The organism is Pseudomonas sp. GW822-FHT02G04, from assembly GCF_058802085.1.
The window spans coordinates 1-51,839 of record NZ_JBXANU010000037.1; the positions used below are offsets into that span (position 1 = coordinate 1).

At 60.1% G+C, this 51,839-nt stretch carries 51 protein-coding genes; 23 read left to right on the forward strand and 28 right to left on the reverse strand.

Annotated elements, in window-relative coordinates; translation table 11 throughout:
* Positions 1-77: 77 nt before the first annotated feature.
* Complete coding sequence (locus AC1RO5_RS28680) at positions 78-560, reverse strand: glutathione peroxidase (protein ID WP_493179049.1); 483 nt, start codon at positions 558-560, stop codon at positions 78-80.
* A gap of 124 nt (positions 561-684) precedes the next feature.
* A complete protein-coding gene (locus AC1RO5_RS28685) occupies positions 685-1,170 on the reverse strand; it encodes an FKBP-type peptidyl-prolyl cis-trans isomerase (RefSeq protein ID WP_493179051.1) in 486 nt (161 codons plus the stop codon).
* Between AC1RO5_RS28685 and AC1RO5_RS28690 the strand changes: the two genes are divergently transcribed.
* From AC1RO5_RS28690 to yihG, 3 genes are read left to right on the forward strand one after another with little or no spacing between them, the layout of a single operon-like run.
* Positions 1,139-1,477: a DUF3565 domain-containing protein gene (locus AC1RO5_RS28690; protein WP_493179053.1), complete on the forward strand. Its 339-nt coding sequence runs from the start codon at positions 1,139-1,141 to the stop codon at positions 1,475-1,477. The two genes, AC1RO5_RS28685 and AC1RO5_RS28690, sit on opposite strands and share 32 nt — an antisense overlap.
* A gap of 60 nt (positions 1,478-1,537) precedes the next feature.
* Positions 1,538-3,637 carry a phosphate acetyltransferase gene (pta, locus tag AC1RO5_RS28695; RefSeq protein ID WP_493179055.1) on the forward strand — a complete coding sequence of 700 codons (2,100 nt, stop codon included), beginning with the start codon at positions 1,538-1,540 and terminating at the stop codon, positions 3,635-3,637.
* Complete coding sequence (yihG, locus tag AC1RO5_RS28700) at positions 3,638-4,540, forward strand: 1-acylglycerol-3-phosphate O-acyltransferase, YihG family (protein WP_493179057.1); 903 nt, start codon at positions 3,638-3,640, stop codon at positions 4,538-4,540.
* A gap of 175 nt (positions 4,541-4,715) precedes the next feature.
* Here the strand turns inward: yihG and cysN are convergent, their stop codons facing one another.
* The 3 genes from cysN to AC1RO5_RS28715 all read right to left on the reverse strand — a co-directional run bounded on the left by cysN (position 4,716) and on the right by AC1RO5_RS28715 (position 8,446).
* Positions 4,716-6,614, reverse strand: coding sequence for a sulfate adenylyltransferase subunit CysN (cysN, locus tag AC1RO5_RS28705; protein WP_493179059.1), 1,899 nt, complete (start codon positions 6,612-6,614; stop codon positions 4,716-4,718).
* 9 nt (positions 6,615-6,623) lie between these two features.
* Positions 6,624-7,541, reverse strand: coding sequence for a sulfate adenylyltransferase subunit CysD (gene cysD / locus AC1RO5_RS28710; protein ID WP_007941268.1), 918 nt, complete (start codon positions 7,539-7,541; stop codon positions 6,624-6,626).
* 146 nt (positions 7,542-7,687) lie between these two features.
* The gene (locus tag AC1RO5_RS28715; RefSeq protein ID WP_493179061.1) at positions 7,688-8,446 is read right to left on the reverse strand and encodes a Nif3-like dinuclear metal center hexameric protein; all 759 of its coding nucleotides are present in this window, start codon (positions 8,444-8,446) and stop codon (positions 7,688-7,690) included.
* A 102-nt stretch (positions 8,447-8,548) separates the two neighbouring features.
* Here AC1RO5_RS28715 and algW point away from each other — a divergent pair, with 102 nt between their 5' ends.
* The 3 genes from algW (at position 8,549) to AC1RO5_RS28730 (ending at position 12,701) form a co-directional block, all read left to right on the forward strand.
* Positions 8,549-9,709, forward strand: coding sequence for a Do family serine endopeptidase AlgW (gene algW / locus AC1RO5_RS28720; RefSeq protein ID WP_258671155.1), 1,161 nt, complete (start codon positions 8,549-8,551; stop codon positions 9,707-9,709).
* Positions 9,710-9,852: 143 nt separating this feature from the next.
* Positions 9,853-11,958 carry a TonB-dependent siderophore receptor gene (locus AC1RO5_RS28725; RefSeq protein WP_493179063.1) on the forward strand — a complete coding sequence of 702 codons (2,106 nt, stop codon included), beginning with the start codon at positions 9,853-9,855 and terminating at the stop codon, positions 11,956-11,958.
* A 14-nt stretch (positions 11,959-11,972) separates the two neighbouring features.
* Positions 11,973-12,701, forward strand: a complete 729-nt coding sequence (locus tag AC1RO5_RS28730; protein ID WP_493179064.1) for a DUF4198 domain-containing protein — start codon at positions 11,973-11,975, stop codon at positions 12,699-12,701.
* Between the two features lie 126 nt (positions 12,702-12,827).
* On the opposite strand, the gene hisC is transcribed toward AC1RO5_RS28730, so the two are convergent.
* From hisC to AC1RO5_RS28780, 10 genes are all read right to left on the reverse strand, one after another.
* Entirely contained in the window at positions 12,828-13,880 is a 1,053-nt protein-coding gene (gene hisC, locus AC1RO5_RS28735) for a histidinol-phosphate transaminase (protein ID WP_493179066.1), read from the reverse strand.
* Positions 13,881-13,882: 2 nt separating this feature from the next.
* The gene (gene hisD / locus AC1RO5_RS28740) at positions 13,883-15,220 is read right to left on the reverse strand and encodes a histidinol dehydrogenase (RefSeq protein ID WP_493179067.1); all 1,338 of its coding nucleotides are present in this window, start codon (positions 15,218-15,220) and stop codon (positions 13,883-13,885) included.
* A 124-nt stretch (positions 15,221-15,344) separates the two neighbouring features.
* Positions 15,345-15,980 carry an ATP phosphoribosyltransferase gene (gene hisG / locus AC1RO5_RS28745; protein ID WP_007941260.1) on the reverse strand — a complete coding sequence of 212 codons (636 nt, stop codon included), beginning with the start codon at positions 15,978-15,980 and terminating at the stop codon, positions 15,345-15,347.
* A gap of 126 nt (positions 15,981-16,106) precedes the next feature.
* Positions 16,107-17,372: a UDP-N-acetylglucosamine 1-carboxyvinyltransferase gene (gene murA / locus AC1RO5_RS28750; protein ID WP_018927195.1), complete on the reverse strand. Its 1,266-nt coding sequence runs from the start codon at positions 17,370-17,372 to the stop codon at positions 16,107-16,109.
* A 22-nt stretch (positions 17,373-17,394) separates the two neighbouring features.
* A complete protein-coding gene (locus tag AC1RO5_RS28755; protein ID WP_018927196.1) occupies positions 17,395-17,634 on the reverse strand; it encodes a BolA family protein in 240 nt (79 codons plus the stop codon).
* Between the two features lie 114 nt (positions 17,635-17,748).
* Positions 17,749-18,054 carry an STAS domain-containing protein gene (locus tag AC1RO5_RS28760; RefSeq protein WP_493179068.1) on the reverse strand — a complete coding sequence of 102 codons (306 nt, stop codon included), beginning with the start codon at positions 18,052-18,054 and terminating at the stop codon, positions 17,749-17,751.
* Positions 18,051-18,704 (reverse strand): MlaC/ttg2D family ABC transporter substrate-binding protein, encoded by a 654-nt coding sequence (locus tag AC1RO5_RS28765; protein ID WP_493179070.1) that lies wholly within the window; start codon positions 18,702-18,704, stop codon positions 18,051-18,053. Before AC1RO5_RS28765 ends, AC1RO5_RS28760 begins: the two co-directional genes overlap by 4 nt.
* An 11-nt stretch (positions 18,705-18,715) precedes the next feature.
* Positions 18,716-19,183 (reverse strand): outer membrane lipid asymmetry maintenance protein MlaD, encoded by a 468-nt coding sequence (gene mlaD, locus AC1RO5_RS28770; protein WP_019647659.1) that lies wholly within the window; start codon positions 19,181-19,183, stop codon positions 18,716-18,718.
* Positions 19,183-19,980: a lipid asymmetry maintenance ABC transporter permease subunit MlaE gene (mlaE, locus tag AC1RO5_RS28775; RefSeq protein ID WP_007901556.1), complete on the reverse strand. Its 798-nt coding sequence runs from the start codon at positions 19,978-19,980 to the stop codon at positions 19,183-19,185. The genes mlaD and mlaE overlap by 1 nt, the downstream gene beginning before the upstream one ends.
* Positions 19,980-20,789, reverse strand: a complete 810-nt coding sequence (locus AC1RO5_RS28780) for an ATP-binding cassette domain-containing protein (protein WP_493179072.1) — start codon at positions 20,787-20,789, stop codon at positions 19,980-19,982. Before AC1RO5_RS28780 ends, mlaE begins: the two co-directional genes overlap by 1 nt.
* A gap of 276 nt (positions 20,790-21,065) precedes the next feature.
* Between AC1RO5_RS28780 and AC1RO5_RS28785 the strand changes: the two genes are divergently transcribed.
* From AC1RO5_RS28785 to AC1RO5_RS28830, 10 genes are all read left to right on the forward strand, one after another.
* Entirely contained in the window at positions 21,066-22,040 is a 975-nt protein-coding gene (locus tag AC1RO5_RS28785; protein WP_493179074.1) for a KpsF/GutQ family sugar-phosphate isomerase, read from the forward strand.
* Complete coding sequence (locus AC1RO5_RS28790) at positions 22,040-22,564, forward strand: KdsC family phosphatase (RefSeq protein WP_008037377.1); 525 nt, start codon at positions 22,040-22,042, stop codon at positions 22,562-22,564. Before AC1RO5_RS28785 ends, AC1RO5_RS28790 begins: the two co-directional genes overlap by 1 nt.
* A 7-nt stretch (positions 22,565-22,571) precedes the next feature.
* Positions 22,572-23,144, forward strand: coding sequence for an LPS export ABC transporter periplasmic protein LptC (gene lptC, locus AC1RO5_RS28795; RefSeq protein ID WP_493179076.1), 573 nt, complete (start codon positions 22,572-22,574; stop codon positions 23,142-23,144).
* Positions 23,131-23,676, forward strand: a complete 546-nt coding sequence (gene lptA, locus AC1RO5_RS28800) for a lipopolysaccharide transport periplasmic protein LptA (RefSeq protein ID WP_493179078.1) — start codon at positions 23,131-23,133, stop codon at positions 23,674-23,676. Before lptC ends, lptA begins: the two co-directional genes overlap by 14 nt.
* Positions 23,676-24,401, forward strand: coding sequence for an LPS export ABC transporter ATP-binding protein (gene lptB / locus AC1RO5_RS28805; protein WP_018927206.1), 726 nt, complete (start codon positions 23,676-23,678; stop codon positions 24,399-24,401). The genes lptA and lptB overlap by 1 nt, the downstream gene beginning before the upstream one ends.
* A 184-nt stretch (positions 24,402-24,585) precedes the next feature.
* Positions 24,586-26,079 carry an RNA polymerase factor sigma-54 gene (locus AC1RO5_RS28810; protein ID WP_026331852.1) on the forward strand — a complete coding sequence of 498 codons (1,494 nt, stop codon included), beginning with the start codon at positions 24,586-24,588 and terminating at the stop codon, positions 26,077-26,079.
* Between the two features lie 74 nt (positions 26,080-26,153).
* The gene (gene hpf, locus AC1RO5_RS28815) at positions 26,154-26,462 is read left to right on the forward strand and encodes a ribosome hibernation-promoting factor, HPF/YfiA family (RefSeq protein ID WP_007941242.1); all 309 of its coding nucleotides are present in this window, start codon (positions 26,154-26,156) and stop codon (positions 26,460-26,462) included.
* Between the two features lie 12 nt (positions 26,463-26,474).
* Positions 26,475-26,939: a PTS IIA-like nitrogen regulatory protein PtsN gene (gene ptsN, locus AC1RO5_RS28820; RefSeq protein WP_493179079.1), complete on the forward strand. Its 465-nt coding sequence runs from the start codon at positions 26,475-26,477 to the stop codon at positions 26,937-26,939.
* A 2-nt stretch (positions 26,940-26,941) separates the two neighbouring features.
* Positions 26,942-27,799 (forward strand): RNase adapter RapZ, encoded by an 858-nt coding sequence (gene rapZ, locus AC1RO5_RS28825; RefSeq protein ID WP_493179081.1) that lies wholly within the window; start codon positions 26,942-26,944, stop codon positions 27,797-27,799.
* Between the two features lie 15 nt (positions 27,800-27,814).
* Positions 27,815-28,087, forward strand: a complete 273-nt coding sequence (locus AC1RO5_RS28830) for an HPr family phosphocarrier protein (protein WP_493179082.1) — start codon at positions 27,815-27,817, stop codon at positions 28,085-28,087.
* A gap of 60 nt (positions 28,088-28,147) precedes the next feature.
* Here AC1RO5_RS28830 and pmbA read toward each other — a convergent pair whose 3' ends face one another.
* Positions 28,148-29,494: a metalloprotease PmbA gene (gene pmbA / locus AC1RO5_RS28835; protein WP_493179083.1), complete on the reverse strand. Its 1,347-nt coding sequence runs from the start codon at positions 29,492-29,494 to the stop codon at positions 28,148-28,150.
* A gap of 108 nt (positions 29,495-29,602) precedes the next feature.
* On the opposite strand from pmbA, the gene yjgA reads away from it, so the two are divergent.
* Entirely contained in the window at positions 29,603-30,127 is a 525-nt protein-coding gene (gene yjgA / locus AC1RO5_RS28840; protein WP_493179085.1) for a ribosome biogenesis factor YjgA, read from the forward strand.
* Between the two features lie 124 nt (positions 30,128-30,251).
* On the opposite strand, the gene tldD is transcribed toward yjgA, so the two are convergent.
* The 8 genes from tldD to mreB form a co-directional block, all read right to left on the reverse strand.
* Positions 30,252-31,694: a metalloprotease TldD gene (gene tldD, locus AC1RO5_RS28845; RefSeq protein WP_007941229.1), complete on the reverse strand. Its 1,443-nt coding sequence runs from the start codon at positions 31,692-31,694 to the stop codon at positions 30,252-30,254.
* Positions 31,695-31,706: 12 nt separating this feature from the next.
* Positions 31,707-32,561 carry a carbon-nitrogen hydrolase family protein gene (locus tag AC1RO5_RS28850; protein ID WP_493179087.1) on the reverse strand — a complete coding sequence of 285 codons (855 nt, stop codon included), beginning with the start codon at positions 32,559-32,561 and terminating at the stop codon, positions 31,707-31,709.
* A 106-nt stretch (positions 32,562-32,667) separates the two neighbouring features.
* Positions 32,668-36,471 (reverse strand): YhdP family protein, encoded by a 3,804-nt coding sequence (locus tag AC1RO5_RS28855; protein WP_493179089.1) that lies wholly within the window; start codon positions 36,469-36,471, stop codon positions 32,668-32,670.
* A 75-nt stretch (positions 36,472-36,546) separates the two neighbouring features.
* Entirely contained in the window at positions 36,547-38,004 is a 1,458-nt protein-coding gene (gene rng / locus AC1RO5_RS28860) for a ribonuclease G (RefSeq protein WP_019647649.1), read from the reverse strand.
* Between the two features lie 57 nt (positions 38,005-38,061).
* The gene (locus AC1RO5_RS28865; protein ID WP_493179091.1) at positions 38,062-38,658 is read right to left on the reverse strand and encodes a Maf family protein; all 597 of its coding nucleotides are present in this window, start codon (positions 38,656-38,658) and stop codon (positions 38,062-38,064) included.
* A gap of 91 nt (positions 38,659-38,749) precedes the next feature.
* A complete protein-coding gene (gene mreD / locus AC1RO5_RS28870) occupies positions 38,750-39,241 on the reverse strand; it encodes a rod shape-determining protein MreD (RefSeq protein ID WP_105340069.1) in 492 nt (163 codons plus the stop codon).
* Positions 39,241-40,371 carry a rod shape-determining protein MreC gene (gene mreC, locus AC1RO5_RS28875; protein ID WP_493179102.1) on the reverse strand — a complete coding sequence of 377 codons (1,131 nt, stop codon included), beginning with the start codon at positions 40,369-40,371 and terminating at the stop codon, positions 39,241-39,243. Before mreC ends, mreD begins: the two co-directional genes overlap by 1 nt.
* 143 nt (positions 40,372-40,514) lie before the next feature.
* Entirely contained in the window at positions 40,515-41,552 is a 1,038-nt protein-coding gene (gene mreB / locus AC1RO5_RS28880) for a rod shape-determining protein MreB (RefSeq protein WP_002555108.1), read from the reverse strand.
* Between the two features lie 210 nt (positions 41,553-41,762).
* Here mreB and gatC point away from each other — a divergent pair, with 210 nt between their 5' ends.
* The 6 genes from gatC to AC1RO5_RS28910 all read left to right on the forward strand — a co-directional run bounded on the left by gatC (position 41,763) and on the right by AC1RO5_RS28910 (position 46,971).
* Positions 41,763-42,050 carry an Asp-tRNA(Asn)/Glu-tRNA(Gln) amidotransferase subunit GatC gene (gene gatC / locus AC1RO5_RS28885; protein ID WP_007901429.1) on the forward strand — a complete coding sequence of 96 codons (288 nt, stop codon included), beginning with the start codon at positions 41,763-41,765 and terminating at the stop codon, positions 42,048-42,050.
* Positions 42,051-42,066: 16 nt separating this feature from the next.
* Positions 42,067-43,518, forward strand: coding sequence for an Asp-tRNA(Asn)/Glu-tRNA(Gln) amidotransferase subunit GatA (gatA, locus tag AC1RO5_RS28890; RefSeq protein ID WP_493179093.1), 1,452 nt, complete (start codon positions 42,067-42,069; stop codon positions 43,516-43,518).
* Between the two features lie 10 nt (positions 43,519-43,528).
* Entirely contained in the window at positions 43,529-44,974 is a 1,446-nt protein-coding gene (gene gatB / locus AC1RO5_RS28895) for an Asp-tRNA(Asn)/Glu-tRNA(Gln) amidotransferase subunit GatB (RefSeq protein WP_019647645.1), read from the forward strand.
* A gap of 133 nt (positions 44,975-45,107) precedes the next feature.
* On the forward strand, positions 45,108-45,482 hold the full coding sequence (locus AC1RO5_RS28900; RefSeq protein WP_007941217.1) for a septal ring lytic transglycosylase RlpA family protein: 375 nt from the start codon (positions 45,108-45,110) through the stop codon (positions 45,480-45,482).
* Between the two features lie 50 nt (positions 45,483-45,532).
* Complete coding sequence (locus AC1RO5_RS28905) at positions 45,533-46,594, forward strand: calcium/sodium antiporter (RefSeq protein WP_493179095.1); 1,062 nt, start codon at positions 45,533-45,535, stop codon at positions 46,592-46,594.
* Entirely contained in the window at positions 46,591-46,971 is a 381-nt protein-coding gene (locus AC1RO5_RS28910) for a carboxymuconolactone decarboxylase family protein (RefSeq protein WP_007941215.1), read from the forward strand. Before AC1RO5_RS28905 ends, AC1RO5_RS28910 begins: the two co-directional genes overlap by 4 nt.
* Positions 46,972-47,001: 30 nt before the next feature.
* Here AC1RO5_RS28910 and AC1RO5_RS28915 read toward each other — a convergent pair whose 3' ends face one another.
* The 4 genes from AC1RO5_RS28915 to AC1RO5_RS28930 all read right to left on the reverse strand — a co-directional run bounded on the left by AC1RO5_RS28915 (position 47,002) and on the right by AC1RO5_RS28930 (position 51,639).
* The gene (locus AC1RO5_RS28915) at positions 47,002-47,943 is read right to left on the reverse strand and encodes an AEC family transporter (RefSeq protein ID WP_493179097.1); all 942 of its coding nucleotides are present in this window, start codon (positions 47,941-47,943) and stop codon (positions 47,002-47,004) included.
* A gap of 130 nt (positions 47,944-48,073) precedes the next feature.
* Positions 48,074-50,377, reverse strand: coding sequence for a PqiB family protein (locus AC1RO5_RS28920; RefSeq protein WP_493179099.1), 2,304 nt, complete (start codon positions 50,375-50,377; stop codon positions 48,074-48,076).
* Positions 50,370-50,993, reverse strand: coding sequence for a paraquat-inducible protein A (locus tag AC1RO5_RS28925; RefSeq protein ID WP_493179101.1), 624 nt, complete (start codon positions 50,991-50,993; stop codon positions 50,370-50,372). Before AC1RO5_RS28925 ends, AC1RO5_RS28920 begins: the two co-directional genes overlap by 8 nt.
* A complete protein-coding gene (locus AC1RO5_RS28930; protein WP_007941210.1) occupies positions 50,980-51,639 on the reverse strand; it encodes a paraquat-inducible protein A in 660 nt (219 codons plus the stop codon). Before AC1RO5_RS28930 ends, AC1RO5_RS28925 begins: the two co-directional genes overlap by 14 nt.
* Between the last annotated feature and the right edge of the window lie 200 nt (positions 51,640-51,839).

Below are 51,839 nucleotides of genomic sequence, written 5' to 3' on the forward strand. Positions count from 1 at the left end.
AAGGCGTCATGTCAGTCAGCAATGATGTCGACTGACATGACGCCTTCGCGGGCAAGCCTCGCTCCTACAAGGGGATGTCAGCTCAACGCTTTTTCGATAGCCTGGACGACAGAAGGATCATCCGGCGCCGTGCGCGGCGAGAACCGCGCCAATACGCGACCGTCCTTGCCCAACAGGAATTTTTCGAAGTTCCAGGTGATGTCGCCCGGAAACTCCGCGCCCTCGCCCGCCAGCAGGCGGTACAGCTGATGACGATCATGACCGTTGACTTCCAGCTTGCTGGACAACGGGAAAGTCACGCCATAGTTGAGGCTGCAGAACTCTCTGATCTCGTTTTCAGTGCCTGGCTCTTGGCCGGCAAACTGGTTGCACGGCAAGCCCAGCACGCTGAAACCCTTGTCCTTGTATTGCTGGTAGAGGTTTTCCAGAGCAGCGTACTGTGGGGTCAAGCCACATTTGGAGGCGACGTTGACCACCAGCACGACGTGCCCTTTGAAGGGCGCCAGAGGTAACTCCTGGCCATCCAAAGCTTTCAATGTAAGGTCGTGAAAAGCACTCATGACGGACTCCAAATTTCCCGTGTTCTTCTCGAAACAGCCACTTGGTCATGTCGCCAAGGACAGCCGCGGACTAAAAAGGCGCCCTCGGGCGCCTCTCCAGTTCTCGAAAGCTTAGCGCAGAAAATCAGTGGTGATGGCCACCTTCGCCATGGACGTGACCATGAGCGATTTCTTCCTGGCTGGCATCACGGATGGCAACGATCTTGACCTGGAAATTCAGGCGCTGACCGGCCAACGGGTGGTTGCCGTCGACGGTGACATTGTCGCCCTCCAGATCGCGAATGGTGACGATCTGCATCTGGCCGTCCGGAGCGGAAGCGTGGAACTGCATGCCCACTTCCAGTTCGTCGACGCCTTCGAACATGCTGCGGCTCAGGGTGCTGACCAGTTCGGCAGCGTATTCGCCGTAGGCATCTTCAGGTTCTACGGCAACGGTCAGTTCGTCACCGACTGCTTTGCCTTCCAGCGCCTTTTCCAAGCCCGGAATGATGTTACCTGCGCCTTGCAGGTAGACCAGCGGCGCGCCGCCGGCGGAGCTGTCGATGACCTCACCAGCGTCGTTGGTCAGGGTATAGTCGATGGAGACAGCCTTATTGGCGGCGATCAGCATGGGGCGAGACCTTTTGCATAAGAATGATGAATGTCCAAGTTTAGCGAAGCAATCGCCCGAAAGCGAACACAACCCAGACAGACGGAGTGCAATGAAAGCCTCGACCATCACAGGCTTTCATCAGGACGAGGACGGGCACTGGGTGGCCGAGCTGTCCTGCGGCCATACCCAACACTTGCGGCACCAGCCACCGTGGCAATCCCGGGCCTGGGTGCTGGACCCTTTGCGGCGCAATGAAAAAATAGGCCAGCCCTTTGATTGCGGTTGGTGCGCACAAGGCTCGGTTAGCGATAACCTTGACCACTGAATATCGGTAGAGCGCCAGCCATAGGCGTTCACCATTGCCATGCACCCTTAGAGAATCCGCATGCAAACTTTTTTTATCGCGCCCACCGATTTTGGTGTGGGTCTGACCTCCATCAGCCTCGGGCTGGTGCGTACCCTCGAGCGGGCTGGCCTCAAAGTCGGCTTTTTCAAACCGATTGCCCAGCCACACCCGGGCGACACCGGCCCTGAACGCTCCACCGAACTGGTGGCCCGCACCCACGGCTTGAAACCGCCTCAGCCGCTGGGCCTGGCCCATGTCGAGCGGATGCTCGGCGACGGTCAGCTCGACGAACTGCTCGAAGAAATCATCACCCTTTACCAGCAAGCCGCTGTCGGCAAGGACGTGCTGATTGTCGAAGGCATGGTCCCGACCCGAACCGCCAGTTACGCGGCACGGGTCAACCTGCATTTGGCCAAGAGCCTCGACGCCGAGGTGATTCTGGTCTCGGCACCGGAAAACGAAGTGCTGACCGAATTGTCCGGCCGGGTGGAGTTGCAGGCGCAATTGTTCGGCGGGCCGAAAGACCCGAAAGTGCTGGGCGTGATCCTCAACAAGGTCAAGACCGACGAAAGCATGGACGCCTTCGCTTCGCGCCTGAAGGAGCACTCGCCGTTGCTGCGCAGTGGCGACTTCCGTCTGCTCGGCTGCATCCCGTTTCAACCGGAACTGAACGCGCCGCGCACCCGCGACGTGGCCGACCTGATGGGCGCCCAGGTGCTCAACGCCGGTGACTACGAAACCCGGCGCATGACCAAAATCATCATCTGCGCCCGCACCATGCGCAACACCGTGGAGCTGCTCAAGCCCGGCGTGCTGGTGGTGACCCCCGGCGATCGCGACGACATCATCCTCGCGGTCAGCCTCGCGGCGATCAACGGTGTGCCCCTGGCCGGCCTGTTGCTGACCAGCGACACCCTGCCCGACCCGCGCATCATGGAGCTGTGCCGTGGCGCCTTGCAGGCCGGCCTGCCGGTGTTGTCGGTGAGCACCGGATCCTACGACACCGCCAACCAGCTGAACGGCTTGAACAAGGAAATCCCGATCGACGACCGCGAGCGTGCGGAAATCATCACCGATTTCGTCGCCAGCCACCTCGACGCCAACTGGCTGCACCAGCGCTGCGGCACGCCACGGGAAATGCGCCTGTCGCCCGCAGTGTTCCGCTATCAACTGATCCAGCGCGCCCAGGCCGCCAACAAACGCATCGTATTGCCCGAGGGCAGCGAGCCGTTGACCGTGCAGGCTGCCGCGATCTGCCAGGCCCGGGGCATTGCCCGTTGTGTATTGCTGGCGAAACCGGCAGACGTCGAGGCGGTCGCCCGCGCCCAAGGCATCGAGTTGCCGCCGGGGCTGGAAATCCTCGACCCGGACCTGATCCGCGAGCGTTATGTCGAGCCGATGGTTGCGCTGCGCAAGACCAAAAGCCTCAACGCGCCGATGGCCGAGCAGCAGCTGGAAGACACTGTGGTGATCGGCACCATGATGCTGGCGCTGGATGAAGTCGACGGGCTGGTGTCCGGGGTCATTCACTCCACCGCCAACACCATCCGCCCGGCCCTGCAGCTTATTAAAACGGCGCCGGGCTGCACGCTGGTGTCGTCGGTGTTCTTCATGTTGTTTCCGGAAGAAGTACTGGTTTACGGCGACTGCGTGATGAACCCGCACCCGAGCGCCAGCGAACTGGCCGAGATCGCCTTGCAAAGCGCCGATTCGGCAGCGGCGTTCGGCATTACTCCACGGGTGGCGATGATCAGCTACTCCAGCGGTGAATCGGCCAGCGGCGAAGAAGTCGAGAAGGTTCGCGAGGCCACCTTGCTCGCCCACGAGCAGCAAAACTCTCTGCTGATCGACGGCCCGTTGCAATACGACGCCGCCGCCAACGAAACCGTGGCCCGGCAACTGGCGCCGAACAGTCAGGTGGCCGGTCGTGCCACGGTGTTCGTGTTCCCCGACCTGAACACCGGCAACACCACCCACAAAGCCGTGCAACGCAGCGCCGACTGCGTCAGCCTCGGGCCGATGCTGCAAGGCCTGCGCAAACCGGTGAACGACCTGCCGCGTGGCGCGCAAGTCGACGACATCGTGTACACCATCGCGTTGACCGCGATTCAAGCGGCCAACCGACCTATGGATGTTTAAATGCTGGATTTTCTACCTGTCCCCGTGCGCGGCGTGATCGCCTCGCTGCTGTTGGCGCTGAATACGATTCTGCTCTGCTCGTTTCTGTTCTGTGTGGCGCTGTTCAAAGTGTTGCCGTTCGCCCTCACCCAACGTTTCGCGCGCTGGTTGATGAGTCATACCCACGAAGCGTGGATCAGTAACAACAAAGGCTGGATGAATCTGGTTTGCCGCACACGCTGGCACCTCAGCGGTTTGCAAGACCTCGACTATCGGCACTCGTACCTGATCACCAGCAATCACCAGAGCTGGGTCGACATCATGGTGTTGCAGTACGTACTGAACCGGAAGATCCGCCCGCTGAAGTTCTTTCTCAAACAGGAACTGATCTGGGTGCCGGTGATTGGTCTGGCGTGGTGGGCGCTGGGTTTTCCGTTCATGAAGCGTTACTCCAAGGCCCACCTGGAAAAACATCCGGAGAAGAAAGGCAAAGACCTGGAGACCACCCGCAAGACCTGCGACAAGTTCCGCAATAACCCGGTGGGGATTTTCAACTTCGTCGAAGGCACGCGCTTCACCGAGGGCAAGCACGCCCAGCAGAGTTCACCGTTCCGCTACCTGCTCAAGCCGAAAGCGGGCGGCATTGCATTCGTACTGGATGCCATGGGCGACCAGCTGGAAGCCATCGTCAACGTGACCATTCACTACCCGGCCGGGCGTCCGGGTTACTGGGATTTGCTCTGCGGTAATGTGAAAGACGTGGTGGTGCACTTTCAGGAGCTGAAGATTCCACCGCAGTTCGTCGGCAAGAACTACGACCAGGACGGGGTGTATCGCCTGGAGTTTCAGGGCTGGATCAACCAGTTGTGGCAGGACAAGGATGCGCTGCTGGGGCAGATGCATCGCGAACATTCAGTGACCTAAGATCAAAAGATCGCAGCCTGCGGCAGCTCCTACAGGGAAGATGCACACCCGATTAATCGCGGTTGTACACGGTCTATGCAGGAGCTGCCGCAGGCTGCGATCTTGACGATCAAAAGGACACAAAAAAACCCGCAGACGATCACTCATCTGCGGGCTTTCTGTTTTCAGCTAACGCTTAGATCGCGCCACGCTTGCGCAGCAGATCCAGCACTTGCTTGACGCCTTCTTCCAGCGACAGCGATTGGGTGTCGATCACCAGATCGGCATCCAGCGGCACGTCGTACGGGAAGGATTCGCCCGGGATGTTGTCGCCACCTGCCGCGTACAGGCCTTGCGGATCACGCTCGGCGCAGACCGTTGGCGAGGCCTGGACGTAGACCGTCAGCAGACGCTCCTTGCCGATCAGGTCCTTGGCCTGCTCACGACCTTCGGCACTCGGGGCAACAAACGCCGCCAGTGTCAGCAGGCCGGCTTCGTTGAACTGACGCGCAACGTGCGCCGCACGACGCCAATTCTCGGTACGCCCAGCACGATCATTCGGCAGACCTTTGTTCAGGTCGTGACGCAGGTTCTGGCCATCGAGCACAAACACCGCGCGGCCCATGTCGAACAGCTTGCGTTCAACCGCATAGGCCAGAGTGCTTTTGCCAGCGCCCGACAGGCCGCTGAACAACACGGTGGCCGGTTGCTGACCGAAGCGCTGGGAGCGTTCTTCGGTGGCTACATGAGCCAGTTTGCCGTGGTGGGAGCTGCTGCCATGCGCCAGCGGCTGAGCGATGATCATGCCGGCCGCGACGGTGCCGTTGGTCAAACGGTCGATGACGATGAACGAACCAGTGGTGCGGTTGCTGTCGTAACCGTCCAGCGCGATGGCCGCGTCGAGGCTGATCTTGACCCGACCGATCTCGTTCAGCTGCAGCGAGCTGGCAGGACCTTCGGCCAAGGTGTTCACGTCCACGCGATTGACGATGCTGGTGATCGAGCCCGGCACGTAAGTCGTGGCGCGCTTGATGTCGTACTTCTTGCCCGGCAGCATCGGCTCTTCGGCCATCCACACCAGCATGGCGTCGAAGGCGTCGGTCACTTGCGGCTGGTTATCGGCATGCACCAGCAAGTCGCCACGGGAGATGTCGATCTCGTCTTCCATGGTCAGCGTCACCGCTTGACCAGGGCCTGCGTGCTCCAGCTCACCTTCGAAGGTGACAATGGATTTCACGCGGCTGCTCTTGCCCGACGGCAACACAACGACTTCGTCGCCTTTGTGCACGATGCCGCTGGCCAGGGTGCCGGCGAAACCACGGAAGTTCAGGTTCGGACGGTTGACGTACTGCACCGGGAAACGCAGGTCGGTGTAGTTGCGGTCGTTGGCAATCTCGACGGTCTCGAGAATTTCCATCAGCGACTGGCCGGTGTACCACGGCGAGCGCTCGGACTTGTTCACTACGTTGTCGCCCTTGAGCGCCGACATCGGCACGAAAGCCATAGTGGTCGGCTTGAACGCGATGCCTTCGGCGAACTTCAGGTAATCGGCCTTGATCGACTCGAACACGCTTTCGTCGAAGCCATTGAGGTCCATCTTGTTGATGGCGACCACGATGTGCTTGATGCCCAGCAACGAGGCGATAAAGCTGTGGCGACGGGTCTGGGTCTGCACGCCGTAACGGGCGTCGACCAGGATGATCGCCAGGTCACAGGTGGATGCACCGGTGGCCATGTTGCGGGTGTACTGCTCATGGCCGGGGGTATCGGCGATGATGAATTTGCGCTTGGCGGTAGAGAAATAGCGGTAGGCGACATCAATGGTGATGCCCTGCTCACGCTCGGCCTGCAAGCCGTCGACCAGCAACGCCAGGTCGATGTCTTCACCGGTGGTGCCGACTTTTTTCGAGTCGCGGGTAATGGCTTCCAGGTGATCTTCGTAGATCATTTTGGAGTCGTGCAGCAGGCGCCCGATCAGGGTGCTCTTGCCGTCGTCGACGTTGCCACAAGTCAGAAAACGCAGCATTTCCTTGCGTTCATGCTGGCCCAGGTAGGCGAGGATGTCCTCGCTGATCAAATCAGATGCGTGCGACATGACAACCCCTTAGAAATAACCCTGACGTTTCTTTTCTTCCATGGAACCGGCGCCATCGTGATCGATGACTCGGCCCTGGCGTTCGGAAGTTCGCGTCAGGAGCATTTCCTGAATGATGTCGGTCAGGCTGGTGGCCTCGGACTCGACAGCACCGGTCAACGGGTAGTCGCCCAGTGTACGGAAACGGACCTTTTTCTTGACGATGCGCGCCTTGTCTTCGTCGCTCAGGTGATTGAGCAGGCGCTCGTCGTCGATCATGATCCAGGTGCCGTTCATCTCGATGACATCACGTTCGGCAGCGAAATACAGCGGCACGATCGGGATGCCTTCCAGGTAGATGTACTGCCAGATGTCCAGTTCGGTCCAGTTCGACAACGGGAATACGCGGATCGATTCGCCCTTGTTGACCTTGCCGTTGTAGACGTTCCACAGCTCCGGGCGCTGGTTTTTCGGGTCCCAGCGGTGCTTGCTGTCACGGAAGGAATACACGCGCTCTTTGGCACGGGACTTCTCTTCGTCACGACGGGCGCCACCGAATGCGGCGTCGAAGCCGTACTTGTCGAGGGCCTGCTTGAGACCTTCGGTTTTCATGATATCGGTGTGCTTGGCACTGCCGTGGGTCAGCGGGTTGATACCCTGCGCTACGCCCTCGGGGTTGACGTGTACCAGCAGGTCCAGGCCGAGCTCTTCGACCATGCGGTCGCGGAACGCGTACATTTCCTTGAACTTCCACTGGGTGTCGACGTGCATCACCGGAAACGGAAGTTTGCCCGGGAAGAATGCCTTGCGCGCAAGGTGCAGCATCACGGCGGAGTCTTTACCGACGGAGTACAGCATCACCGGGTTATCGAACTCGGCGGCGACCTCGCGGATGATGTGGATGCTTTCGGCCTCCAGCTGTTTCAGATGCGTCAGTTTGTCGACCATGGCTACTCACGAAAACGATCTTATGGACGGCCTGCGGGCCGTGTTCGAGCGGGGAATCCTAGCACAGCGCCCTCTTCTAATCAGGACGGCGGCTAGATCGAAAGGGTATATGAATATACCCCCTCGTTTGGGCTCCTGCCCTGTAGTCAAATCGGGTTCGGGCAATCGATGAAGATGTGCTCGAGGGCGAAACGTCGCGCCAGGTAATCGCCCAACGCCTGCACACCGTAACGCTCGGTGGCGTGGTGGCCGGCGGCGATGAAACTGATGTCGTTTTCCCGGGCGCTGTGGAACGTCTGCTCGGAGGCCTCGCCGCTGAGGTACAGATCGACGCCGGCCAACACCGCCTGGTCAATGTAACCCTGGCCGCCACCGGTGCACCAGCCGACCCGACGAATCATCTCGCTGCCTTCGATCAGCAACGGCTCGCGACCCATGACTTCCTGCACGCGGCGGGCAAAATCGCGGGGGGTCATCGGTTCGCTCAACGAGCCGACCAGGCCGACGATTTTCAGGTTGTCCGGATCCAGCGGGCCTTCAACGGTGATGTCCAGTTGCCGGGCGAGCTGCACGTTGTTGCCAACTTCCGAGTGCAGATCCAGCGGCAAGTGATAAGACAGCAGGCTGATGTCGTGCTTGAGCAGGGTTTTCAACCGGCGCTGCTTCATGCCGGTGATGCACGGGTTCTCGCCTTTCCAGAAATAGCCGTGATGCACCAGCACCAGATCGGCCTGAGCCTCCACCGCGGCGTCCAGCAGCGCCTGGCTGGCGGTGACGCCGCTGACGATGCGCATCACTTGCGGCCGGCCTTCGACCTGCAAGCCGTTGGGGCAGTAATCGGCGATCTTTGCACTTGCCAGGTAACGGTCGGCTTCTTCGACCAGGGTGCTCAGGGCGACGGCCATAAAAGACTCCTAAATATCCCGTTCAGAGGCGCGCGCGGCCTCGTATAATGCGCGACATTATGGGCGGTCTCATACCGCCTGCAACCTCTCAGGACGTGCTTAATGCTCAAGGCGCTGCGTTTTTCCGGCTGGCCGCTGTTGGCCGGCGTGCTTGTCGCTCTACTGATTATTCAGCGTTACCCGCAGTGGGTCGGGCTGCCAAGCCTTGACGTCAATCTGCAACAAGCCCCGCAAACCCTTGGTGTGCAGCAGGGCCCAGTGTCCTATGCCGATGCGGTGACCACGGCCGCGCCGTCGGTGGTCAACCTGTACACCACCAAAGTGGTCAACAAACCCAGCCATCCGCTGTTTGAAGATCCGCAGTTCCGCCGCTTCTTCGGCGACAACTCGCCCAAGCAGAAGCGCATGGAGTCGAGCCTCGGTTCGGGCGTGATCATGAGCCCGGAAGGTTACCTGCTGACTAACAACCATGTGACCAGCGGTGCCGATCAGATCGTGGTGGCGCTCAAGGATGGTCGTGAAACCCTGGCCCGGGTCATCGGCAGCGACCCGGAAACCGACCTCGCGGTATTGAAGATCGACCTGAAAAACCTGCCATCGATCACCGTCGGCCGCTCCGACAACCTGCGCATCGGCGACGTGGCCCTGGCCATCGGCAACCCGTTCGGCGTCGGCCAGACCGTGACCATGGGTATCATCAGTGCCACCGGGCGCAATCAGTTGGGCCTGAACAACTACGAAGACTTCATCCAGACCGACGCCGCGATCAACCCCGGCAACTCCGGCGGTGCGCTGGTGGACGCCAACGGCAACCTGACCGGCATCAACACGGCGATCTTTTCCAAGTCCGGTGGCTCGCAAGGCATCGGCTTCGCGATCCCGGTCAAACTGGCGATGGAAGTGATGAAGTCGATCATCGAACACGGCCAGGTGATTCGCGGCTGGCTCGGCATCGAAGTGCAACCGTTGAGTCAGGAACTGGCGGAGTCGTTTGGCCTGTCGGGACGCCCGGGCATTGTGGTCGCGGGGATTTTCCGTGACGGCCCGGCGCAGAAGGCCGGCCTGCAACTGGGCGACGTGATCCTCAGCATCGATGGTGAACCGGCTGGCGATGGTCGCAAGTCAATGAACCAGGTGGCGCGCATCAAGCCGACCGACAAGGTCACGATTCAGGTGATGCGCAACGGCAAAGAACTCAAGCTCACCGCAGAAATCGGTCTGCGTCCGCCGCCGGCACCGGTCCAGGAAAAAGAAGAACAGTAAGCCGTAGGAGCTGCCGAAGGTTCGGGCCGCGTTCGGACGATCTTTTACGCCCTCGAAAGCTCCACCACTCCAAAGTCGTTAACGGCAGACATTCTCATTAGGCATGTTATATTGTTTCAATATCAATATTGGAACAACATAACATGTCGTCTCGAACAATGGCTTCCCTCGCAGGCCTGGCCCTCGGTCTGCTGGGAGATCCGGTCTTCGCCGAAGAATCCCAAACCGTTGAACTGGACGCCATCAGCGTCATCTCCGACTACGAATCCCCCACCGGCCCGGTCAAGGGCTATCGCGCAACGCGTTCTTCCAGCGCGACCAAAACCGACACCGCCCTTCGCGACATCCCGCAATCGATCAGCGTAATTCCTGTCAGTGTGCTCAAGGACTTGGGCAGCACCAACGTCGAGCGCGCCCTGGATTTTGCCGGCGGGGTGTCGAAGCAGAACAACTTTGGCGGCCTGACACTTTACGAATATAGCGTGCGCGGCTTCACCACCTCGGAGTTCTACAAGGACGGTTTCAGCGCCAATCGCGGCTATCCGAGCACGCCGGACGTGGCCAACATCGAACGCATCGAAGTGCTCAAAGGCCCGGCCGCCAGCCTCTATGGGCGTGGCGATCCGGGCGGTACGGTGAACATCGTCACCAAGAAACCCCAGCCCGAAGCCTTCACCACCCTGCAGACCAGCGCCGGCAGCTGGGATCGTTATCGCACCGCCGTGGACGTCAACACACCGCTGGATGATGCCGGCAACGTTCTGTCCCGGGTGAACCTGGCCGTCGAGGACAACCACAGCTTTCGCGATCACGTCGACAGCCAGCGCGTGTTCGTTGCGCCTTCGTTCAGCTGGCAGCTGAACCCGGACACCAGCCTGTTGGTGGAGAGCGAGTTGGTCCGCCAAAGTTCGACATTCGATCGTGGCGTCGTCGCGCCGAACAATAAGTGGAGCGGCGTCTCCCGCTCGACCTTCCTCGGCGAACCCAACGACGGCAACATCGACAACCACAACAACCTGCTGCAAGCCGCCCTCGAACATCAGCTCAACGACCGCTGGAAACTGCGCCTGGCCAGCCATTACAAGGAAGGCAAGCTCTGGGGCTTCGCCTCCGAAAATCGTCCACTAAATGCCGACGGTCACACCGTCAACCGCCGCTACCGCGAGCGCGATACCAACTGGCACGACAGCATCACCCAACTCGAACTGCGCGGGCTGTTCGACATCGGCAGTTGGCAACACGAACTGCTGATCGGCAGCGAGTATGAAAATTTCCGCAAGAACGAACGGGTCACGACCATTGCCGGCGGCCCCTACGCCATCGATATCTATCGGCCGACCTACGGCCAGCCGAAACCCGATGGCGCGCGCTCCGGGACCGACTTTTTCGAGCACGTCGAAAGCCAAGCGCTGAACCTTCAGGACCAGATCGTTTTCACCGACAAACTGCGTGGCATGCTCGGTGCGCGCTTCGAACATTTCGAACAACGCATCGACGATCACAGCCGCAATGCCACCAGCCGCCAGCGCCACGACGCGCTGACTCAACGGGCTGGCCTGCTCTACCAACTGACGCCCGAAGTGGGACTGTTTGCCAACGCCTCCACCTCGTTTAAACCGAACAATGGCCTGGACGCCGCCGGTAAGTCCTTCGACCCGGAAGAAGGCGTCGGCTACGAAGTCGGGATCAAGAGCGAACTGTTTGACGATCGCTTGAGCAGCACCCTCGCCGCCTTTCATATCGAAAAGGAAAACGTCCTGGCCCTCGACCCGAGCACCGACTCCAGCCGGGCCATGGGCAAGGCCCGCAGTCAGGGTGTCGACCTGCAAGTCACCGGGCAAGTCACCGACGCCGTGAGAGTGATTGGTGCCTTTGCTTACATCGATGCCGAAGTCACCCAAGGCGACAAGGTGACTCCCACCGGCAGCCGAATTCTCGGCGTAGCCAAACGCAGCGGCAGTTTGCTGGGGGTTTATGAGTTTCAGGATGGCCATCTGCGCGGCTCGGACCTCGGCGCCGCGATCACCTATGTCGGTGATCGCTCGGGTGAAGCCGGCAGCGATTTCGAACTGCCGGCCTACCACACCGTCGACCTGCTGGCCCATTACAAGGCCAGCGAAAACGTCACCGTGGGCCTGAACCTGAACAACCTTTTCGACGAGAAATACTTCGAGCGCTCCTACAGCAACTACTGGGTCAACCCCGGCGAGCCGCGCAATTTCACTGTCAGCCTGACACTCAATCTGTAAAGGGAAAAATCACCATGCAACACGCTAAATCACTGGTTCTGCTGGGTCTGTTCGGCGCGATGTTCGCCTCTCACGTCTCGGCCCACGGCCTGTGGACCGAACAACGTCGCGGCAACATCGAAGTCATCTACGGCCACGGCGCCGAAGACAACGCCTTCAAGGCGCAGAAAATCAGCGGCGCCTGGGCCTATGACGCCAGCGGCAAAATGATCCCGGTGAGCGTGCTACGCCTGGCCGACCACGCCCGCCTGCAACCGTTGAAATCGCCGGCGGTGATGGCCGTGGCGCTGAACAATGGCATGTGGTCGCAGACCGCCGATAAAAAATGGATCAACGAAGGACGCAGCAAAGTGCCTGGGGCGATCGAGTCGACCCAGACCTTCAAATACAGCCTGGCGATTTATCAGCCGGGGGCGAAGCTGCCGAAGCTCGATCAGATGAAATTGCTGATTCTGCCGGAGGTTGATCCGCTGACCGTCGGGCCGGGGAAATCGTTGCCGGTTCGAGTGCTACTCGATGGCAAACCAGCGGCGGGTGTGAAGTTGGTGGGCGACTATCGCAGCGCGCCGGATACCTTGAGCACCGAGACCGACGCAGATGGCCGGGCGCAAGTATTGGTGCGTAATGAAGGGTTGAATGTGATTGCGGCGCAGGTGGAAATCCCGCTAAAGGACAATGCTGATGTGGCGACGCGTGGGCTATTCACATCGCTGACGTTCCTCGGCGAACCGCATCACGACTAACCACTACATGATCGTTCCCACGCTCTGCGTGGGAATGCCGCCATGGACGCTCTGCGTCCACTGTGACGCGGAACGTCACGGGATGCATTCCCACGCGGAGCATGGGAACGATCAGTCTGGGGGGGGTTAGAGATCGCCGAGGCCGTCGATCAGTGCCTGATTCTGCTCCGGCGCGCCGATGGAAATCCGCAGGAACTGGGCAATCCGCTCCTGCTTGAAGTGCCGAACGATCACGCCCTGCTCACGCAACTTCGCCGCCAGCCCCGCCGCATCGTGCTTCGGGTGACGGGCGAAAATGAAGTTCGCCGCCGACGGCAACACCTCAAACCCCTTCGCCTCCAGCTGCGCGACCACTTTCTCGCGACTCTCGATGACCAACCGGCAGGTCTTGTCGAAATACTCGCGATCCTCGAACGCCGCCGCGCCCCCCACAATCGCCAGACGATCCAGCGGGTAGGAGTTGAAGCTGTTCTTGATCCGCTCCAGCGCCTCGATCAGGTCCGGGTGCCCCACGGCCAGGCCAACCCGCAGGCCGGCCAGGGAACGGGACTTGGACAGGGTCTGCGTCACTAACAGGTTCGGATAACGATCCACCAGAGTGATCGCCGTCTCGCCACCGAAGTCGATATAAGCCTCGTCTACCACGACCACCGAATCCGGGCTGGCCTTGAGGATTTGCTCCACGGCATCCAGCGCCAGCAGGCAACCGGTCGGCGCATTCGGGTTCGGGAAGATGATCCCGCCGTTCGGCTTGGCGTAGTCCGCCGGGTTGATCTGGAACTGCTCGTCCAGCGGCACCGCGTCGAACGCAATCCCGTACAACCCGCAATAAACCGGGTAGAAGCTGTAGCTGATGTCCGGGAACAGCAGCGGTTTATCGTGTTGCAGCAAACCGTGAAAGATGTGCGCCAGGACTTCATCGGAACCGTTGCCGAGGAACACCTGATTGCCCTGCACGCCGTAGTACCGGGCAACGGCTTGCTTGAGCACGTCACTGTTCGGGTCCGGGTACAGACGCAGGTTGTCGTTCAGTTCGGTCTGCATTGCCGCCAGGGCTTTTGGCGATGGACCGTACGGGTTTTCGTTGGTGTTGAGCTTCACCAGTTTTGCCAGTTTCGGCTGCTCGCCCGGGACGTAAGGCACCAGATTCTTGACGAACGGACTCCAGAATTTACTCATGTTCAGTTCCCCTGCCCTTGTGGAAAGTCTTCGTCAATGATGCGGTATTCGGCGCTACGCGCGTGCGCGCTCAGCGACTCGCCACGGGCCAGCACGGAAGCGGTCTTGCCCAATTCGGAGGCACCCTGCTCGGAGCAGAAGATGATCGACGAGCGTTTCTGGAAGTCGTACACACCCAGCGGCGAGGAGAAGCGCGCGGTGCCGGAGGTCGGCAACACGTGGTTGGGACCTGCGCAGTAGTCGCCCAGGGCTTCGGAGGTGTGGCGGCCCATGAAGATCGCGCCGGCGTGGCGGATTTGCGGCAACCAGGCCTGCGGATCGGCAACCGACAACTCCAGGTGCTCCGGCGCGATGCGGTTGGCCACTTCGATGGCTTGATCCATGTCGCGAACCTTGATCAGCGCACCACGGCCATTGATCGAGGTTTCGATGATCTCGGCACGCTCCATGGTCGGCAGCAGTTTGGCGATGCTCGCCGCGACCTTGTCGAGGAACTCGGCGTCCGGGCTGACCAGAATCGCCTGGGCGTCTTCGTCATGCTCGGCCTGGGAGAACAGGTCCATGGCGATCCAGTCCGGATCGGTCTGGCCGTCGCACACCACCAGAATCTCCGACGGGCCGGCGATCATGTCGATACCGACCTGGCCGAACACGTGGCGCTTGGCGGTGGCGACATAGATGTTGCCTGGGCCGACCACTTTGTCGACCTTCGGCACGCTTTCGGTGCCGTAAGCCAGCGCCGCAACTGCCTGGGCGCCGCCGATGGTGAACACCCGGTCGACGCCGGCGATGCAGGCTGCGGCCAGCACCAGCTCGTTAACTTCACCGCGCGGGGTCGGCACGACCATGACCACTTCGGTCACGCCCGCTACCTTCGCCGGAATCGCGTTCATCAACACCGATGACGGGTAGGACGCCTTGCCGCCAGGCACGTACAGACCGGCGCGATCCAGTGGCGTGACCTTCTGGCCCAGCACCGTGCCATCAGCTTCGGTGTAGCTCCAGGAATCCTGTTTCTGTTTTTCGTGGTAGCTGCGCACACGGGACGCGGCTTTTTCCAGGGCTTCGCGCTGAGGCACGGTGATGCGGGTCAATGCCAGTTCCAGGCGTTCGCGCGGCAGGATCAAGTCCGCCATGGACGCTACTTGCAGGCCGTCGAACTTCTGGGTGAACTCGACCACCGCCGCATCGCCACGCTCACGCACGGCCTTGATGATGTCCAGCACCCGCTGATTGACCGAGTCATCAGACACACTTTCCCAGCTCAGCAGATGATCCAGATGATGTGCGAAATCCGGATCAGCAGCGTTGAGTCGGCGAATTGCAGTCGGTGCGGTCATAGCGAGAGCCTCATAGGATTGGCAAAAACTCAGGCGCCCGAAGCTAACATTCGATCCGCTTGGGCACCTGAGAATTCTGGCTATGAGGCGGATAGACGGCGCGACTCAAGGTCGCGCAGGTGAATCAGCCGCGGTGTCGAGACTCCACTGCCTTGCGCAGGGTGTCGATCAACGCCTGGATACGGGCATGCTGCATTTTCATCGACGCTTTGTTGACGATCAGTCGGGAGCTGATGGCAGCGATGAAGTCCTGTGGCTCCAGACCGTTGGCCCGCAGCGTGTTACCGGTGTCGACCACGTCGATGATCTTGTCCGCCAGACCGATCAGCGGCGCCAGTTCCATCGAGCCGTAGAGCTTGATGATGTCGACCTGACGACCCTGTTCGGCATAGTAGCGCTTGGCGACGTTGACGAATTTGGTGGCGATGCGCAGACGGCCCTTGGGCTCGACTGCGCCGACTTTACCGGCCGTCATCAGTTTGCACTGGGCGATTTGCAGGTCCAGTGGTTCGTACAGCCCCTGGCCGCCGTATTCCATCAGCACGTCTTTACCGGCGACGCCCAGGTCGGCGGCACCATGCTCGACATAGGTCGGCACATCGGTGGCACGCACGATCAGCAAGCGCACATCGGCCTGGGTCGTGGGGATGATCAGCTTGCGGCTCTTGTCCGGATTCTCGGTCGGCACGATGCCCGCTTCAGCCAGAAGCGGCAGGGTGTCGTCAAGGATGCGGCCCTTGGACAGTGCGATAGTCAACATGGGAAACGTCAGTCCTTATCAAGGTACTCATGCCCGGTCGCAAACGGCGCCGGACACACATCGAGCCTGAAACAGGCTCGACTTCAACAAATCAACGGGCACGTCCCTGCGCCCATGCAGCAGAAACTAGCCCGGTACGCGGCGGATCTTGGCGCCGAGCATCTGCAGTTTCTCTTCGATGCACTCATAACCACGGTCGATGTGGTAGATGCGGTCGATCAGGGTATCGCCTTCGGCGATCAGCGCCGAGATCACCAGGCTGGCCGAAGCACGCAGGTCGGTGGCCATGACTGGCGCGCCCTTGAGCTTTTCGATGCCGGTGACGATGGCGGTGTTGCCCTCGACCTGGATGTGCGCGCCCATGCGGTGCAGTTCGTAAACGTGCATGAAACGGTTTTCGAAGATCGTCTCGATCACCGCACCGGTGCCTTCGGCAATGGCGTTGAGGGAGATGAACTGCGCCTGCATGTCGGTCGGGAACGCCGGGTAAGGAGCGGTCCGCACGTTAACGGCTTTCGGCCGCTTGCCGTGCATGTTCAGCTCGATCCAGTCTTCACCGGTGGTGATTTCGGCGCCCGATTCGCGGAGTTTTTCCAGAACGGCTTCGAGGATGGTCGGATCGGTGTCCTTGACCTTCACACGCCCGCCGGTGACCGCTGCCGCCACCAGGTAGGTGCCGGTTTCGATACGGTCAGGCATCACTTTGTAAGTGGTGGTGTGCAGACGCTCGACGCCATCGATGGTGATGGTGTCGGTACCGGCACCGGAAACCTTCGCGCCCATGGCGTTCAGGAAGTTCGCCAGGTCGACGACTTCAGGCTCGCGAGCGGCGTTGGCCAGAACGCTACGGCCCTTGGCCAGAGCGGCCGCCATCATGATGTTCTCGGTACCGGTCACGCTGACGGTGTCGAAGAAGAAGTGCGCACCGCGCAGGCCGCCTTCAGGCGCCTTGGCCTTGATGTAGCCGCCTTCGACGTCGATGACCGCGCCCATGGCCTCAAGACCACGGATGTGCAGGTCGACCGGACGCGAACCGATGGCGCAACCGCCAGGCAGTGCGACTTCGGCTTCACCGAAACGGGCGACCATCGGGCCCAGTACCAGGATCGAGGCACGCATGGTTTTAACCAGTTCGTACGGCGCGATCAGGGTCTTGATGGTGCGTGGGTCGATTTCGACGCTGAGTTTCTCGTCGATCACCGGCTCAATGCCCATGCGACCGAACAGCTCGATCATGGTGGTGATGTCGTGCAGGTGCGGCAAGTTGGCCACGGTCACCGGGCCATCGCACAGCAAGGTGGCAGCCAGGATCGGCAGGGCAGAGTTCTTTGCCCCGGAAATGCGGATCTCGCCATCAAGACGAGCGCCACCGGTAATAATCAATTTATCCATAAGAATCTCGACGCCCTTGGGCTCAGGTGCGCTCGGCCCAGGCCGCGCTGCTGAAAAATTTCATAGTGACCGCATGAATGCTGCCATCGACAATCCATGGGTTCAAATGGGCATAGACCTGCTGCTGACGCTTCACCGGGCTCAACGCCGCCAGTTCATCGCTAATCACGTTCAGCTGGAAATTGCAGCCTTCGCCTTCAACTTCCACCTTCGTGTTTGGCAGCTTTCCTTCAAGGAAGCTCTTCACTTCTACGGCCTGCATGCTCAACCTCAATCGGCGCCCTGTGCGCGCGGGTCGGACATCATACAAAAAAGCCCCGCGCCTGCGAACCCCGCGAAGCAGGACTCTGACGGGGGGCTTCTTTATAGATGCGGTTCAGGGGTGCGCCAACAGCTCGGTCAACTCACTGACCTGAGCGATTTCGCGCATATCGTCGGGCATCGCACGAATGCTCAGGGCCTTGCCGGCCGCCTGAGCATCGCGCATGAAACACAGCAGCAGCGACAAGCCGACGCTGCTGGACTTCTCCACCGCGGAGCAATCGACCACCAGCGCAGCCGCGTTGCTGGACTTGATCAGCGCCTGACCCTGCTTGCGCAGGTCCGGGCCTGTCCGGTAATCCAGCACGCCGCTGAGCCGCAGTTCGCCGGCGTCGCTCATGCGAATGGCCGACTCACTCATTGGGTTTGCTTCTCGGTGGATTTTTCGGTGGCTTCCTTGGCTTTAGCGACTTCCCCGGCCCAACCATTGATGGTCTTGTCCAGGTCGTTGCCATTGCGCTGCATCGCATCAGCGAACTGATCGCGGAACAGCTTGCCGATGTTGATGCCGTTGATGATCACGTTGCGCAGCTTCCACTCGCCGTTGATCTTCTCGAGTGTGTAAGACACAGGATAGATCGCGCCGCTGCTGCCTTTGACCGTCATGCCAACGCTTGTACGGTCTCCCGACTCATCCTTGGCAGGATCGACGATGATGCCCTGGTTGTCGTACTCCAGCAGGGCATTGCCGTAGAACTGAAACAGGCCTTTCTTGAAGTTTTCTTGAAACGTGCGCATTTGCTCAGGCGTGGCTTTGCGCGAGTACTTGACCGTCATGATGCTCTTGGAAATGCCCTCGGCATCCACTACAGGGCCAACGATGGTGTTCAGGGCCGTATAAAAGCCTTGTGGGTCCTGCTTGTACTTTGCCTTGTTGGCGGCAAGGTCCGCCAACAACCGGGTTGTGGTGTCCTGTACCAGATCGTGCGCGGAAGGCGCCGCCACAGCGTTAGCCATCAACGGCAAGGCCGCGAGCAATATCAACAGGCCACGTCGCAAGATAGAGATCATTGAAAAGCTCCTCATTTGGCGTCTTTGCTAACGGTATTGAGTAGAAATTTACCGATCAGGTCCTCGAGCACCAGCGACGACTGCGTATCGTGGATGGTTCCACCATCCTTGAGCAGGGTTTGTTCCCCGCCCACGCTGATACCGATGTATTTCTCACCCAACAGGCCAGCGGTCAGGATAGATGCAGTGGAGTCAGTCGGCAGGTTATCTACGCGTTTTTCCAGTTGCATGGTCACCCGACCGGTGAAGCTGTCACGGTCCAGATCGATCGCCGTGACCTTGCCGATAGTCACACCGGCCATGGTCACTTTAGCTCTGACCGTCAAACCGGCGATATTATCGAAATATGCATAAAGCTTATAAGTATCGGTGCTCGGGCTCGGGGACAGACCACTGACCCGCAACGCAAGCAACAGCAAAGCCAGGATGCCAGCCAGCAAGAAAAGGCCGACACCGATTTCCAGGGTGCGGTTTTGCATCAGAAATCTCCAAACATCAAGGCGGTCAAAATAAAGTCCAGGCCGAGTACCGCCAGAGAGGCGTACACCACGGTCTTGGTAGTGGCACGACTGATCCCCTCGGAAGTGGGCTCGCAGTCATAGCCTTGGAATACGGCGATCCAGGTCACGACGAAGGCAAAAACGATGCTTTTGATAATGCCGTTGAGCACATCGTCGACAAACGTCACGCTGTTTTGCATGTTCGACCAGTAGGAGCCTTCATAGACACCCAGCCAGTCGACGGCCACCCACGAACCGCCCCAGATACCCACCACGCTGAAAATCATCGCCAGCACCGGCAGGGAAATGAAGCCGGCCCACAGGCGCGGGGCAATAATGTACTTGAGCGGGTCGACCCCGATCATTTCCAGGCTGGACAGTTGCTCGGTGGACTTCATGTTGCCGATTTCGGCGGTCAGCGCCGAACCCGCGCGCCCGGCGAACAGCAAGGCCGTGACCACTGGCCCCAGCTCACGCAGCAGCGTCAGCGCAACCATCTGCCCGACCGCCTGCTCCGAACCGTAGCTGGACAGAATGTTGAAGCCCTGCAGCGCCAGCACCATGCCGATGAACACCCCGGAGACCACGATGATCACCAGGGACATCACCCCCACCGAATGCAGCTGCTTGACCAGCAGGCCAAAACCGCCGCCGATGCCGCCACGACCGAGCAAGGCATGAAACAGGAACAGCGCCGAACGTCCGAACACCGCCAGCACATCGATGCCGGCGTGGCCGAAACGGCGCACTCTTTCTATCAGTGAAATCTTGCGCATCAGCGCTTCCCCAGAAGATCTGCGCGGTAATCCGTCGCTGGAAAGTGGTATGCGACCGGGCCGTCGGGCTCGCCAGTCATGAACTGGCGTATCCGTGGCTCCTGCGAATTCATCAATTCCTCGGGAGTCCCCTGCCCCAACACCTGACCTTCGCCGACGACATAGATGTAGTCCGCAATGCTCGCGGTCTCGGCCAGATCATGGGAGACCACGATACTGGTGATGCCCAGCGCATCGTTGAGCAAACGGATCAGGCGCACCAGCACACCCATGGCGATCGGGTCCTGGCCGACAAAGGGCTCGTCATACATGAGAATTTGCGGATCGAGGGCAATCGCCCGGGCCAGCGCGACTCGACGCTTCATCCCGCCGGACAATTCGTCAGGCATCAGGTCGATGGCGCCACGCAAGCCCACGGCCTGCAATTTGAGCAGGACAATGTCGCGAATCATTTCTTCCGGCAGCGCGGTATGAACGCGCAGCGGAAAGGCGACGTTCTCGAACACATCGAGATCGGTAAACAGTGCGCCGCTCTGAAACAGCACGCCCATGTGCTTGCGCGCATCGAACAAATCGCTGCGCGACAACGTTGGCAGGTTCTGGCCGTTGACCCAGACTTCGCCGCTGCTGGGGCGCAATTGTGCACCCATCAGCCGCAACAGCGTGGTCTTGCCACACCCGGAAGGCCCCATGATGCCGGTGACCTTGCCGCGTGGGATGCGGATATCGACGTTATTGAAAATGCTGCGCGCACCGCGCTTGAAGGTCAGTCCCTTCAGCTCGACCGCGTAGGCGTTATCGGCACTCATCTAAACTCCTTGCGATGCAGCCTCTCACTCGGACGCCTGGCTTTCTGACGAAAGCACATACCTCCCCGGGCAGGCCGAACTGGCGGCGAACTATATCACTGCAAAGGCCAAGCGCCCAAGGCCCAAGCCGGGCACGTTCAGCAACATGACCACCTGAAATCATCTATTTAGAGGGTTTCGGTCACAAGGAATGACAAAGCGCGACGAACTTGCGTGAGGGTTTTGATCATTACCGTTATAATCGCCGCCTTTTCATCAGGCTATACGATTTCTGACATGAGCCAATCCAGCGACCTGATTCAATCTGCACAACGCACCATCCGTCTCGAACTGGAAGCCGTGCAAGGCTTGCTACCCCATATCGACGCAGATTTCGTACGCGCTTGCGAGATGATTCTGGCCAGCAAAGGCCGCGTAGTCGTGGTCGGCATGGGCAAATCGGGGCATATCGGCAACAAAATTGCCGCCACCCTGGCCAGCACCGGCACCACGGCGTTCTTCGTGCATCCAGCCGAAGCCAGCCACGGCGACATGGGCATGATCACGCGTGACGACATCATTCTGGCACTGTCGAACTCCGGCTCCACCAATGAAATCGTCACCCTGCTGCCACTGATCAAGCGCCTGGGCATCAAATTGATCAGCGTCACCGGCAATCCCGACTCAGCGCTGGCCAAGGCTGCCGAGGTCAACCTCAACGTTCACGTCGAGCACGAAGCCTGCCCATTGAACCTGGCGCCAACCTCCTCGACCACCGCCGCTCTGGTGATGGGCGATGCCCTGGCGGTGGCTCTGCTGGAAGCCCGTGGTTTTACCGCTGAAGATTTCGCCTTTTCCCATCCCGGCGGTGCGCTTGGTCGACGCCTGCTGCTGAAAGTGGAAAACGTCATGCACGCCGGGCAAGAGCTGCCGCAGGTTCAACGCGGCACCCTGCTCAAGGACGCATTGATGGAAATGACCCGCAAGGGCCTGGGCATGACCGTGATTCTGGAAGCCGACGGCAAACTCGCCGGGATCTTCACCGACGGCGATCTGCGTCGCACCCTGGACCGCAGCATCGACATCCATAGCGCCACCATCGATCAGGTCATGACCGCCCACGGCAAAACCGCACGTGCCGAGATGCTTGCCGCCGAGGCGCTGAAAATCATGGAAGACCACAAGATCAACGCGCTGGTCGTAGTCGACAATGAAGACCGTCCGGTCGGCGCCTTGAACATGCACGATTTGCTGCGCGCAGGAGTAATGTAATGAGCACGGACCTGCTGCAACGCGGCAAACAGATCAAACTGGCGGTATTCGACGTCGACGGCGTGCTGACCGACGGGCGCCTGTACTTCCTCGAAGACGGCAGCGAGTTCAAGACCTTCAACACCCTCGACGGCCAGGGCATCAAGATGTTGATGGCAGCCGGCGTGCAGACCGCTATCATCAGCGGCCGCAAGACCCCGGTGGTCGAACGGCGGGCGAAGAATCTCGGCATTCCACACCTGTATCAGGGTCGCGAAGACAAACTGGTGGTGCTCGACGAGCTCCTTGCCCAACTCAACCTAAGCTATGAACAAGTGGCCTACCTCGGCGACGACCTGCCGGACCTGCCGGTAATTCGCCGCGTCGGCCTGGGCATGGCTGTGGCCAACGCCGCCAGCTTCGTGCGCGAACACGCCCACGGCATCACCCAGGCCCGCGGCGGCGAGGGTGCCGCGCGCGAATTTTGCGAATTGATCCTGCGCGCCCAGGGCCGCCTCGATGCGGCCAACGCCGCGTACCTGTGAGCCCATCATGCTGAGCAAAAAGATTCGCAACATCCTGATATTCGGTTGCATCGCAGCGCTATTCGCTGCGGTCGGCTACTGGAACATCAGCCCGGAACGCTTCCTCGACAAGCAAGTGGCGCATGTCGATGAAGCCATGATCGACTACTACGCCACCAACGCCCACAGCGTGCAGTACCTGCCCGATGGCAAACTGCAGTACGAGATGACCTCGGACAAGGTCGAGCACGTGAAAGCGACCGATGTGACGTTGCTGACCAAGCCCGACCTGAACATGTTTCGCGGCACCGAGTTCCCGTGGCACGTGCAGAGTGAGCGTGGCGAGGTCAATTCTGGCGGCACTGAAGTGGAACTGATTGACTCGGTGCGTATCGCACGCACCGACGAGAAAAACCGCAACACCCTGATTACCACCACCCGCATGACAGTGTTCCCCCAGCAGCAATATGCGCAGACCGAGCAACCCGTTAGAATCGACGGCGCTGGCGGTGTATCGACTGGCAAGGGAATGAAAGCGTATTTGAAAGAAAGCAGGATACACCTGCTATCGAACGTAAGAGGACAGTATGAGGCTCGTTAAAACCCTCCCTATTTTGCTCAGTCTGGGCGCTGCACTGGGAAGCGTGAGCGCCTGGGCTCTGCCGAACGATCAGCAGCAGCCTATCCGCATTCAGGCCGACGACGCCCAACTGGACGACAAGAATGGCGTTGCCACCTATAAAGGTGACGTGATCATCACCCAGGGCTCGATGAAGGTCACCGGCAACACCGTGACCATCACTCGCACCCCGACTGGCGACATCGACGTGGTGACCTCGGTGGGCAACCTGGCGTACTTCGAGCAGGTGCAAACTGCTGGCGATACCAAGCCGGTTCAGGGTTGGGGCGTGACCATCCAATATCACGCCGCGCAAAATCGCGTCGTACTGATCGACAAGGCCAAAGTTGTCGACAAGGACAACAACGTCACCCAGGGCGAAAAAATCGTCTATGACACGGTCAAGAAACTCGCCAGCGCCGGTCGCGCCACGGGCAACAAGGTCACTGAATCGCGTCCGCGTATCGACATGGTGATCCAGCCGAAGAAGAAAACCGACGAGAAAACCCAGTAATGGCAACTCTGAAAGCTCAGCATCTGGCCAAGAGCTACAAGAGCCGCCAGGTCGTGCGTGACGTCAGCCTGTCCATCGACAGCGGCCAGATCGTCGGCCTGCTTGGCCCCAACGGCGCCGGCAAAACCACCTGTTTCTACATGATCGTCGGCCTGGTACAGGCCGATCAGGGTCGCGTACTGATCGATGACCTGGACGTCAGCCACCAGCCGATGCACGGTCGCGCAAAGGCAGGTATCGGCTATCTTCCGCAAGAAGCGTCGATCTTCCGCAAACTGTCGGTGACCGACAACATCATGGCCATCCTCGAGACCCGCAAGGAACTCGACAAGGCCGGTCGCCGCAAAGAGCTGGAAAGCCTGCTGCAGGAATTTCACATCCACCACATCCGTGACAGCCTTGGCATGAGCCTGTCCGGTGGCGAACGCCGTCGGGTGGAAATCGCCCGGGCACTGGCCACCAACCCGAAATTCATCCTCCTCGACGAACCCTTCGCCGGCGTGGACCCGATCTCGGTGGGCGACATCAAGCAGATCATCCATCACCTCAAGGCCAAAGGCATTGGCGTGCTGATCACTGACCACAACGTTCGTGAAACCCTGGACATCTGCGAAACCGCCTACATCGTCAACGATGGCCAGCTGATCGCTGAAGGTGACTCCGCCACCATCCTGGCCAACGAACTGGTCAAGGAAGTGTATCTGGGCCATGAGTTCCGCCTGTAAGCGCTGAGGTGCCTGACCAGTCGCCTCGGTGCTCGTCTCAATAAAAAATCAATAGTTTTTTATTGTTACAGCGCTCTAGGCAAACACTTCAGTTTCAGGCATATAATTTGCTTATGTTTGGCGCTTCGGCGCCCTGTAGTGGATGGCGCATGTGCGCCGGCGAATAAGGTGTTAAGCCCCTGCCATGAAACCATCGCTAGTCTTGAGAATGGGCCAGCAGCTGACGATGACACCGCAGCTGCAACAGGCCATCCGCCTGCTCCAATTGTCGACCCTGGACCTGCAACAGGAAATCCAGGAGGCCCTGGAGTCCAATCCGATGCTCGAACGCCAGGAAGAAGGCGACGACTTCGATAACGCCGACCCCTTGGCCGACAAAGCCGAACAGCAACCCAACGCCGACATTCAGGAACCCTCCTACCAGGAAACCGCCCCGACGGTGGATAACCTTGAGGAAGGCGACTGGAACGAGCGCATTCCCAACGAATTGCCTGTCGATACCGCCTGGGAAGACGTCTACCAGACCAGCGCCAGCAGCCTGCCGAGCAACGATGACGACGAGTGGGATTTCACCACCCGTACTTCGGCCGGTGAAAGCCTGCAAAGCCATTTGCTCTGGCAACTGAACCTGGCACCGATGTCCGACACCGATCGCCTGATCGCTGTGACCCTGATCGACTGCATCAACAATCAGGGCTATCTGGACGAAACCCTCGAGGAAATCCTAGAGGCCTTCGACCCGGAACTGGACATCGAACTGGACGAAATCGAAGCCGTCCTGCACCGCATCCAGCAATTCGAGCCCGCCGGTATCGGCGCCCGCAACCTCGGCGAATGCCTGCTGCTGCAACTGCGCCAACTGCCTGCCAAGACCCCTTGGCTGACCGAGGCCAAGCGCCTGGTCACCGATTACATCGACCTGCTCGGCAGCCGCGACTACAGCCAGCTGATGCGCCGCATGAAGCTCAAGGAAGATGAACTGCGCCAGGTGATCGAACTGGTCCAGAGCCTCAACCCGCGCCCGGGTTCGCAAATCGAGTCCACCGAAGCCGAATACGTCGTTCCCGACGTGATCGTGCGCAAGGACAACGAGCGCTGGCTGGTGGAGCTGAACCAGGAGTCGGTGCCACGCCTGCGGGTCAACGCCCAATACGCCGGCTTCGTACGCCGCGCCGATACCAGCGCTGATAACACCTTCATGCGCAATCAGCTGCAGGAGGCTCGCTGGTTCATCAAGAGCCTGCAAAGCCGTAACGAAACCCTGATGAAAGTGGCCACCCAGATCGTTGAGCATCAACGCGGCTTCCTGGAGTACGGCGACGAGGCCATGAAGCCGTTGGTGCTGCATGACATCGCCGAAGCGGTGGGCATGCACGAATCGACGATTTCACGGGTGACCACGCAAAAATTCATGCATACCCCACGGGGCATCTATGAACTGAAATACTTTTTTTCCAGCCACGTCAGCACCTCCGAAGGCGGTGAATGCTCGTCCACGGCGATCCGCGCGATCATCAAAAAACTGGTTGCTGCGGAAAATCAGAAAAAGCCGTTGAGTGACAGCAAGATCGCTGGTTTACTGGAGGCACAAGGCATTCAGGTGGCTCGCCGCACCGTCGCCAAGTACCGCGAATCCCTCGGGATCGCGCCTTCGAGCGAACGCAAGCGGTTGATGTAGAGCCACGCCACAGCGTTCCAGTGGTAGATCATCTGATCTACCGCTTTATGCACTGGCAACGAAGGAGAAGCTGTATGCAAGTCAACATCAGTGGACACCAACTGGAAGTGACCGAACCTCTTCGCACCTACATCGGCGAAAAACTCGAACGATTAGAGAGGCATTTCGACAAAATCACCAACGTGCAGGTCACGATGACGGTCGAGAAGCTCAAGCAGAAAATCGAAGCCACACTGCATATTCCCGGCAATGAAGTGGTCGCTAACGCGGAACATACCGATATGTACGCAGCGATCGACGCACTGACCGACAAGCTGGATAAACAACTCAAAAAGCATAAGGAAAAGACCCAGAGCCTCCTCCAGGGCGCTACCGGTCGTTAACACTCCCAACCCATGATCCGACTTGAAAGCATCCTGACCCCCGGCCGTTCCCTCGTGAACGTGCCGGGCGGCAGTAAAAAGAAAGCCCTCGAGCAAATTGCCAACCTCATCCATCGCGAAGTGCCGGATCTGGCCATGCAGGATGTCTTCGAGAGTCTGGTCGCCCGTGAAAAACTCGGTTCCACCGGTTTTGGCAACGGTATCGCCATCCCCCACTGCCGTCTCAAGGGCTGCGAATCGCCCATCAGTGCCTTGATGCACCTGGATGCACCCATCGATTTCGACGCCATCGACGGTGCCCCGGTTGACCTGCTGTTTGTACTGCTGGTCCCGGAAGCCGCCACCGATGCGCACCTGGAGCTGCTGCGCCAGATCGCCAGCATGCTTGATCGCAAGGAAGTGCGTGAAAAACTGCGCAGCGCCCCGAGCAACCAAGCCTTGTATCAGGTTGTCCTGGACGAGCAAAACGGTCATTAATCATGCGCCTGATCATCGTCAGTGGCCGCTCCGGCTCAGGTAAAAGCACCGCCCTCGATGTTCTCGAGGACAACGGCTACTACTGCATCGACAACCTGCCTGCCGGACTGTTGCCGGAACTGGCCGAACGCGCGCTGATTCATACCGAACTGGCACAACCGCTGGTGGCCGTGTCCATTGATGCACGCAACTTGCCGAGCCACCTGTCACGGTTTCCCGAATTGCTGGAAGAAGTCCGCAGCCGGCATATCCAGTGCGATGTGCTGTATCTGGACGCCGATGAAGAGACCCTGCTCAAACGTTTTTCGGAAACCCGCCGTCGTCACCCGCTGAGTAGCGCCAATCGCTCGCTGGCGGAGGCGATAGAGGACGAAACAAATCTGCTGGGGCCGATCGCCGATCTGGCCGACCTCAAGGTCAACACCACCAGTCTGAACCTGTATCAACTACGCGATACCATCAAGCTGCGCCTGCTGAATCAGCCGGAGCCCGGTACTGCGTTTCTGGTGGAGTCTTTCGGGTTCAAGCGTGGCATGCCGGTGGACGCCGATCTGGTGTTCGACGTGCGCTGCCTGCCCAACCCTTACTGGAAACCGGAGCTGCGGGCACAGTCCGGGCTCGATCAACCGGTGGCCGAGTACCTGGCGGCGCAGCCGGATGTCGAAGAGATGTTCCAGGACATTTCCACCTACTTGCTCAAGTGGCTGCCCCGCTTTGCCGCCAGCAACCGCGCCTATGTCACCATTGCCATTGGCTGCACCGGCGGGCATCACCGCTCTGTCTACCTGACCGAACGTCTGGGTCAGGTCCTGCAACAATCCCTGAAGAACGTCCAGGTTCGCCACCGCGACCTCAGCTAAAGGATTCACATCGCGATGCCTGCTCTGGAAATCGAAATCATCAACAAGCTGGGCCTGCATGCCCGCGCATCTGCAAAGTTTGTCGGGGTGGCCGGGCAGTTCCCGTGCCAGATCAGGGCCGGCCGCACTCCAGAGACAATGGTCGACGGCAAAAGCATCATGGCCATGATGATGCTGGCCGCGGGAAAAGGCACCACAATCCACCTGAGTACCGAAGGCGAACAAGAGCTGGAAGCGCTGGATGCGCTGGTGGCGCTGATCAACAACTTCTTCGACGAAGGCGAATAAACTTCAAAAAAAACGCGCCACCCGATTGGGTGGCGCGTTTTTTTGTGCAGCAGTCGCAGCTTAGCTACCCGCCACCGTCATCCGCTCGATCAACACCGACCCCGTGCGAATGTTGCTGCGCAACTCCAGGTCATTACCGACCGCAATGATCTGCTTGAACATGTCACGCATGTTGCCGGCAATAGTCACTTCCTGGACCGCGAACTGGATTTCGCCGTTCTCGACCCAGAAACCCGCCGCGCCACGGGAGTAATCGCCAGTGACCATGTTCAGGCCCTGCCCCATCAATTCAGTAACCAGTAGGCCACGGCCCATGCGGCGCAGCAAGGCCGCCTGATCTTCGTCGCCATGGGTGACGAACAGGTTGTGCACGCCACCGGCATTGGCGGTGCTCGGCATGCCCAGTTTGCGACCGGAATAGGTGCCAAGCACGTAGGACACCAGCTCACCGTTTTCCACGAACGGCTTGGCGTAGGTCGCCAGGCCATCGCCGTCAAAGGCTGAGCTGCCCAGGGCGCGCATCAAGTGCGGACGCTCATCGATGGTCAGCCATTCCGGGAACAGTTTCTGCCCCAGCGTGCCTTCGAGGAATGACGATTTGCGATACAGACTGCCGCCGGAAATCGCCGAGAGGAAACTGCCGAACAAACCGCCGGCCAGTTCCGCGGAAAACAGCACCGGCACTTCGCAGGTCGGCACCGGGCGTGCGCCCAAGCGACTTGCCGCCCGTTGCGCCGCACGCTGGCCGATGCTCTCCGGGCTGGCCAACAAATTGCCCTGCCGGTTCACGTCATACCAGTAATCGCGCTGCATCTGCCCGTCGGCTTCGGCAATCATCACGCAGCTGAGGCTGTGCCGGGTCGAGGCATAACCGCCAACAAAACCGTGGCTGTTGCCGTAAACCCGGCAGCCCTGGTGAGTGCTGAGGGTAGTGCCGTCGGCATTCTTGATCCGGCTGTCGGCGGCAAATGCCGCTGCTTCACAGGCCAGGGCCTGCTCGATGGCTTGTTCCGGGGTGATGTTCCACTGATGGAACAGGTCGAAATCCTGCAGGTCCTTGGCCATCAGCGCGGCATCCGCCAGGCCTGAGGCTTCGTCTTCAGACGTGTGCTTGGCAATGGCCAGCGCAGCGGCGACGGTTTCGCGAATCGCTTCCGGGCCGCTGGCCGAGGTGCTGGCCGAGCCTTTGCGTTGCCCTACATACAAGGTGATGCCAAAGCCCTGGTCGCGGTTGAACTCAACGGTTTCGACTTCCCGCTGACGGACCGTGGTCGACAGGCCCTGCTCCAGCGACACCGCCACTTCACAGGCACTGGCGCCCTGGCGCCTGGCTTCAGCAATGATCTGCTCGACTTGCTCTTGCAGTGCCGGCAACGCTTGTGGGCCGACGCTTTCAACTGCACTCATGCTGTTCTCCACTCAAATTCTGCTTTCGGTAACGGTCATCGAGCGACCGGGCCGGACAAGCGGCCCCCGACTGGTTATCATGGCGGCGTTTCTTTGCGGACGGCCACCATGGTTGATTCTTACGACGACTCCCTCGATACGGGAGAAAAAAGCAAATCCCAGGTCAAACGCGAGCTGCATGCTCTGGTTGACCTCGGCGAGCGCCTTACAACACTCAAGCCTGACCTGCTGGCAAAACTGCCGTTGACCGACGCTTTGCGCCGGGCTCTGGCCGATGCGCCCAAGCACACCGCGAACATCGCGCGTAAACGGCACCTTCAGTTCATCGGCAAGCTGATGCGCGATCAGGACACTGGCGCCATTCTCACTCTGCTCGATCAACTCGATGCCTCCACCCGGCAGTACAACGAACGTTTCCACGGCCTGGAACGCTGGCGTGATCGCTTGATCGCAGGCGACGACGCCGTCCTGGAGAAGTTCGTCGTCGATTACCCGGAGGCCGATCGTCAACAATTGCGCTCCCTGATCCGTCAGGCCCAGCACGAACTGGCGGCCAACAAGCCACCGGCTTCGAGCCGTAAAATCTTCAAGTACATCCGTGAGCTGGACGAGACTCAACGCGGTTTGCGTTAAATAAAGCCAACGGCATCCTTCGTGTAGGAGCTGCCGCAGGCTGCGATCTTTTGATCTTTCCTTTAAAAATCCAAAGTCAAAAGATCGCAGCCTGCGGCAGCTCCTACACGGATCTTGTACATCCTTACGCGCCTGTGCCACCCACAGTGATCGCATCAATCTTCAGCGTTGGCTGCCCGACACCCACCGGCACCGACTGCCCATCCTTGCCACACGTTCCCACACCGCTGTCCAGCGCCAGATCGTTGCCGACCATCGACACCCGGCTCATGGCTTCCGGCCCGTTGCCGATCAACGTCGCGCCTTTGACCGGGGCAGTAATCTTGCCGTCTTCGATCAGGTACGCCTCGCTGGTGGAGAACACGAACTTGCCACTGGTGATGTCCACCTGACCGCCGCCGAGGTTGGCGCAGTAGATGCCTTTTTTCACCGAGGCGATGATTTCCGCCGGGTCGCTTTCGCCACCGAGCATGTAAGTGTTGGTCATGCGCGGCATCGGCAGGTGCGCGTAGGATTCGCGACGACCGTTGCCGGTGCGGGCCACACCCATCAGGCGCGCGTTGAGCTTGTCCTGCATATAACCTTTGAGCACGCCGTTTTCGATCAGTGTGGTGCACTCGGTCGGCGTGCCTTCGTCGTCGACGCTCAGCGAACCTCGGCGCCCGGCGAGGGTACCGTCATCGACGATGGTGCAAAGCTTCGATGCAACCATCTCGCCCATGCGCCCGCTGTAGGCCGAACTGCCCTTGCGGTTGAAATCGCCTTCCAGACCATGGCCGACGGCTTCGTGCAGCAACACGCCAGACCAACCCGAACCCAACACCACCGGCAACGTACCGGCCGGCGCCGGGATGGCTTCCAGGTTCACCAGCGCCTGACGCAACGCTTCACGGGCATAGCCCATGGCGCGGTCTTCGCTGAGGAAATAGCGGTAGTCGGTACGACCGCCACCGCCATGGCCGCCGCGCTCACGGCGACCGTTCTGCTCGACGATCACACTGACGTTGAAACGCACCAGCGGCCGCACATCCGCCGCCAGGCCGCCATCGGTAGAGGCAATCAGAATCCGCTCCCAGACCCCGGCCATGCTCACGGTGACTTGCTGGATACGCGGGTCGAGGGCGCGGGTCGCCACGTCGATGCGCTTGAGCAGCTCGACTTTCTCGGCGCGGGTCATCACTTCCAGCGGGTTGTCCGGCCCATATAACTGGGCGACATCCTGCGTTGTGAACGCCTGCACGGTGCCATTCTGCCCGGCCCGGGAGATCGAACGGGCCGCACGGGCCGCCGCGCCCAGCGCTTCGAGGGTGATCGCATTGCTGTAGGCGAAACCGGTTTTTTCGCCCGATTGCGCACGCACGCCGACACCCTGGTCGAGGTTGAAGCTGCCTTCCTTGACGATCCCGTCTTCCAGCGCCCAAGACTCGGAAATCTGCCCCTGGAAATACAGGTCGGCGGCATCGATGCCCGGGCCGGCCAGATCGCCGAGCACACCTTGCAGGCTCTCGATCGTTACGCCGCCGGGCGCCAGAAGGTGTTCACTGACAGAGGACAACAACTCGCTCATATGCTTTACGCCTTAAATTCGTCGTTCTGATGCAGGTCGCTGGGCGCCCTGCGAGAAAAAGCGCCGGTGAGTGGACACCGGCATCCGCGCCCTGATGGACGCCTGTTCGCTGCTGTCGCGTTCGGCCAGCAGCACGGCCTCGCCCTGATCCTGTTGTGCCAGCACGCGCCCCCATGGGTCGATAATCGCGGCATGACCAAAGGTTTCTCGCGGTCCCGGATGAGTGCCACCCTGGGCGGCCGCGAGCATATAACATTGAGTTTCAATGGCCCGCGCGCGAATCAGCACGTCCCAATGGGCCGCGCCGGTCACCGCGGTAAAGGCCGACGGGGCGGTAATCAATTCCGCGCCGGCAGCACGCAATTCGCTGTACAGCTCCGGGAAGCGCAAGTCGTAACACACCGTCAGGCCGACTCGACCGACCGGCGTATCGGCAACCACCACGCCACTGCCATAAGCATAGTCATCGGATTCGCGATAACGCCCGCGATTGTCCGCCACGTCCACGTCGAACAGGTGCAGCTTGTCGTACCGCGCCACGGTCTCGCCCTGATCATCGACCAGCAACGAGCACGCATGCGCTTTGGCTGTCGGTTGATCCACCGGCGGCAACGGCAACGTGCCGGCCACTATCCATAATTTGAGGTCGCGGGCGGTCTGTTTCAACCACGGCAGGATCGGGCCTTCGCCCAAGGCTTCGGCGCGGCCGATGTCGGCAATGTCGCGACGGCCCATGGCAGCGAAGTTTTCCGGCAGCACGGCAAGCTGCGCCCCACCGGACGCCGCCTGCTCAAGCAGACGACGGGCCTGGGCCAGATTGGCCAGCACGTCGCTCTGGCTGACCATTTGAATCACCGCTACAGACATGGCCATTTCCTTATCTGGAATCAACACATACCCGTAGGAGCAGCCTGCGGCAGCTCCTACGGGGGACTTACGGCCATGCTACTCCATAGGCCTGGAAAGTGGCTTTTCAAAAAGGCTTGTCGAAGGTGATTTTCGGCTCTTTCCACGGGCCTTTGACGGTGTATGCGACGCTGGCGAAACGCGCCACGCGGTCACCGATCAGCTTATCGATCAGGAACAGCGCCCCGCCGACGGCCGGTGCGCCGACGATCAGCGCGGCAATCGGCAGATTGTTGGTCACCGGCAAGGTCACCAGCAACTTGGCATCGACCTGATCAGCCACCAGGTCCAGGGTGCCGTTGAGCTCCAGGTTGCTCGACGGGCCGGTCAGCCGGATCGGCTCACGGGTCACGTAGACCCCGTTGCTCGCGACCAACAGCCCTTTGACCCGGTCATAGCTCAAGCCTTTGCCGAACAGGTCGGAAAAGTCCAGGCGCAGGCGGCGGCCGATGGAGTTGAAGTTGAGCAGACCAAATACCCGTAGAGCCTGGGCGCTGCCCTCGACCTCAACGAACTGACCTTTATTGAGCGATGCATCAAGAGTACCGGAGAAGCGCTTGGTGGCCAGCCACGCCGGTGAGCCGGGCCAGCGACCGTCGACATCCATGTGAAACTCTTCACTGGTGACGCTCGGCGCAAAGCCCCAGCCCTTGAGCACGTCGGCGAGGTTCTTGCCACTGACCCGGCCCTTGTACCAACTGCTGGAATTGCCGGGCGTGCCTTCCCAACCGCCGCTGCCCTGCAGGAAGATGCCCTTGAGGCCCAGATCCAGAGTATTAAGGGCAATGCCCTTGGCGGTCGGACGGACTTTCAGTTGCCAGCCACCCACCAGATCCTGGCCCTGGAACAGCTGATTGATGGTGATATCCAGCGCCGGGATCTTCGTCGGGTCTACGGTGGCCAGCGGGTCCGGCGAATTCTCGTCGGCCAGCACCGTCGGGTCTGGCGCCGGCAAACGTACGTATTGCAGATTGACCGCAATCGGTGCGGCTTTCGCATCGGGAATACCGACGGTGCCCTTGGCCTGCTGACTGTCGAGTTGCAGGGCCCAGGCGGCCGGCTTGCGCGTCAACTGCACCGACGCCTCATCAAGGGTGGTGCCGAAACCGCTGAGCTTGCCAACCTTGAAATCCGCGCCGCTGAGCAATTGCTTGGCGCTGCCACCCGGATCCTGGCCAGCGTACTTGCTTACAAGATCCTGCCAGGGAGACACATCCAGCTCGGACAGTACACCGCGCACGCGCAGGCCTTTGTTGCCAGGCAACACAGCGTCGCCACCGCCGAGAAACAACTCACCGCGACCGTCGACGAAATTGCCGGTCGGTGCCGCAAACGTGAAGTTCGCCAACTCACCATAGTTGACCCAGTAACGCCGCTCCGGTCCTTGCAGGGTCATGCGGAACACAGTGTCGCGGCCAACATCGGCCGCCATGCCGAACGGCGCCGGCAAATCCACCGCCACGCCTTTGAGATTGGAGCTGACTATCAATTGGCTGTCGGCGCCATCAAGGTTCAGTTGCAGCTGATAAGGGACCACACCGGACACCGGCAGCGGCTGAGTGACGTTGAGCCATTCGGTGAGCTTCTTGACCTCGACCTGACCCGCTGCGGTGACCCTAGTGTTGAGCTTGCCCGCACTGCCATCGGCGAAAATCTGCGCGGTCACGGGCTTGTCGAACGCTCGTGCGGTGATCTTCTGCCCGCTCAAACCCTTGGCGCTGTCGAAGCGGAAGTCGCCCTTGAGTTGTGTCAGTTCCAGGGTGGGCTCGCGAAGCTTCAAACGGGCCTTGTCGGTCTTGAAGTCGACGAGGATTTTCGGTTGCTCACCTTTGACCAGCGGGATATCCAGGTTGACCTTGCCTTGCAGATCGCCCTCGCCCTCCCAGCCAGCGAAGGTGTCGGCGGTACCGATCGGAGCTTCCTGCAGAATCTTCAGGCCATCGCCCAACCCGCCAGCAAACCCGCCATCGAGGAACAGGTGGGGGCTCTGTCCGGCAGGCACATGGGGAATATTGACGTAGACGTCGTTGACCTGGGTGTCGAGCAATTGCCCCTTGCTCGCGAGAATCCGCACGCCGCTGTCTTCGATGAACACATCGCCGCTGACCTTGCTGACATGCGGCCAACCCGGCTGAAACGCCAGCTCGGCATCGTGAACCTTGAAAAACAGGCTGATGCTGCGAGCCGTTTCGGCGGCGCCGTGGTTCAGCGAACCCTGGTACTGGAAGAAACCTTCATCCACCGCACCTTTGAGGATCGCCGTGCGCAGCCATTCGTCCAGCGCCGGGCTCAACACGGCCGGCAGATACTTGGCGGTGTAGCGACCGTCGCCGTCGACCAGGCCGACCCGCAGGTCCATGTAGTCTTCCTGGGTGTGATCGAAATGCAAGCGGATCAGGAAGTCGCCGGCAATCTTGCCCTCTTCGCCCAGCACCTTCAGGTACGGCGCGATCAGGGTGAAACCTTCTTTATCGAGCTTCCAGGTCAACCGCGCATTGGCCTGAATGTACTGCCATGGCTTGGCGAAAATCGGGTCCAGGTGCAGGGAGAAATCCTTGCTGTCCATTCGCAACTCGCCCTGACCGAGGTCGCCGCTGATGCTGCCGCTGACGTTTCGCGCTGCCGGGGCGCCGTGATAGGCGTCGAAGCCGACCTTTTCTAGATTGGCGGCAAAGCTGAATTTGCTGTCATCGGTAGCCGCGGGGCGCAGGTCGATCAGCACGTTGCGCAATACCCCGGTGACCTTGAGCCGCTCGACGGCCGTGGCGACACCTTCCGGGAGCGGCCCCAAGGCGTTCAGCAACGGGGTGAGCGGCGTGAGGTCGATGCGGTCGGCTTGCAGATGCAAAAGCTCTGGCGTCTCGTCGGTCGCCGCGGTTTGTTGAAATTGCAGTTTCGATTCCCAGCGGGTTTCACCCAGGCTCATCGCCAGAGAATCCAGGGTTACCAGGACGCCTGTGGAACTGCGCTGGAAATAGCCGTTAAGCGCCAGATTGTTGATCCGGATCGGCTTGCGCTCGGCGTAGGCGCCGTTGAGTTGCGGCGCGTTCAAACGGATCGCGGCACTTTGCAGGGCGCCCTCGCGCCAGTTCACCCAGAGCTCGCCACCGGCCTTTATCTCGGAGAAATTCCATTGTTGGGTCAGGCGCTCGGGCAACCATTTCGACCAATCGCTTTGCGGCAGGCTCAAGTAAGCCTCAACCTCGCCATCCTGCCACTGGCTGGCGCGGATACGGGTGCGCAGGCTCATCGCAACCGGCTGACCGTCGGGCAGGGTCATACGGGCGTCGAGGCGCTGACGCGACACACCGGTTCTCAGATTGAGGCCAACGTAGGTCAGGGTCAGCGGCGGCTGATCCAGTGGCTGCAAGGTCACCTGGCTGTCGAGCACCGACAGTTGCTGGACCATCTGCATGCGATTGAGCAACTGCTCCGGGTCCAGCGGCTGATCCTGCCGCACCGGCAACCCTTCCAGCACCCAATGACCGTCCTCGCCTTCCTTGAGGCTGATCTTCAGGCCGTTGAGTTCGAGATGTGCGATGCGTATTTCGCGCGCCAGCAGGCTGGCCCAGATATCCGGCACCGCGCGCACCTGGTCCAGGCGCAAGGCATTGGAACCCTCGCCGACCATCACGTCATGGGCCAGCAGAACCGGGGCGAGGCCACTCCAGTTGCCCTCCAGCTCACCGATGTGCAGCGGCATGCCCACGGCGGCGCTGGCTTTGGCTTCGACGTCGGCACGGTATTCGGCCACCAGCGGCGTCAGCTCCCGGCCGAGACTGACGAACAGCGCCATCAACACCAAAACCAACGCGCACAGGCCCAGACCCCAGCGGGTCAATGCGGCCAAAATGCGTGTCAGACCGTCCATGTCAGTTGGCTCCCATGGCAAAAATACTGCAAAAAGCTGAGGCCAGCCGTTCTAGTGGTATTGAAATACAACGCTTCAGAGCAGCACCACGTCGTATTGTTCCTGGGAATACATGGTTTCTACCTGAAACCGAATGGTGCGCCCGATAAACCCTTCGAGTTCGGCGACGTTGCCCGACTCTTCATCGAGCAAGCGGTCGACCACTTTCTGGTTCGCCAGCACGCGATAGCCTTCGGCCTGATAGGCACGGGCCTCACGCAGGATTTCGCGGAAAATCTCGTAGCACACGGTTTCCGGAGTCTTGAGCTTGCCGCGCCCCTGGCAGCTGCTGCACGGTTCGCACAGCACTTGCTCGAGACTTTCGCGGGTGCGCTTGCGGGTCATCTGCACCAGGCCCAACTCGGTGATGCCGATGATGTTGGTCTTGGCGTGATCGCGCTCCAGTTGCTTCTCGAGGGTGCGCAACACCTGACGCTGATGCTCTTCATCTTCCATGTCGATGAAGTCGATGATGATGATCCCGCCCAGGTTGCGCAGACGCAGTTGACGGGCAATGGCGGTGGCGGCTTCGAGGTTGGTCTTGAAGATGGTTTCTTCGAGATTGCGATGACCGACGAAGGCTCCGGTGTTGACGTCGATAGTGCTCATGGCTTCCGCCGGGTCGACCACCAGATAGCCACCGGATTTGAGCGGCACCTTGCGCTCCAGGGCTTTCTGGATTTCGTCTTCGACGCCATACAGGTCGAAAATCGGCCGTTCGCCCGGATAATGCTCCAGACGGTCGGCGATTTCCGGCATCAGTTCGGCGACGAACTGTGTGGTTTTCTGGAAGGTTTCCCGGGAGTCGATGCGGATCTTTTCGATCTTCGGGCTCACCAGGTCGCGCAAGGTGCGCAACGCCAGGCCGAGGTCTTCGTAGATCACGCTCGGCGCGTTGATGGTTTTGATCTGGGCATTGATCTGGTCCCAAAGCCTGCGCAGGTAACGGATGTCCATGAGGATTTCATCGGCCCCGGCCCCTTCGGCAGCGGTACGCAGAATGAAACCGCCGGCCTCCTTGATACCTTCTTTCTCCACGCAGTCGGTGACCACTTGCTTGAGGCGTTCGCGCTCGGCTTCGTCTTCGATCTTCAGGGAAATACCGACGTGGGCAGTGCGCGGCATGTACACCAGATAGCGCGACGGGATCGACAGTTGCGTGGTCAGACGTGCGCCTTTGGAGCCGATCGGGTCCTTGGTGACTTGCACCACCAGGCTTTGGCCTTCGTGAACCAGCGAGCTGATGCTCTCCACCGCCGGGCCTTCGCGCAGGGAAATTTCCGAGGCGTGAATGAATGCGGCGCGGTCCAGCCCGATATCGACGAAGGCGGCCTGCATGCCCGGCAATACCCGCACGACCTTGCCTTTATAGATGTTGCCAACGATCCCGCGTTTTTGCGTGCGCTCGACATGGACCTCTTGCAGAACACCGTTTTCGACCACCGCCACGCGTGATTCCATCGGCGTGATGTTGATCAGGATCTCTTCACTCATGGCAGGGTCTCGTTCAGGCATGTTCACGATAATGGCCGCATCTTGTCAGTACGACGCTCAGTGCGCGTTAAGGGTTTGCCAACAGGGTATGCCGAAATGGCCGAGTAGTTCTGCGGTTTCGCACAGCGGCAAACCGACCACCGCCGAGTAGCTGCCATTGAGCCCGGCGACGAACACCGCGCCCAGCCCTTGAATCCCGTAGCCGCCCGCCTTGTCCCGGGGTTCGCCGCTGGCCCAGTAGGCCGCCGCTTCGTCGTGGCCGATGGTGCGAAAACGCACCAGACTGCGCACCACCAGAGACTCGCAACGTTCACCATCGTGCACCGCAATCGCCGTCAGCACTTCATGCTCACACCCGGACAACAGCATAAGCATGGCGCACGCTTCGGCTTCATCCACCGGCTTGCCGAGAATTTTCCCGTCCAGCACCACGGCAGTGTCGGCGCCCAGCACGCAGAAATCCGCGTCGGACACGATCGCCCCGCGCCCGACCTCGGCCTTGCCGCGCGCCAGACGCTCGACATAGGCCGATGGGGACTCTTCAGGGAAAGGGGTCTCGTCGATGTCCGCGCTGATGGCGGTGAACGGCACGCCGATCTGCGTGAGCAGTTCACGCCGACGCGGCGAGCCTGAGGCGAGGTACAGCTGTTTCATCAAGACATCTCCCTGTCTAGTGCCCTGTCTCACGAATACTGTTCCTTTTTGGCGAGACAGGGCACCGGGTGCGAGCACATGCCTGACCGAATTAATTGATTTTGTAGCGTCGACGCAAACCGCGCAAACCGAAGCTGATCCAAGGCCAGAGCAACGCACTGACCAGCGCCGGCAACACCAGCGCCAGGGTCGGCTGACGATTACCGGTCAGGGCGCTCAGCCACAACTGAACCAGTTGGGCGAGGCCGAAGATCACCAGAATCACCAGGCTCTGTTGCCACATCGGGAACATGCGCAGGCGCTGTTGCAGCGACAGCACCAGGAACGTAATGAGCGTGAGGATCAACGCGTTCTGGCCCAGCAACGTGCCATACAGCACGTCTTCGGCCAGCCCCAGGCACCAGGCGGTTACCATGCCGACTTTCTGCGGCAGGGCCAACGCCCAAAAGGCCAACAGCAAGGCCAGCCACAAAGGACGCAGGATTTCCATGAATTGCGGCAGCGGTGAAACGCTGAGCAACATGCCGATGGCGAAAGTCAGCCAGACCATCCAGCCGTTTCGGGAGGAAGTTGCACCGCCCATTATTCTGTTCCCCCAGTGGTGGCCGGCGCGGCGACAGGCGGTTTGGCAGCAGGCTTCACGGCAGCGGGTTTGGGTTTGGCGGCCGTCGGTGCCGTCGCGGGTGGCTTGGCGGCAGCAGGATGGGACGTGGCAGGTTTGACCGGGGTCGCGGCAGCAGGTGCCGCCGCCGGAGTAGCCGGAGTTGCAGCAGCAGCCGGTATCATCGACGCGGCCGGTTTCGGCACTGTTGCAGGAATGATCGGCCCGCCACCCTGCCGGTCCAGAGCCTCTTGAGCCTGGGCGGCTTCGTTGGCGCGCTCCTCGGCTGTGCGACCATCACTGAACACCAACAGCAAATAACGGCTGCGGTTCAGCGCGGCAGTCGGCACCGCACGCACGATGGCAAACGGCTGACCGGAATCGTGGATCACTTCCTTGACCGTCGCCACCGGGTAACCCGCCGGGAAACGCTGACCGAGGCCGGAGCTGACCAGCAGATCGCCTTCTTTAATGTCGGCGGTATCGGCCACATGACGTAGCTCAAGGCGCTCCGGGTTGCCGGTGCCGCTGGCAATCGCCCGCAGACCGTTACGGTTCACCTGCACCGGAATGCTGTGGGTGGTGTCGGTCAGCAACAGTACGCGCGAGGTGTACGGCATCAACTCGACCACCTGCCCCATCAGGCCGCGGGCATCGAGCACCGGCTGACCGAGGATCACACCGTCGCGCTCACCTTTATTGATGATGATGCGATGGGTGAAGGGGTTGGGGTCCATGCCGATCAACTCGGCCACTTCGACCTTCTCGTTGACCAGTGCGGAAGAGTTGAGCAACTCGCGCAGCCGAACGTTCTGCTCGGTGAGGGCGGCAAGCTTTTGCATGCGCCCCTGCAACAGCAGGTTTTCGGTTTTGAGTTTTTCGTTTTCGGCGACCAGCTCGGTCCGGCTGCCAAATTGGCTGGCCACACCTTGCCATAGCCGCTGCGGCAGGTCGGTGATCCAGTAAGACTGCATCAGCACCAGCGACATTTGGCTACGCACTGGCTTGAGCAGTGTGAAGCGGGCATCGACCACCATCAGCGCGACCGATAGCACGACCAGCACCAACAAGCGCACGCCCAGTGAGGGGCCTTTGGTGAAAAGCGGTTTAATAAGCCGCTCCTCCCAGGCAAATGTTCTCTTTATTCATACGGCATCAAACCGGCCTGGATGCAGACTGACAGAAGATAAACGCCAACAGGCAGCACTGCAAAGTGCTGCCTGCGGGCTCACCAGCATAGATGCATCGGGCGAGATCACTCGCTCGACAGCAGGTCCATGGTGTGTTTATCCATCATTTCCAATGCACGGCCACCACCGCGAGCAACGCAGGTCAGCGGGTCTTCGGCGACGATCACCGGCAGACCGGTTTCCTGGGCCAGCAACTTGTCGAGGTCGCGCAGCAAGGCGCCACCACCGGTCAGTACCAGACCACGTTCGGCGATATCGGAAGCCAGTTCCGGAGGCGATTGCTCCAGCGCACTTTTCACTGCCTGAACGATGGTAGCCAGCGACTCTTGCAGAGCTTCCAGCACTTCGTTGGAGTTCAGGGTGAATGCGCGTGGAACGCCTTCGGCCAGGTTACGGCCACGAACGTCGACTTCACGAACTTCGCCGCCCGGGTAGGCCGTACCGATTTCCTGTTTGATACGCTCGGCGGTGGATTCGCCGATCAGGCTGCCGTAGTTGCGACGCACGTAGGTGATGATCGCTTCGTCGAAGCGGTCGCCGCCAACCCGTACGGATTCGGCATAGACCACACCGTTGAGGGAGATCAGCGCGATTTCAGTGGTACCGCCACCGATATCGACAACCATCGAACCGCGAGCTTCTTCAACCGGCAGGCCGGCACCGATCGCAGCAGCCATTGGCTCTTCGATCAGGAACACTTCACGGGCACCGGCACCGAGGGCCGACTCACGGATGGCACGACGCTCAACCTGGGTGGATTTGCATGGAACGCAGATCAGCACACGAGGGCTAGGCTGCAAAAAGCTGTTCTCGTGAACCTTGTTGATAAAGTACTGCAGCATTTTTTCGCAAACGCTGAAGTCGGCGATCACGCCGTCCTTCATCGGACGAATGGCTGCAATATTGCCCGGCGTACGACCGAGCATGCGCTTGGCCTCGGTGCCGACAGCAACGACACTTTTCTGGTTACCGTGTGTCCGAATAGCCACAACCGATGGCTCATTCAGGACGATACCGCGCTCGCGCACGTAAATAAGGGTGTTGGCAGTGCCCAGGTCAATGGAAAGATCGCTGGAAAACATGCCACGCAGTTTCTTGAACATGGGAAAGGGACCCTAGGCAACGCGTGGGTAAAAAAGTGCGGCAAACTCTAACAACGACAGGGATTTTGGGCAAGGCGCCAATATGTTAAATTGGCTGCTTTTCTGTGCACCAAGCACCACAATCGCGGCCTTGAGACCGTAGATATGCGGTAGTGTTCCGACAATCTAACACACGGACGCGGTCCGTTTTGTTTTCCACTGGAGAATCCCATGGCGCTTGAACGCTCCGACGTGGAAAAAATCGCTCATTTGGCCTGCCTTGGCCTCAATGATGCCGATCTTCCACACATCACTTCGGCCCTGAACAGCATTCTCGGGCTGGTCGACGAAATGCAAGCGGTCAATACCGACGGTATCGAGCCGCTGGCCCACCCACTGGAAGCCAGCCAGCGCCTGCGTGCAGACGTCGTGACCGAGACCAATCATCGCGAGGCCTATCAGTCCATCGCACCAGCGGTCGAAAACGGCCTGTACCTGGTTCCGAAAGTCATCGACTAAAGGGAAAGAGCCTGCAATGCATCAATTGACTCTGGCCGAGATCGCCCGCGGACTCGCCGATAAAAAGTTTTCTTCCGAAGAGCTGACCAAAGTCCTGCTGGCGCGCATCGCCCAGCTCGACCCGCAGCTCAACAGTTTCATCAGCCTCACCGAAGACCTGGCGCTGCAGCAGGCGAAAGCCGCTGACGCACGTCGGGCCAACGGTGAGAGCGGCGCCCTGCTCGGCGCGCCGATCGCCCACAAAGACCTGTTCTGCACCCAGGGCATCCGCACCAGCTGCGGCTCGAAGATGCTCGACAACTTTAAAGCACCGTACGACGCCACCGTGGTCGCCAAACTGGCCGCTGCCGGGGCTGTGACCCTGGGCAAGACCAACATGGACGAATTCGCCATGGGGTCGGCCAACGAGTCGAGCTACTACGGCGCGGTGAAAAACCCGTGGAACCTGGAATACGTTCCGGGCGGTTCGTCCGGCGGTTCGGCGGCGGCGGTGGCCGCTCGTCTGTTGCCGGCGGCGACTGGCACCGACACTGGCGGCTCCATTCGTCAGCCCGCCGCGCTGACCAACCTCACCGGCCTGAAACCGACGTACGGTCGTGTTTCGCGCTGGGGCATGATCGCCTACGCGTCCAGCCTCGATCAGGGCGGCCCCCTCGCCCGCACCGCCGAAGACTGCGCGATCCTGCTGCAAGGCATGGCCGGTTTCGACCCGCAGGATTCCACCAGCATCGACGAGCCCGTGCCGGATTACAGCGCCGCACTCAACGGTTCGCTGCAAGGCCTGCGCATCGGCGTGCCGAAGGAATACTTCAGCGCCGGTCTGGACCCGCGCATCGCCGACCTGATCATGGCCAGCGTTGAAGAGCTGAAAAAGCTCGGCGCCGTGATCAAGGAAATCAGCCTGCCGAACATGCAGCACGCGATTCCTGCGTACTACGTGATCGCCCCGGCGGAAGCGTCCTCCAACCTGTCGCGTTTCGATGGCGTGCGTTTCGGCTATCGCTGCGAAGACCCGAAAAACCTTGAAGACCTGTACAAGCGTTCCCGTGGCGAAGGTTTCGGCCCGGAAGTGCAGCGCCGGATCATGGTCGGCGCCTATGCGTTGTCGGCCGGTTACTACGACGCCTACTACCTGAAGGCGCAGAAGATCCGTCGCTTGATCAAGAACGACTTCATGGCTGCCTTCAATGAGGTCGACATCATCCTCGGCCCAACCACGCCGAACCCGGCCTGGAAGCTCGGCGCCAAGAACAACGACCCGGTCGCCGCGTACCTGGAAGACGTCTACACCATCACCGCCAACCTCGCCGGTCTGCCGGGCTTGTCCATGCCTGCAGGTTTTGTCGATGGCCTGCCGGTCGGCGTGCAACTGCTCGCCCCGTATTTCCAGGAAGGCCGCTTGCTCAACGTTGCGCACCAGTATCAGTTGAACACTGACTGGCACACCCGCGCCCCAACCGGCTTCTGAGGAGAAACACATGCAATGGGAAGTCGTGATCGGGCTGGAGATTCATACCCAGCTCACCACCCGGTCGAAAATCTTTTCCGGTAGTTCCACCACCTTCGGTTCCGAGCCGAACACCCAGGCCAGCCTGGTCGACCTCGGCATGCCCGGCGTATTGCCGGTGCTGAACCAGGAAGCGGTGCGCATGGCGGTGATGTTCGGCCTGGCCATCGATGCCGAGATCGGTCAACACAACGTGTTCGCCCGCAAAAACTACTTCTACCCGGACCTGCCCAAGGGCTACCAGATCAGCCAGATGGAATTGCCGATCGTCGGCAAGGGCCACCTGGACATCGCCCTCGAAGACGGCACGGTCAAACGCGTCGGCATCACTCGCGCGCACCTGGAAGAAGACGCTGGTAAAAGCCTGCACGAAGAATTCAGCGGCGCCACTGGCATCGACCTGAACCGTGCCGGCACGCCGCTGCTGGAAATCGTTTCCGAGCCAGACATGCGCAGCGCCAAGGAAGCCGTGGCTTACGTCAAGGCGATCCACGCGCTGGTACGCTACCTGGGCATCTGCGACGGCAACATGGCCGAAGGCTCGCTGCGTTGCGACTGCAACGTGTCGATCCGTCCGAAAGGCCAGGCCGAGTTCGGTACTCGCTGCGAGATCAAGAACGTTAACTCGTTCCGTTTCATCGAGAAGGCGATCAACAGCGAAGTACAGCGCCAGATCGAGCTGATCGAAGACGGCGGCAAGGTGATCCAGCAGACTCGCCTGTACGATCCGAACAAGGACGAAACCCGTCCGATGCGCAGTAAAGAGGAAGCCAACGACTACCGTTACTTCCCCGATCCGGACTTGCTGCCGGTGGTCATCGAGGACTCGTTCCTCAATGACGTACGCGCCACCCTGCCGGAGCTGCCACCGCAGAAACGCGAGCGCTTCCAGGCGCAGTTCGGGCTGTCGGTGTATGACGCCAGCGTCCTGGCTACCAGCCGTGAGCAAGCCGATTACTTCGAGAAAGTCGTGAGCATCAGTGGCGACGCCAAACTGGCAGCCAACTGGGTGATGGTTGAACTGGGCAGCCTGTTGAACAAGCAAGGCCTGGACATCGACCAGTCGCCGGTTTCGGCCGAGCAACTGGGCGGCATGCTGCTGCGCATCAAGGACAACACCATCTCCGGCAAAATCGCCAAAGTGGTGTTTGAAGCCATGGCCAACGGCGAAGGCAGCGCGGACGAAATCATCGACAAGCGCGGCCTCAAGCAAGTGACCGACACCGGCGCAATCTCGGCGGTACTGGACGAGATGCTCGCGGCCAATGCTGAACAGGTCGAACAGTACCGCGCGGCAGACGAAGCCAAACGCGGCAAGATGTTCGGCTTCTTCGTCGGCCAGGCCATGAAAGCCTCCAAAGGCAAGGCCAACCCGCAACAGGTCAACGAACTGCTTAAAAGCAAGCTCGAAGGCTGATTGCGTTCAAGTGATCGTTCCCACGCTCTGCGTGGGAACGCCTCATTGGACGCTCTGCGTCCGCTTTTGTGACGCGGAGCGTCACGGGCTGTATTCCCACGCGGAGCGTGGGAACGATCATGGGGTCACCCTAATGAAACGTCTGCTAAGCGCCTGCGCCCTGCTCTCCCTGCTGGCTGGTTGCGCCAGTACGGATACCATCGATCCACACGGCTACGACAAGACCGGCACGGCTTCGTATTACGGCGCCAAACATCATGGCAAACGCACCGCCAGCGGTGAGCGTTTCAACCAGCATGGCCTGACCGCCGCCCATCGCCAGTTGCCGTTCGGCACCCGAGTGAAGATTACCAACCTGAATAACGACAGGTCCTGCGTGGTGCGTATCAACGACCGCGGGCCATATTCCCGTGGACGCCTGATCGACGTGTCCCGCGAAGCGGCCGAACAGTTGGGCATGCTGCGCAGTGGCACCGCGAAGGTTCGCGTGCAAGCCCTCGACGACTGATAGACGGAGCGCTGACTATTTTCGGACTGGCCGATTTACCCCTGATCAGCGTGATTGAATTGCTCAGCGGTCTGTTTTTACTGATCGCCGGCGCCGAACTGATGGTGCGCGCCGCGGTACGCCTGGCCGCGAGCCTGCATGTGCGGCCACTGATCATCGGCCTGACCATTGTGGCCCTCGGCAGCAGCGCGCCGCAGATGGCGGTCAGCCTGCAAGCCACCCTGGCGCAAAACGCCGACATCGCCGTCGGCAGCGTGATCGGCAGCAGCATCTTCAACATCCTCGTCACCCTCGGGCTCTCGGCACTGATTATTCCGCTGCGGGTTTCGCGGCAATTGGTACGCCTGGATATTCCATTGATGATCGGCGCCAGCCTGTTGGTGTTCGTACTGGCGTGGAATGAAGAACTGACTCGGGCCGACGGCGTGCTGCTGCTGACAGCGCTGGCGCTGTATCTGGGCTTGCTACTGCGTCAGTCACGGCACTCGGCCCGTCCGCCATCGGGGGCTCATGAAGCGCCGCAGGCACCGTGGTTCAGCAGTCTGCTGATGATTGTCGCCGGGTTGGCAATGCTGGTGTTCGCCGGGCACTTGCTGCTCGGCGCCGCAGTGGCGGTCGCGACCGACCTGGGGTTGTCGGAGCGGATCATCGGCCTGACCATCGTCGCCGTCAGCACGTCCCTGCCGGAACTGGCCACTTCGTTGATCGCCGCGTTGCGTGGCCAACGAGACATCGCGGTGGGCAACGTGATCGGCAGCAACCTGTTCAACCTCTTGGGCGTACTTGGGCTGACCGCGTTGATCGCGCCGTCACCGCTGTCGGTCTCGCCCAACGCGCTGGATTTCGATTTGCCGGTGATGCTCGGAGTCGCGGTGCTGTGCCTGCCGGTGTTCTATTCCGGCTACCGGGTGACCCGCGCCGAAGGCCTGCTGTTTTTGGGCTTGTACCTTGCCTATGGGCTGCACGTGGTGTCGTTCACCACGGGCATGCCGCTGGCCGGCAAGCTTGAACACCTGATGCTGTTTTTCGTTCTGCCGGCGCTGGTGGCGTTTTTGCTGTTCACCTCGCTTCGCGCCTGGCGTCGCCAACACCACAAGAAGGAATTGCCATGAGCACTGATAAGAAGCCTGGGGTTGAAATCCGCCGCCAAGTGATGGGCGACGCGTTCGTCGACCGCGCCTTGGGCAACGCCACCGAATTCACCCAGCCGCTACAGGACTTCGTCAATGAGCACGCCTGGGGCGGCGTATGGAACCGTGAAGGTTTGCCACTGAAAACCCGCAGCCTGATCACTCTCGCTGCGCTGACCGCGTTGAAGTGCCCGCAAGAATTGAAAGGCCATGTGCGCGGTGCGTTGAACAACGGTTGTACGGTGGAAGAGATTCGCGAAGCGCTGCTGCATTGCGCGGTGTATGCCGGCGTGCCGGCGGCGATCGATGCATTTCGGGCGGCGCAGGAAGTGATCGATACCTATCAGAAGCCGGAGTAGGCGACCTGAAGAACGCCGCAAATCCCGAGGTTAGATCCACCCACCCCACTGCAACAAAAAGATCCCGATGTTGGTGGTGACCGCCGCCATCAGTGTAGTAATCACGATGATCGCCGCCGCCAGTTCATGATTGCCATTGGCCTGCCGGGCCATGACGAAACTGGCCGCAGCGGTCGGGCTGCCGAAGTACAGAAACAGAATCCCCAACTCCGCCCCACGAAAGCCCCAGGGCCAGGCGCCGAGTGTCGCCAGCACCGGCAGGCCGATCATCTTCACCAGACTTGAACTCAGCGCCATCGTGCCGCTTTTGCGCATTGCCGCCAGCGACAACGTGCCACCGATGCAGATCAATGCCAATGGCAAGGTGGTTTGCGCCAAATATTGACCGGACCTCTCCAGCCATCCCGGCAAGCCGATCTGGAACCAGGCAAATGGTGCGGCCGCAATCACACTGATGACCAGCGGATTGGCCATCACACTTTTGCAGATGCTCCACGGATCAGACTTGATCACCGGGCTGTAGACCGCCAGCACAATGGTTGAGAGCGTGTTGTAAAACAGGATCACCAGCGCCGCGAGAATCGCCCCAAGGGAAATGCCATAGTCGCCGTACATGCTCGCCGCCAGGGCCAGGCCGATTACCCCGTTATTGCCGCGAAACGCGCCTTGGGTGTAAATGCCCCGATCTTCCCGCGGGCATTTCCAGATCGCCCAACCCCAGGCAATTGCAAAGCACATCAGGGTCGCGACCGAGAAGTAGATCAGCAGCGCCGGTTGCAGCGCAGCGTGCAGGTCGGCATGCAAGATGCCCAGAAACAGCAACGCCGGCATGGTGACATTGAACACCAGGGCCGACGCAGTATGGATGAAGTTGTCGTTGATCCAGTCGATGCGCTTGAGCAGCACACCCAGAAACAGCATGGCAAACACCGGCGCAGTGATGTTCAGGGTTTCGAGGAAAATAGCCAGCATGCCGGGGGGAACCTTGGGTGGGCGTCGTTAGGGGGCTAATGATAAGCCAGTGGAGACGTCGGCGTCTGGTAGACGGTCTTCGCGGGCTTGCCCGCGAAGACGTCCTGATAAACGCCAAATTAACCTCGGGTTACTTACCGATAGAAATCTTCGGCGCCCAAGTCAGCCATTCATCTTCAAACTTGTCGAACAGCGGGAACGTTTGCTCAGGCCGCGCCGGGACACCCATCCGGTCGCCATCCGGTGTGGCAAAGGCGATACCGCCCTGGATCAGCGTCTCCAGCGATTCGGTGCGTATGGTTGCGCCTTTGAACAAGCCGTAGTCAAAACCAAAACCACTGGTGTTCCAGAACCGCGTGCCACTGCGCACCAATGGCGCGTACTTCGGCTCGATCAGGATGTGCACCAACACTCGATCCGCCGTCTGGCCCAGTTCATAGCCAGTCACCTTGCCCACCGTGATTTCGCGATAGGTGACGGGCACACCGGTCTTCAGCGAGCCTCGACGAGCAGCACTCAATACCAGGCTCAAACCGGCCTCTTCCTTGGCGGTTTCCGGGGGATTGGTCAGGGCTACGAAGTCCTTTTGCGGACCGAGGTTCTTCGGCGCCGGTTGCACTTCGATGTACTGCCCGGTCACCAGCGTCTCAAGGTTGGACGTCTTGATCAGACCCAACTCAGGTTTGACCACCCAGAACTGGCTGCCCGCCCGAGCAATACGCTCCGGCACCTCAGTGATCCGCGCGGTCAGCAGCACCGATTGCAGGTCGTCACTGAGGTCGACGTCTTCGATCTTGCCGACGTCCAGGCCTTTGAACCGAATCGGGGTGCCCGTGCGCAGACCATCGGCGCGATCGACCCTGATCGTCACCACGGCGCCTTTCTGGTTTGCCTCTTCATGGCTGGCGAACAGGCGGAAACGAGGAATACGCTTCTGCAACGGCGCTTTGGCTTCCGGGGTTTCGAAAGCAATGCCGCCGGCCATCAGACTTTGCAACGACTCACTTTTGACCTGGATGCCGCCGGTCAGCCCACCCGTCAGCGTAATGCCGCTGGCATTCCAGAAGCGCGTCGAGGCGTTGACCAGCCCTTCGTATTCCTTCTCGATGTGCACACCAATCACCAACTGCTTTTTGGTGCGGGAGAACTGGTAGCTCTGCACCGACCCCACCTTGACCTGCTTGTAGAGAATCGGACTGCCGACTTCCAGTGAACCGAGGTTTTCGGTGAACAGCACCAGGTGCAAGCCCGGCGAACGCAGATCCAGCGGCGGCGCCTTGGCCCGGGCTTCGAACTCGCGCTGCGGTGCGCCGCCCTTGTCGCCAGGGCGCACGGCGATGTAGTTACCTTTGACCAACGCTTCCAGACCGGTGATACCGGCGAGCGAAATCGACGGTTTGACCACCCAGAACTGCGTGCCGGTGACCAGGTAATCTTCGGCCAATGGGTCGAGCGTCAGCTCGGCGGTCGCACTGGACAGGTCCGGGTCAACCTTGAGCGCTTTCAGATTGCCGACCTGGATGCCTTTGTACATTACTGGCGTACGACCGGCCTGCAGGCCTTCGAAATCGCTGAGTTTGACCTTGACCCGAATGCCGGCGGCAGCTGCATCGAAGTCTTCGTAGAGACGGAACGGCAGGCTTGGATCGGTGGGCGGGCTGTCCTTGCGGTTTTCCGGTGTGGCAAACGCAATACCACCGGCGACGATGCTGGCGAGGGACTCGCTACGCACTTTCACACCGGACAGATTGGCATCGATGCTGATACCGCTGGCATTCCAGAAACGCGTGTGTTTGCGTACCAGACCGGCGTAGGTCGGTTCGATGAAGACTTTGAGTTCAACAGTGTTCTGGTCCGCGGACAGCAAGTAGCTTTTAATCTGACCGACCTGGATCTGCTTGTAGAACACCGGGCTACCGCGATTCAGCGAACCGAGACGATCAGCCTTGATGGTCAGGTGCAAACCAGGCTTGGCGTCCGACAGCGGCGGCTCTTCGGCCAGGGCCTTGAACTTGCGGGTCGGTTCGCCCTCTCCCGGGCTGACGGCCACATAGTTACCCGAGACCAGCGTCTCCAGGCCCGTGATACCGGCCAGGGTTACGCTCGGCTTGACCAGCCAGAAACGCGTGCTGGTCCTGAGGTATTGCTCCACGTCCTTATTCATCTCGATGGTGGCGATCACGCCTTTGGAGCTGCCTTCGTCATCGAGTGTGAGGGCTTTCACCTTACCGACCGACATACCTTTGTAAACGACTTCGGTTTTATTGGCCTGAATACCTTCGCCGCTTTCGAAGCGCACATGGATCTCGATGCCTGTCTCGCTATAGGCGCGCCAGGCGAGCCAGCCGCCAATGAGCAAGGCGATCAGGGGCAATACCCAAATGGCAGACCAGTTAGAGGCCGGTCGGGTTTTCGCTGTAGGCAAATCAGTCATGGTCGTCGTCCGACTCCGTGTTATCCCAAATCAGTCGGGGATCGAAAGTTACTGCGGCAAGCATCGTCAGAATCACCACACTGGCGAAGGCGATGGCGCCAAGATTGGCTTCGACGCTGGCAAGCCGTCCGAAATTCACAACCGCCACCAGGATGGCGATCACAAAAATATCGAGCATCGACCAGCGGCCGATGAACTCGATAAAGCGGTACATCCATATACGTTGGCGTGCCGAGAGTGGCTGGCGGCGTTGCACCGAAAACAGCAGCAACCCGATGCCCACCAGTTTGAACGTAGGTACCAGAATACTGGCGATAAAAACCACAGCCGCGATTGGAATCATGCCGTGCTGAACCAGTTGGATCACGCCGGACATAATGGTGCTCGGATCACCCTGCCCCAGGGAACTGACAGTCATGATCGGTAGCACATTGGCCGGGATATAAATAATCGCAGCCGTGACCAGCAGCGCCCAGGTACGCATCAGGCTGTTCGGTCGGCGGGCATGAACCAACGCACCACAGCGGGTGCAGACCTGCTCGTCGGTGTCGGCTTCCTGCTTGTTCAACTCGTGGCATTCGGCACAAATCAGAATGCCCGCATCAATCGCCCGCATGGGCATCCTCTCCTGATAAAGCCTGCCAGATCTGATGTGGTGACATCACCACCTCCAGCCAGACCTGGACCAACAACAAACTGATAAAGCACGCCAGGCCAAGACCTACGGTAATCGCCGCCATATCGGCCAATTTGACGATCGCGACCAGCACGCCCATGAGGTAAACCTCGAGCATCCCCCAGTCCCGTAGATGGTGATAAATGCGGTAGAGCAGCAAACCGTAGCTGCGTCCGATATCGAAGCGGATACTCAGCAGCACCACCAATTGGCAGAGCAGTTTGAGCAGCGGAATCCCCATGCTGCAGAGAAATACCACTGCTGCTACGCCCTGCATACCGGTATCGAACAGGCCGACAACACCGCTCCAGACAGTGTCATTCGATGACTGCCCGAGTAGATGGAGCTGCATGATGGGTAAAAAGTTCGCGGGGATATACAACAACAGTGCGGCAATGACCAAGGCGAGACTGCGCTGCACGACATTGTGCCGATGGGCATACAGCTCATAACCGCAGCGTGGACAAATGGCCTTCTCACCATGGGCGAGTTCAGGCTTGCGCATCAGCAAGTCGCACTCATGACACGCCACCAAACCGTCCAGTGGTAAATCTGACAGCCCAGGGGCGTCAACCGGATCTGGCATAAAGGCTCTGGTTCCAAAAAATGTTGGACCTATTCTAGTGTCCTGACTCGAAAATAACTGTGCAATTTTGTGTCGTCAGCGAAGTAGACTTTTTCTGCGGGCAAAACAAAACCCCTACCTGCGTACGCAGATAGGGGTTTCGGAATTTAATCTTGACGATGACCTACTCTCACATGGGGAAACCCCACACTACCATCGGC

What these genes read in the sequence shown, in the direction of transcription:
- AC1RO5_RS28755 (WP_018927196.1), bottom strand. Translation starts at nt 17,634, where the DNA reads ATGCAGGCCGTAGAAGTGAAGAGCTTCCTTGAAGGAAAGCTGCCAAAC.
- lptB (WP_018927206.1), top strand. Translation starts at nt 23,676, where the DNA reads ATGGCAACTCTGAAAGCTCAGCATCTGGCCAAGAGCTACAAGAGCCGC.
- murA (WP_018927195.1), bottom strand. Translation starts at nt 17,372, where the DNA reads ATGGATAAATTGATTATTACCGGTGGCGCTCGTCTTGATGGCGAGATC.
- yihG (WP_493179057.1), top strand. Translation starts at nt 3,638, where the DNA reads ATGCTGGATTTTCTACCTGTCCCCGTGCGCGGCGTGATCGCCTCGCTG.
- hisG (WP_007941260.1), bottom strand. Translation starts at nt 15,980, where the DNA reads ATGTTGACTATCGCACTGTCCAAGGGCCGCATCCTTGACGACACCCTG.
- hisC (WP_493179066.1), bottom strand. Translation starts at nt 13,880, where the DNA reads ATGAGTAAATTCTGGAGTCCGTTCGTCAAGAATCTGGTGCCTTACGTC.
- gatA (WP_493179093.1), top strand. Translation starts at nt 42,067, where the DNA reads ATGCATCAATTGACTCTGGCCGAGATCGCCCGCGGACTCGCCGATAAA.
- AC1RO5_RS28910 (WP_007941215.1), top strand. Translation starts at nt 46,591, where the DNA reads ATGAGCACTGATAAGAAGCCTGGGGTTGAAATCCGCCGCCAAGTGATG.
- AC1RO5_RS28685 (WP_493179051.1), bottom strand. Translation starts at nt 1,170, where the DNA reads ATGCTGATCGCCGCCAATAAGGCTGTCTCCATCGACTATACCCTGACC.
- mlaD (WP_019647659.1), bottom strand. Translation starts at nt 19,183, where the DNA reads ATGCAAAACCGCACCCTGGAAATCGGTGTCGGCCTTTTCTTGCTGGCT.
- yjgA (WP_493179085.1), top strand. Translation starts at nt 29,603, where the DNA reads ATGGTTGATTCTTACGACGACTCCCTCGATACGGGAGAAAAAAGCAAA.
- AC1RO5_RS28730 (WP_493179064.1), top strand. Translation starts at nt 11,973, where the DNA reads ATGCAACACGCTAAATCACTGGTTCTGCTGGGTCTGTTCGGCGCGATG.
- rng (WP_019647649.1), bottom strand. Translation starts at nt 38,004, where the DNA reads ATGAGTGAAGAGATCCTGATCAACATCACGCCGATGGAATCACGCGTG.
- cysD (WP_007941268.1), bottom strand. Translation starts at nt 7,541, where the DNA reads ATGGTCGACAAACTGACGCATCTGAAACAGCTGGAGGCCGAAAGCATC.
- cysN (WP_493179059.1), bottom strand. Translation starts at nt 6,614, where the DNA reads ATGTCGCACGCATCTGATTTGATCAGCGAGGACATCCTCGCCTACCTG.
- AC1RO5_RS28790 (WP_008037377.1), top strand. Translation starts at nt 22,040, where the DNA reads ATGAGCACGGACCTGCTGCAACGCGGCAAACAGATCAAACTGGCGGTA.
- AC1RO5_RS28865 (WP_493179091.1), bottom strand. Translation starts at nt 38,658, where the DNA reads ATGAAACAGCTGTACCTCGCCTCAGGCTCGCCGCGTCGGCGTGAACTG.
- AC1RO5_RS28850 (WP_493179087.1), bottom strand. Translation starts at nt 32,561, where the DNA reads ATGTCTGTAGCGGTGATTCAAATGGTCAGCCAGAGCGACGTGCTGGCC.
- ptsN (WP_493179079.1), top strand. Translation starts at nt 26,475, where the DNA reads ATGATCCGACTTGAAAGCATCCTGACCCCCGGCCGTTCCCTCGTGAAC.
- tldD (WP_007941229.1), bottom strand. Translation starts at nt 31,694, where the DNA reads ATGAGCGAGTTGTTGTCCTCTGTCAGTGAACACCTTCTGGCGCCCGGC.
- pta (WP_493179055.1), top strand. Translation starts at nt 1,538, where the DNA reads ATGCAAACTTTTTTTATCGCGCCCACCGATTTTGGTGTGGGTCTGACC.
- gatC (WP_007901429.1), top strand. Translation starts at nt 41,763, where the DNA reads ATGGCGCTTGAACGCTCCGACGTGGAAAAAATCGCTCATTTGGCCTGC.
- AC1RO5_RS28900 (WP_007941217.1), top strand. Translation starts at nt 45,108, where the DNA reads ATGAAACGTCTGCTAAGCGCCTGCGCCCTGCTCTCCCTGCTGGCTGGT.
- lptC (WP_493179076.1), top strand. Translation starts at nt 22,572, where the DNA reads ATGCTGAGCAAAAAGATTCGCAACATCCTGATATTCGGTTGCATCGCA.
- rapZ (WP_493179081.1), top strand. Translation starts at nt 26,942, where the DNA reads ATGCGCCTGATCATCGTCAGTGGCCGCTCCGGCTCAGGTAAAAGCACC.
- hpf (WP_007941242.1), top strand. Translation starts at nt 26,154, where the DNA reads ATGCAAGTCAACATCAGTGGACACCAACTGGAAGTGACCGAACCTCTT.
- AC1RO5_RS28690 (WP_493179053.1), top strand. Translation starts at nt 1,139, where the DNA reads ATGGAGACAGCCTTATTGGCGGCGATCAGCATGGGGCGAGACCTTTTG.
- mlaE (WP_007901556.1), bottom strand. Translation starts at nt 19,980, where the DNA reads ATGCGCAAGATTTCACTGATAGAAAGAGTGCGCCGTTTCGGCCACGCC.
- AC1RO5_RS28930 (WP_007941210.1), bottom strand. Translation starts at nt 51,639, where the DNA reads ATGCCAGATCCGGTTGACGCCCCTGGGCTGTCAGATTTACCACTGGAC.
- AC1RO5_RS28765 (WP_493179070.1), bottom strand. Translation starts at nt 18,704, where the DNA reads ATGATCTCTATCTTGCGACGTGGCCTGTTGATATTGCTCGCGGCCTTG.
- pmbA (WP_493179083.1), bottom strand. Translation starts at nt 29,494, where the DNA reads ATGAGTGCAGTTGAAAGCGTCGGCCCACAAGCGTTGCCGGCACTGCAA.
- algW (WP_258671155.1), top strand. Translation starts at nt 8,549, where the DNA reads ATGCTCAAGGCGCTGCGTTTTTCCGGCTGGCCGCTGTTGGCCGGCGTG.
- lptA (WP_493179078.1), top strand. Translation starts at nt 23,131, where the DNA reads ATGAGGCTCGTTAAAACCCTCCCTATTTTGCTCAGTCTGGGCGCTGCA.
- gatB (WP_019647645.1), top strand. Translation starts at nt 43,529, where the DNA reads ATGCAATGGGAAGTCGTGATCGGGCTGGAGATTCATACCCAGCTCACC.
- AC1RO5_RS28680 (WP_493179049.1), bottom strand. Translation starts at nt 560, where the DNA reads ATGAGTGCTTTTCACGACCTTACATTGAAAGCTTTGGATGGCCAGGAG.
- hisD (WP_493179067.1), bottom strand. Translation starts at nt 15,220, where the DNA reads ATGACCGCACCGACTGCAATTCGCCGACTCAACGCTGCTGATCCGGAT.
- AC1RO5_RS28920 (WP_493179099.1), bottom strand. Translation starts at nt 50,377, where the DNA reads ATGACTGATTTGCCTACAGCGAAAACCCGACCGGCCTCTAACTGGTCT.
- AC1RO5_RS28810 (WP_026331852.1), top strand. Translation starts at nt 24,586, where the DNA reads ATGAAACCATCGCTAGTCTTGAGAATGGGCCAGCAGCTGACGATGACA.
- AC1RO5_RS28760 (WP_493179068.1), bottom strand. Translation starts at nt 18,054, where the DNA reads ATGAGTGAGTCGGCCATTCGCATGAGCGACGCCGGCGAACTGCGGCTC.
- AC1RO5_RS28830 (WP_493179082.1), top strand. Translation starts at nt 27,815, where the DNA reads ATGCCTGCTCTGGAAATCGAAATCATCAACAAGCTGGGCCTGCATGCC.
- mreD (WP_105340069.1), bottom strand. Translation starts at nt 39,241, where the DNA reads ATGGGCGGTGCAACTTCCTCCCGAAACGGCTGGATGGTCTGGCTGACT.
- AC1RO5_RS28785 (WP_493179074.1), top strand. Translation starts at nt 21,066, where the DNA reads ATGAGCCAATCCAGCGACCTGATTCAATCTGCACAACGCACCATCCGT.
- AC1RO5_RS28715 (WP_493179061.1), bottom strand. Translation starts at nt 8,446, where the DNA reads ATGGCCGTCGCCCTGAGCACCCTGGTCGAAGAAGCCGACCGTTACCTG.
- AC1RO5_RS28925 (WP_493179101.1), bottom strand. Translation starts at nt 50,993, where the DNA reads ATGCGGGCGATTGATGCGGGCATTCTGATTTGTGCCGAATGCCACGAG.
- AC1RO5_RS28725 (WP_493179063.1), top strand. Translation starts at nt 9,853, where the DNA reads ATGTCGTCTCGAACAATGGCTTCCCTCGCAGGCCTGGCCCTCGGTCTG.
- AC1RO5_RS28855 (WP_493179089.1), bottom strand. Translation starts at nt 36,471, where the DNA reads ATGGACGGTCTGACACGCATTTTGGCCGCATTGACCCGCTGGGGTCTG.
- AC1RO5_RS28915 (WP_493179097.1), bottom strand. Translation starts at nt 47,943, where the DNA reads ATGCTGGCTATTTTCCTCGAAACCCTGAACATCACTGCGCCGGTGTTT.
- AC1RO5_RS28780 (WP_493179072.1), bottom strand. Translation starts at nt 20,789, where the DNA reads ATGAGTGCCGATAACGCCTACGCGGTCGAGCTGAAGGGACTGACCTTC.
- mreB (WP_002555108.1), bottom strand. Translation starts at nt 41,552, where the DNA reads ATGTTCAAGAAACTGCGTGGCATGTTTTCCAGCGATCTTTCCATTGAC.